Annotated in this window: 55 protein-coding genes; 27 read left to right on the top strand and 28 right to left on the bottom strand. The window is 55.7% G+C overall.

The genetic code is table 11. The features are described from left to right. Nucleotides 1–63 precede the first annotated feature (63 nt). Nucleotides 64–1,422 carry a magnesium transporter gene (mgtE, locus tag B5D49_RS07100; RefSeq protein WP_078716988.1) on the bottom strand — a complete coding sequence of 453 codons (1,359 nt, stop codon included), beginning with the start codon at nt 1,420–1,422 and terminating at the stop codon, nt 64–66. Nucleotides 1,423–1,579: 157 nt separating this feature from the next. Between mgtE and nadC the strand changes: the two genes are divergently transcribed. Genes nadC through nadB form a run of 3 tightly spaced genes read left to right on the top strand, consistent with a single transcriptional unit; the run spans nt 1,580 to nt 5,109 of the window. After that, nucleotides 1,580–2,446, top strand: coding sequence for a carboxylating nicotinate-nucleotide diphosphorylase (gene nadC / locus B5D49_RS07095; protein WP_078716987.1), 867 nt, complete (start codon nt 1,580–1,582; stop codon nt 2,444–2,446). Nucleotides 2,447–2,462: 16 nt separating this feature from the next. Then, complete coding sequence (gene nadA / locus B5D49_RS07090) at nt 2,463–3,476, top strand: quinolinate synthase NadA (RefSeq protein ID WP_078716986.1); 1,014 nt, start codon at nt 2,463–2,465, stop codon at nt 3,474–3,476. Between the two features lie 40 nt (nt 3,477–3,516). Further along, on the top strand, nt 3,517–5,109 hold the full coding sequence (gene nadB / locus B5D49_RS07085; RefSeq protein ID WP_078716985.1) for an L-aspartate oxidase: 1,593 nt from the start codon (nt 3,517–3,519) through the stop codon (nt 5,107–5,109). A 78-nt stretch (nt 5,110–5,187) separates the two neighbouring features. On the opposite strand, the gene B5D49_RS07080 is transcribed toward nadB, so the two are convergent. Both B5D49_RS07080 and trkA read right to left on the bottom strand, forming a co-directional pair. Next, on the bottom strand, nt 5,188–6,642 hold the full coding sequence (locus tag B5D49_RS07080) for a TrkH family potassium uptake protein (protein ID WP_078716984.1): 1,455 nt from the start codon (nt 6,640–6,642) through the stop codon (nt 5,188–5,190). Next, on the bottom strand, nt 6,643–8,007 hold the full coding sequence (trkA, locus tag B5D49_RS07075) for a Trk system potassium transporter TrkA (protein ID WP_078716983.1): 1,365 nt from the start codon (nt 8,005–8,007) through the stop codon (nt 6,643–6,645). A gap of 240 nt (nt 8,008–8,247) precedes the next feature. Here trkA and B5D49_RS07070 point away from each other — a divergent pair, with 240 nt between their 5' ends. Both B5D49_RS07070 and B5D49_RS07065 read left to right on the top strand, forming a co-directional pair. Next, a complete protein-coding gene (locus tag B5D49_RS07070) occupies nt 8,248–8,844 on the top strand; it encodes a cytochrome c3 family protein (protein ID WP_078716982.1) in 597 nt (198 codons plus the stop codon). 82 nt (nt 8,845–8,926) lie between these two features. Then, nucleotides 8,927–10,318, top strand: a complete 1,392-nt coding sequence (locus tag B5D49_RS07065; protein WP_078716981.1) for a multiheme c-type cytochrome — start codon at nt 8,927–8,929, stop codon at nt 10,316–10,318. Nucleotides 10,319–10,386: 68 nt separating this feature from the next. On the opposite strand, the gene B5D49_RS07060 is transcribed toward B5D49_RS07065, so the two are convergent. From B5D49_RS07060 to B5D49_RS07045, 4 genes are all read right to left on the bottom strand, one after another. Then, complete coding sequence (locus tag B5D49_RS07060; RefSeq protein ID WP_078716980.1) at nt 10,387–11,040, bottom strand: nitrite/sulfite reductase domain-containing protein; 654 nt, start codon at nt 11,038–11,040, stop codon at nt 10,387–10,389. Nucleotides 11,041–11,178: 138 nt separating this feature from the next. After that, nucleotides 11,179–11,496: a cupin domain-containing protein gene (locus B5D49_RS07055; RefSeq protein WP_078716979.1), complete on the bottom strand. Its 318-nt coding sequence runs from the start codon at nt 11,494–11,496 to the stop codon at nt 11,179–11,181. 192 nt (nt 11,497–11,688) lie between these two features. Beyond that, nucleotides 11,689–12,432: an ATP-binding protein gene (locus B5D49_RS07050; RefSeq protein ID WP_327083011.1), complete on the bottom strand. Its 744-nt coding sequence runs from the start codon at nt 12,430–12,432 to the stop codon at nt 11,689–11,691. 80 nt (nt 12,433–12,512) lie between these two features. Continuing rightward, nucleotides 12,513–13,094 (bottom strand): 4Fe-4S binding protein, encoded by a 582-nt coding sequence (locus B5D49_RS07045; protein WP_078716977.1) that lies wholly within the window; start codon nt 13,092–13,094, stop codon nt 12,513–12,515. Between the two features lie 167 nt (nt 13,095–13,261). Here B5D49_RS07045 and B5D49_RS07040 point away from each other — a divergent pair, with 167 nt between their 5' ends. Further along, nucleotides 13,262–13,963, top strand: a complete 702-nt coding sequence (locus tag B5D49_RS07040) for a Crp/Fnr family transcriptional regulator (RefSeq protein WP_078716976.1) — start codon at nt 13,262–13,264, stop codon at nt 13,961–13,963. Between the two features lie 92 nt (nt 13,964–14,055). Here B5D49_RS07040 and rpsT read toward each other — a convergent pair whose 3' ends face one another. The 10 genes from rpsT to B5D49_RS06990 form a co-directional block, all read right to left on the bottom strand. Then, a complete protein-coding gene (gene rpsT, locus B5D49_RS07035; RefSeq protein WP_078716975.1) occupies nt 14,056–14,319 on the bottom strand; it encodes a 30S ribosomal protein S20 in 264 nt (87 codons plus the stop codon). Nucleotides 14,320–14,459: 140 nt separating this feature from the next. Then, complete coding sequence (glyS, locus tag B5D49_RS07030) at nt 14,460–16,565, bottom strand: glycine--tRNA ligase subunit beta (protein WP_078716974.1); 2,106 nt, start codon at nt 16,563–16,565, stop codon at nt 14,460–14,462. Nucleotides 16,566–16,581: 16 nt separating this feature from the next. Next, complete coding sequence (gene glyQ / locus B5D49_RS07025; protein WP_078716973.1) at nt 16,582–17,463, bottom strand: glycine--tRNA ligase subunit alpha; 882 nt, start codon at nt 17,461–17,463, stop codon at nt 16,582–16,584. Nucleotides 17,464–17,476: 13 nt separating this feature from the next. Beyond that, entirely contained in the window at nt 17,477–18,232 is a 756-nt protein-coding gene (gene recO, locus B5D49_RS07020) for a DNA repair protein RecO (RefSeq protein ID WP_078716972.1), read from the bottom strand. Nucleotides 18,233–18,319: 87 nt separating this feature from the next. Further along, nucleotides 18,320–19,204, bottom strand: a complete 885-nt coding sequence (locus B5D49_RS07015) for a helix-turn-helix domain-containing protein (protein ID WP_159447156.1) — start codon at nt 19,202–19,204, stop codon at nt 18,320–18,322. Between the two features lie 35 nt (nt 19,205–19,239). Continuing rightward, nucleotides 19,240–20,190, bottom strand: a complete 951-nt coding sequence (locus tag B5D49_RS07010) for a SurA N-terminal domain-containing protein (RefSeq protein ID WP_078716970.1) — start codon at nt 20,188–20,190, stop codon at nt 19,240–19,242. 119 nt (nt 20,191–20,309) lie between these two features. Next, nucleotides 20,310–21,383, bottom strand: coding sequence for a peptidylprolyl isomerase (locus B5D49_RS07005; RefSeq protein ID WP_078716969.1), 1,074 nt, complete (start codon nt 21,381–21,383; stop codon nt 20,310–20,312). After that, entirely contained in the window at nt 21,380–24,871 is a 3,492-nt protein-coding gene (gene mfd / locus B5D49_RS07000; RefSeq protein WP_078716968.1) for a transcription-repair coupling factor, read from the bottom strand. The genes B5D49_RS07005 and mfd overlap by 4 nt, the downstream gene beginning before the upstream one ends. A 172-nt stretch (nt 24,872–25,043) precedes the next feature. After that, complete coding sequence (locus tag B5D49_RS06995; RefSeq protein ID WP_078716967.1) at nt 25,044–25,523, bottom strand: chemotaxis protein CheW; 480 nt, start codon at nt 25,521–25,523, stop codon at nt 25,044–25,046. 145 nt (nt 25,524–25,668) lie between these two features. Further along, nucleotides 25,669–28,140, bottom strand: coding sequence for a methyl-accepting chemotaxis protein (locus B5D49_RS06990; RefSeq protein ID WP_159447155.1), 2,472 nt, complete (start codon nt 28,138–28,140; stop codon nt 25,669–25,671). Nucleotides 28,141–28,354: 214 nt separating this feature from the next. Here B5D49_RS06990 and B5D49_RS06985 point away from each other — a divergent pair, with 214 nt between their 5' ends. Continuing rightward, a complete protein-coding gene (locus B5D49_RS06985; RefSeq protein WP_078716965.1) occupies nt 28,355–28,576 on the top strand; it encodes a hypothetical protein in 222 nt (73 codons plus the stop codon). Nucleotides 28,577–28,688: 112 nt separating this feature from the next. Here the strand turns inward: B5D49_RS06985 and B5D49_RS06980 are convergent, their stop codons facing one another. Further along, nucleotides 28,689–30,032: a UDP-glucose dehydrogenase family protein gene (locus B5D49_RS06980; protein ID WP_078716964.1), complete on the bottom strand. Its 1,344-nt coding sequence runs from the start codon at nt 30,030–30,032 to the stop codon at nt 28,689–28,691. A gap of 192 nt (nt 30,033–30,224) precedes the next feature. On the opposite strand from B5D49_RS06980, the gene B5D49_RS06975 reads away from it, so the two are divergent. The 8 genes from B5D49_RS06975 to B5D49_RS06940 are packed head-to-tail and all read left to right on the top strand — an operon-like array spanning nt 30,225 to nt 37,585. Continuing rightward, complete coding sequence (locus B5D49_RS06975) at nt 30,225–30,950, top strand: pyridoxine 5'-phosphate synthase (RefSeq protein ID WP_078716963.1); 726 nt, start codon at nt 30,225–30,227, stop codon at nt 30,948–30,950. A 9-nt stretch (nt 30,951–30,959) separates the two neighbouring features. Further along, the gene (locus tag B5D49_RS06970; protein ID WP_078716962.1) at nt 30,960–31,337 is read left to right on the top strand and encodes a holo-[acyl-carrier-protein] synthase; all 378 of its coding nucleotides are present in this window, start codon (nt 30,960–30,962) and stop codon (nt 31,335–31,337) included. A gap of 35 nt (nt 31,338–31,372) precedes the next feature. Continuing rightward, a complete protein-coding gene (locus B5D49_RS06965) occupies nt 31,373–32,968 on the top strand; it encodes an NAD(P)H-hydrate dehydratase (RefSeq protein WP_078716961.1) in 1,596 nt (531 codons plus the stop codon). Next, on the top strand, nt 32,962–33,408 hold the full coding sequence (locus tag B5D49_RS06960) for a CBS domain-containing protein (protein WP_078716960.1): 447 nt from the start codon (nt 32,962–32,964) through the stop codon (nt 33,406–33,408). Before B5D49_RS06965 ends, B5D49_RS06960 begins: the two co-directional genes overlap by 7 nt. A 3-nt stretch (nt 33,409–33,411) precedes the next feature. Continuing rightward, nucleotides 33,412–33,894, top strand: a complete 483-nt coding sequence (tsaE, locus tag B5D49_RS06955; protein ID WP_078716959.1) for a tRNA (adenosine(37)-N6)-threonylcarbamoyltransferase complex ATPase subunit type 1 TsaE — start codon at nt 33,412–33,414, stop codon at nt 33,892–33,894. Nucleotides 33,895–33,897: 3 nt separating this feature from the next. Next, nucleotides 33,898–35,139: an aspartate kinase gene (locus B5D49_RS06950; protein ID WP_078716958.1), complete on the top strand. Its 1,242-nt coding sequence runs from the start codon at nt 33,898–33,900 to the stop codon at nt 35,137–35,139. Further along, complete coding sequence (cimA, locus tag B5D49_RS06945; RefSeq protein ID WP_078716957.1) at nt 35,136–36,755, top strand: citramalate synthase; 1,620 nt, start codon at nt 35,136–35,138, stop codon at nt 36,753–36,755. Before B5D49_RS06950 ends, cimA begins: the two co-directional genes overlap by 4 nt. Nucleotides 36,756–36,781: 26 nt before the next feature. Next, nucleotides 36,782–37,585, top strand: coding sequence for an MBL fold metallo-hydrolase (locus tag B5D49_RS06940; protein ID WP_078716956.1), 804 nt, complete (start codon nt 36,782–36,784; stop codon nt 37,583–37,585). A 31-nt stretch (nt 37,586–37,616) separates the two neighbouring features. On the opposite strand, the gene B5D49_RS06935 is transcribed toward B5D49_RS06940, so the two are convergent. From B5D49_RS06935 to surE, 4 genes are all read right to left on the bottom strand, one after another. Continuing rightward, entirely contained in the window at nt 37,617–39,881 is a 2,265-nt protein-coding gene (locus tag B5D49_RS06935; protein ID WP_144019243.1) for a DUF3536 domain-containing protein, read from the bottom strand. A gap of 175 nt (nt 39,882–40,056) precedes the next feature. Next, nucleotides 40,057–40,350: a phage regulatory CII family protein gene (locus tag B5D49_RS06930; RefSeq protein ID WP_078716954.1), complete on the bottom strand. Its 294-nt coding sequence runs from the start codon at nt 40,348–40,350 to the stop codon at nt 40,057–40,059. A gap of 148 nt (nt 40,351–40,498) precedes the next feature. Further along, the gene (gene gap / locus B5D49_RS06925) at nt 40,499–41,482 is read right to left on the bottom strand and encodes a type I glyceraldehyde-3-phosphate dehydrogenase (RefSeq protein WP_078716953.1); all 984 of its coding nucleotides are present in this window, start codon (nt 41,480–41,482) and stop codon (nt 40,499–40,501) included. Between the two features lie 149 nt (nt 41,483–41,631). Continuing rightward, the gene (gene surE / locus B5D49_RS06920; protein WP_078716952.1) at nt 41,632–42,399 is read right to left on the bottom strand and encodes a 5'/3'-nucleotidase SurE; all 768 of its coding nucleotides are present in this window, start codon (nt 42,397–42,399) and stop codon (nt 41,632–41,634) included. Nucleotides 42,400–42,552: 153 nt separating this feature from the next. Here surE and B5D49_RS06915 point away from each other — a divergent pair, with 153 nt between their 5' ends. The 7 genes from B5D49_RS06915 (at nt 42,553) to B5D49_RS06885 (ending at nt 47,606) form a co-directional block, all read left to right on the top strand. Next, the gene (locus tag B5D49_RS06915) at nt 42,553–43,578 is read left to right on the top strand and encodes a 3'-5' exoribonuclease YhaM family protein (RefSeq protein ID WP_234990654.1); all 1,026 of its coding nucleotides are present in this window, start codon (nt 42,553–42,555) and stop codon (nt 43,576–43,578) included. Next, a complete protein-coding gene (tmk, locus tag B5D49_RS06910) occupies nt 43,554–44,192 on the top strand; it encodes a dTMP kinase (protein WP_078716951.1) in 639 nt (212 codons plus the stop codon). The genes B5D49_RS06915 and tmk overlap by 25 nt, the downstream gene beginning before the upstream one ends. A gap of 143 nt (nt 44,193–44,335) precedes the next feature. Continuing rightward, on the top strand, nt 44,336–45,142 hold the full coding sequence (locus tag B5D49_RS06905; protein WP_078716950.1) for an amino acid ABC transporter permease: 807 nt from the start codon (nt 44,336–44,338) through the stop codon (nt 45,140–45,142). Nucleotides 45,143–45,182: 40 nt separating this feature from the next. After that, nucleotides 45,183–46,016 (top strand): transporter substrate-binding domain-containing protein, encoded by an 834-nt coding sequence (locus tag B5D49_RS06900; protein ID WP_078716949.1) that lies wholly within the window; start codon nt 45,183–45,185, stop codon nt 46,014–46,016. 12 nt (nt 46,017–46,028) lie between these two features. Beyond that, the gene (locus tag B5D49_RS06895; protein WP_078716948.1) at nt 46,029–46,919 is read left to right on the top strand and encodes an amino acid ABC transporter permease; all 891 of its coding nucleotides are present in this window, start codon (nt 46,029–46,031) and stop codon (nt 46,917–46,919) included. 78 nt (nt 46,920–46,997) lie between these two features. Beyond that, a complete protein-coding gene (locus tag B5D49_RS06890) occupies nt 46,998–47,249 on the top strand; it encodes a glutaredoxin family protein (protein ID WP_078716947.1) in 252 nt (83 codons plus the stop codon). A gap of 24 nt (nt 47,250–47,273) precedes the next feature. Next, complete coding sequence (locus B5D49_RS06885; RefSeq protein ID WP_078716946.1) at nt 47,274–47,606, top strand: ferredoxin-thioredoxin reductase catalytic domain-containing protein; 333 nt, start codon at nt 47,274–47,276, stop codon at nt 47,604–47,606. 136 nt (nt 47,607–47,742) lie between these two features. Here B5D49_RS06885 and B5D49_RS06880 read toward each other — a convergent pair whose 3' ends face one another. From B5D49_RS06880 to trmFO, 5 genes are all read right to left on the bottom strand, one after another. Beyond that, nucleotides 47,743–48,774: an extracellular solute-binding protein gene (locus B5D49_RS06880; RefSeq protein ID WP_078716945.1), complete on the bottom strand. Its 1,032-nt coding sequence runs from the start codon at nt 48,772–48,774 to the stop codon at nt 47,743–47,745. Next, entirely contained in the window at nt 48,771–49,538 is a 768-nt protein-coding gene (gene potC, locus B5D49_RS06875; protein WP_078716944.1) for a spermidine/putrescine ABC transporter permease PotC, read from the bottom strand. Before potC ends, B5D49_RS06880 begins: the two co-directional genes overlap by 4 nt. Continuing rightward, nucleotides 49,535–50,410 (bottom strand): spermidine/putrescine ABC transporter permease PotB, encoded by an 876-nt coding sequence (potB, locus tag B5D49_RS06870; protein ID WP_078716943.1) that lies wholly within the window; start codon nt 50,408–50,410, stop codon nt 49,535–49,537. Before potB ends, potC begins: the two co-directional genes overlap by 4 nt. Continuing rightward, the gene (gene potA / locus B5D49_RS06865) at nt 50,388–51,500 is read right to left on the bottom strand and encodes a spermidine/putrescine ABC transporter ATP-binding protein PotA (RefSeq protein WP_078717009.1); all 1,113 of its coding nucleotides are present in this window, start codon (nt 51,498–51,500) and stop codon (nt 50,388–50,390) included. Before potA ends, potB begins: the two co-directional genes overlap by 23 nt. A gap of 156 nt (nt 51,501–51,656) precedes the next feature. Beyond that, nucleotides 51,657–53,006 (bottom strand): methylenetetrahydrofolate--tRNA-(uracil(54)-C(5))-methyltransferase (FADH(2)-oxidizing) TrmFO, encoded by a 1,350-nt coding sequence (trmFO, locus tag B5D49_RS06860; RefSeq protein ID WP_078716942.1) that lies wholly within the window; start codon nt 53,004–53,006, stop codon nt 51,657–51,659. A gap of 51 nt (nt 53,007–53,057) precedes the next feature. Between trmFO and B5D49_RS06855 the strand changes: the two genes are divergently transcribed. From B5D49_RS06855 to B5D49_RS06835, 5 genes are all read left to right on the top strand, one after another. Next, complete coding sequence (locus B5D49_RS06855; RefSeq protein WP_078716941.1) at nt 53,058–54,038, top strand: ABC transporter ATP-binding protein; 981 nt, start codon at nt 53,058–53,060, stop codon at nt 54,036–54,038. Nucleotides 54,039–54,049: 11 nt separating this feature from the next. Continuing rightward, a complete protein-coding gene (locus tag B5D49_RS06850) occupies nt 54,050–55,027 on the top strand; it encodes an ABC transporter ATP-binding protein (protein ID WP_078716940.1) in 978 nt (325 codons plus the stop codon). After that, complete coding sequence (locus B5D49_RS06845; RefSeq protein ID WP_078716939.1) at nt 55,024–55,581, top strand: HD domain-containing protein; 558 nt, start codon at nt 55,024–55,026, stop codon at nt 55,579–55,581. The genes B5D49_RS06850 and B5D49_RS06845 overlap by 4 nt, the downstream gene beginning before the upstream one ends. A 107-nt stretch (nt 55,582–55,688) precedes the next feature. Further along, on the top strand, nt 55,689–56,462 hold the full coding sequence (gene cbiQ / locus B5D49_RS06840; protein ID WP_078716938.1) for a cobalt ECF transporter T component CbiQ: 774 nt from the start codon (nt 55,689–55,691) through the stop codon (nt 56,460–56,462). Next, entirely contained in the window at nt 56,459–57,175 is a 717-nt protein-coding gene (locus B5D49_RS06835; protein ID WP_078716937.1) for an energy-coupling factor ABC transporter ATP-binding protein, read from the top strand. The genes cbiQ and B5D49_RS06835 overlap by 4 nt, the downstream gene beginning before the upstream one ends. Before the next feature lie 54 nt (nt 57,176–57,229). Here the strand turns inward: B5D49_RS06835 and B5D49_RS06830 are convergent, their stop codons facing one another. Continuing rightward, complete coding sequence (locus B5D49_RS06830; RefSeq protein ID WP_078716936.1) at nt 57,230–57,589, bottom strand: winged helix-turn-helix domain-containing protein; 360 nt, start codon at nt 57,587–57,589, stop codon at nt 57,230–57,232. Between the last annotated feature and the right edge of the window lie 82 nt (nt 57,590–57,671).

Raw genomic sequence — 57,671 nt, 5'->3', positions numbered from 1 at the left:
TTTCCAGGGAGGCGGCCTTTTGCATCACAACAAAGCAGAGTGGATAACGCCCACAGCTTGTAGCTAGAACAACACCAAAACCGCTAGGCCGAGCAAAGTAAAAAAGCCCAGAGAGTCGGTAATGGCTGTCAGGAAAATAGAGGAAGCCTGAGCGGGATCCCTTCCGATCTCTCGCAAGACCAGTGGGATAGCAGCACCTGCGAACGCACCGAAACATATGTCGATCGCCAGAGCAGCGGTCATGACGTTGGCCAGCATGAAGTGCTGTGTCAGTCCAAGCACGGCTCCCCAAACCAAAGCACAGATAAAGAAACCGTTGATCATGCCGATCCGCATTTCACGAAGCACGGCCAGCCAAGAACGCTTTCGATCAAAACGTTCCATTGCCAACTGACGAATCATCACCGCCAAGGCCTGCTGCCCGGTATTACCAGCCTGGTTCGCCACGATGGGCATAAGCACGGCAAGTACTGCCATCTGGGCAATCGTCCCCTGAAACAGATGCACCACAAAGGCGGAGACCGCAGAGTTCATGACATTCAAGATCAGCCAGGGCAGCCGTTTCTTCACGGAATACAGCACGGGAGAATCCGTGGTTTCGTCCGCACCAGCACCCACCATGGCTTGCATGTCCTCGGAAGCTTCTTCCTGAATGATGTCAATGACATCGTCCACGGTCACGACACCGAGCATACGATCGCCAAAGTCCAACACGGGCATGGCCAACAGATTGTAGTGGCCGATAAGGCGGGCCACTTCCTCCCGGTCCGTATCGTAGGTCACGGATACGAGATTCTGGGCCTTGACCAACTCGCGCAAAAGTTTCCCGTGACGGGCCACGAGCATATCGCGAAGGGAGACCACGCCTGTGAGCCGGCCGGCAGAATCCACCAGATAGGCATAATAGGGAATTTCCTTGTCTTCCACCTCATCACGCATTTTTGTGATGGCCTGGTCCACGGTAAGAGACTGGTCCAGGATGACCACCTCGGTGTTCATGGCCCCACCGGCGGAGTCGGGATGGAAGGTCAGGAGATTTCGAAGCTCGGCGCGTTCTTTGGCCTTGACGCGGCGCAAAAGACCCTTACGATGTTCCTCATCCAGGCCTTCCAGGATGTCGGTCGCATCGTCGGGAGCCATCTGCTCCAAAATTTTAGCGGCAAACCCGTAATTCAGATTCTGAAAAAGGCTTTGCTGCTCATGGCGATCCATCTCAGCGATGGAATCCGCCGCATCCTTAATCGGAAGTTGTTTGACGAATTTGACCTGCTCCTCCACTCCGAGCCGTTCAATATGCTCAGCGGCATCGGCTGGGTGGGTTTCTTCATCAACCTCCACCGGTGAAGGAGTACCGACGGCGTGCGTCAGAGACTCCTCTTCAGGCGGCTGTTGCATCTCGTATGGAGCCTTATTTTCGGTCATTGGCGGTGTCTAGCCTAAATGCCCGGCAACGTCAAAGGCGCAAGGCGAATCAAGCCATTACAAGGCCGCAGTTTCCCTAAGCCGACGTGGACTTGACGAAAAAAACTCTGCCACGTAGGGACGCTGATTCGACACATTCTAACCTTGTCGGAACATCATGGAACCAAACCAATTCGAGACGTTTTTCCAGGACGAGGCCCGCATGTTTTTGCTGGCCTCCATACGTATCGCCCTGTCCGAAGATGGACCGGACCTGACCTCCACAGGCATCTTCGCTCCGGAGGACACGGCCCAGGCTCAAATTGTGGCCAAACAGTCTACCATCGTGGCCGGATTGCCCATCCTGCCCCTGGTGCTGGAGTTTGGCGACGGAACCTGTCGGATTCACCTTAATGTGGACGATGGAGACCGCGTTTCACCCGGCACACTGGTGGCCGTGATGCAAGGTCCGGCAGCCAAGCTGCTCAAAGCCGAACGCGTCATGCTCAACTTCCTCTGCCACCTTTCCGGCATCGCGGAATTGACATCTCGGTATGTCGAGTCGCTCCGGGGAACCAAGACCAAACTCCTCGATACCCGCAAAACCCTCCCGGGTTTGCGCTACCCGGAAAAATACGCGGTACTCTGCGGTGGGGGCCACAACCACCGCAAAAACCTTGTTGAGATGTGCATGCTCAAAGACAACCACATCGACCGCGCCGGAGGCATCACACAAGCCGTTGCACAACTCCGCTCCGCGCACTCCCCCTGCCCGCCCGTTGAGGTGGAGTGCCGCACCCGTACCGAGGTGGAGGAAGCCGTAACCTGCGATGTACAGCGTATCATGCTGGACAACATGCACACTGAAGAAATACGCGAATGTCTGGACTTGATTCCGGACAAAATAGAAACCGAAGTTTCAGGAGGAGTGAATTTGGACACCATTCACGACCTCGCGCAACTCGGACCGGACTTCATCTCCGTGGGACGCTTGACGCACTCGGCTCCAGCCTCGGATTTCAGCATGCGCATTGAACCGCTCTAACCCGCGAGACAATATCATGACCCATTCTTTGAACAGAATCCTAAACAAAAAAGAACAGCTGGGAGACCGACTTGCGATCCTGGCCCACCACTATCAGACCGATCCCGTTGTAGAGGTTGCCGACATTACCGGCGACTCTCTGGAACTGGCCCGCCATATCGAGCATCTGGAAGCGGAACTGATCGTTTTTTGCGGCGTCTACTTCATGGCCGAATCAGCCGCCATCCTTCGCCGTCCGGATCAACAAATCTTTACCCCCGAGCCCGAGGCCTCTTGCCCCATGGCGGACATGGCCGACCCCGATGACGTGCGCAACGTTTTGCAGGCAATCGGGTCGACCCGGCGCGTCGTACCCTTGACCTACGTCAACTCTTCAGCGGAAGTAAAAGCTGTCGTCGGCGAGGCGGGCGGTTCTGTCTGCACCTCGGCCAACGCCTCCACCATGCTCCGTTGGGCCATGGACCGTGGCGACGCGGTTCTGTTTCTCCCTGATCGGCACCTGGGATGGAACACGGCTGACAAGCTGGGACTCCCTGAATCCGAAAGATTGATCATTGACCCGGACACCATCACACCGGAAACAGCAAAAAATGCGCGTCTCCTGCTCTGGCCCGGTCATTGCCCCGTGCATGACGTCTACGACATGGGCCGTGTGGAGCAATTACGCCGCGAATATCCAGGATGCCGCATCGCAGTGCACCCGGAAAGTCCGGCCTCGGTCGTTCAGGCAGCCGATGCGGATGGCTCCACCTCGTTTTTGATCCGCTGGTGCGAAGAAGCGCCCGAAGGCTCTACGCTCATTGTGGGTACAGAAGCCAGTCTGGTCAATCGGCTGGCAAAACGGTATGAAGGGCGCAAGACCATCCTGCACCTGGACATGGGCTGGTGCGAGGACATGCGCAAAATCACGCCCGAAAAAGTTGCCGACCTGCTGGAGAACATTGCCCAGGAACCGGCCGAGGACGTGGCCGAACACGTCAAGTTCCCCGCGCGTACCGCCCTGGAACGCATGCTCCAGGCTTGTTCCTGATCATCGGCGCACCTTCCCGCCGCAGCCTTGAGAGGAAACCGTGAACGGGTACCGCCTCAAAACAGACATTCTGATTATCGGCTCCGGCATTGCCGGCAGTATCGCCGCCCTGACCCTGGCCGAATCCGGCCTGGATGTGACCTTGATCACAGCGGGCGAAAAATTGGCCTCCGGCAACTCCCGCCTTGCCCAAGGCGGCATCGTCTACACCGGTCCGGGTGACGATCCCCGCATCTTGGAGCGGGACATCCTTACCGCCGGGTGGAAACAAAATTACACTCGGGCCGTGCGCTACCTCTGCCGAAAAGGCCCGGAAGTGGTTCGCGAAACCCTCATTGAAAAATACGGTGTTCATTTTGATGAACGCCAGCCCGGAGACTGGTATCTGACCCGTGAAGGCGGCCACAGCGTATCCCGTATCCTTTGCTGCGCGGACCATACCGGGCGAAACATCGTGGAATCGCTGCATGCCGCTTTGGAAAAGCATCCAAACATCCGTACCCTGACGCGCCGCACCGCCGTGGACCTGCTGACCACGCACCACCACGCGGGGAAATTGGAATACAAATACAGCTTGGCCAACCATTGTGTGGGGGCATACGTCTTCAACGGTGATTCCGGTCAAGTGGAAACCATCCTATCCGACTATACTCTTCTGGCCACCGGAGGTGTTGGGCAGGTTTTTCTCCACACGACCAACACCCGCGTTTCCATCGGCTCCGGACTGTCCATGGCCTTCCGCGCCGGTGCCCGCATCTTCAACGCGGAATATATTCAGTTTCATCCCACTGCCATGTATGCGGGGTCCAAGAAAAAAGATCGACGTTTCCTGATCTCGGAAGCGGTTCGCGGCGAGGGTGCCAAGCTGATCAACTCTTCGGGTGAGGCCTTCATGACCCGATATGATTCCCGGGCCGACCTCGCACCGCGAGATATCGTGACACGGGCCATCATGGATGAACTACTCCAGACCGGTGAAGACTGCGTGTATCTGGATGTCGCCGGAAACGTAGAAAAAAACCTTCAGGAGCGCTTCCCCACCATCTATACCCGGTGCCGTGAGGTCGGCGTCGACATGAACCGCGAACCCATCCCCGTGGTTCCGGCGGCTCACTACTTCTGCGGGGGAATCCTTTCGGACACGCGCAGCCGCACCACACTGGAGCGCTTATACGCCGCCGGCGAATGCGCCTGCACCGGCCTTCACGGTGCCAACAGACTGGCTTCCACTTCCCTTCTGGAAAGCCTGGTTTGGGGTCACAGCGCGGCCAGAGATATTCAAAAACGCTTCAATCGTAACTCCCACCTTTCACGCAAACTCATGGAGTCCATCCCGGACTGGGAAAGCCCCGGAGACATCCAAAACGAAGACCCGGCTCTGATCGCCCAGGACTGGGCCTCCATCCGCCACACCATGTGGAACTACGTCGGCATTGCACGCAACACCGCACGTCTGAGCCGGGCTTTTTCCGATCTGCGCAAGCTCTCCAAAAACCTGCACGACTTTTATAAAAAGACTCCCATCAGCAAACCCCTCATCGACCTGTTCCATGGTTGCCAAGCGTCCTACTGCATAACGGCCGCGGCTCTTCGCAATAAGGAAAGTCAGGGATGTCACTATCGTGTAGACTGATTCACTTTGTTGCCTAACAAAAGTAACGCCGCCTGTTTATTCAACAGACGGCGTTATTTTTGTGCAGCACAGAAAAAACTACTTACGCCAAAACTCCGGCACGAACAAAATGACGACAGTATAAATCTCCAACCTGCCGAGCAGCATGCATAACACCAGCACCCATTTGGCCAAATCCGGCAGCCCCGCATAGTTGTCCGTGGGACCAACGATGCCCACACCCGGACCAATATTGCCGATACAGGCCAACGAAGCGGCAAAACTGCTCATCAAATCCACGCCCGTTGCCGCGACGACCAGAGCAGAAAGCACGAACAGCAACAACCAGAGCACAAAAAAAGCCCACACGCCGGAAACAACGCCATGCGGAATGGCCTTACCGCCGACTTTGACCTGTTTCACGCTCCGGGGGTGAATCAATTGAATCAACTCTTTATACGAATGCTTGACCAACAGTTGGATGCGCATGACCTTCATACCGCCACCGGTGGAACCGGCGCATCCCCCCACGAACATACAGACCAGCAACAATGCTTGGCATAACGAAGGCCAAAGCTCATAGTCCGCAGTAGCATAGCCGGTTGTCGTCAAAATGGAGGCCACCTGAAACGCCGTATACCGCACCGCGTCGGACACGCTGGAATAATCGACGCGGAGTACATCCACGGTGATAACCAGAGAACACACGCCAAAGAGAGCCAGAAAAAGACGTAATTCGGAATCCTGTAGCACATCCCGGATTCGCCCGCGCAAGGCCAAAAAATGCAGTGTAAAGTTGATGCCTGCGATGAGCATAAATACGGTGATGACCCAGTCGATATACGCGGAATCAAAGGCCGCCACCGAGGTGTTCCGGGTTGAAAAACCGCCTGTGGCCATGGTGCCGAAGGTATGGCAAAGGGCGTCAAACAAATCCATTCCACCCAGCATCAACAAAACAGTCTCCACGGCGGAAAACAGGACGTACACCTTCCAGAGCAACAACGCCGTGTCCTTAATACGCGGCTTGAGCTTATCCGGAACCGGTCCCGGCACCTCCGCCTTATAGAGCTGCATTCCTCCCACGCCCAAAAAAGGCAAAATCGCTAGGGACAACACGATTATCCCCATGCCCCCAAGCCAGTGAGTCAGACTACGCCAGAACAATAGTCCCCGGGGTACGGCTTCGATGTCGGACAACACACTGGCCCCGGTGGTCGTAAATCCCGACAAGGATTCGAAAACACAGTCCACCAACGAACCACCGAAAATCCCGGACAAAAGAAACGGCAACGCGCCAAAGAGACCAGCTGCCAACCAGCCAATGCCCACAATGGCCATTCCCTCCCGATGGCTCAGGCCACGTTCCATACGGGAGTTCCGAAACACTCCGAACATGAATGCTCCGGCGCACAAAGTCGCCACCATGGATCCCAAAAGCGGCATCACTCCGGCGTCCCCGTAATACAGAGAAAAAGCCAAAGGCCAGGCCATAGTCAGGCCGACACAGAAGACCAGCGCTCCGATGACGTGCAGAACGTAACGCAGACGCACTTAGAAGAACTCCACTTTTACATCCAAGGCCTTTTCCACCTTGGTAATATTTTGTCTTGTGGAAATAATCACCAAACGGTCGTTTGGCTCAATGACCGTATCGCCGCGAGGGATGACCACTTCGTCCCCCCGTTGGAAACAAAGAATCAGCGCTCCCTTCGGGAACTTGATGTCCTTAAGCGGCTTGCCGACCACAGAGGAATGGTCCTGGGCAATGGCTTCCAACGCTTCGGCATCTTCTCCCTTGATGGAAGCCGTGGACATGACCTTGCCCCGACGGATGAAATGCAGAATGGAGTTGATGGCGGAAAGGCGGGGACATACCAGATGATCAATGCCGATCGGTTCAATGAGCGGCATATAAGCAAAATTGTTGATCCGAGTGATGGTTTCCCGCGCACCCAAATTCTTTGCCAACAAGCATGCCAGGATATTTGTCTCCTCATCGCCGGTCACGGAGATGACCAGATCCAGTTCCCCTACATTCTCTTCGCGGAGCAAATCCTGGTCGCGGGCGTCTCCCTGCAGCACGATGGGCCGGTTGAGTTGTTCGGCCAAAAAACCACACCGTTCCGGATTCGCATCCAAAAGCCGAGTATGATAGAATTTATTATCGAGCGATTTTGCCAATTTATAACCAATGTTACCACCGCCGACAATAAACACGGTCTTGATGGGTGCGGGGCGGATGCCGAACCGCTTTAAAATTTCATCCTGGTCCCGAATGTCGCATGCAAAATAAACAGTGTCCGAACCATTGATCACGTCCTCACCAGTGGGAATGATCAGCTCATCATTGCGCACCAAAGCCGCAATAACCACCCCCAGCTCCCCGATAACGTCCCGCAAATCAAAAAGCTGACGCCCCACAACAGGACTGCCCACGGGCAGGCGCACACCGATGAGCCGAATTTTTCCTGCGGCGAACTCGTTGATCTCCACAGCCCCCGGCACACTCATAAGGCGAAGAACCGAGTCAACCACTTCCTGATCAGGGTTGATGATCCGATGGATGCCCGGTTCCCCTTCGGTGATCAAATGCTTGTACTGAGTATAGTCCTCGCCGCGAACCCTGGCCAACAAGGTGATGTCGTCAGCCAGCTTGCCCGCGTAGACACAAGCCATAATGTTGATTTCGTCCGAATCCGTTACCGCCAGGAGGATATCTCCTCCGGCCACACCGGCCTCCTGCAGCACACGCGGACTGCATCCCGAGCCTTCAAACGTCTGAACATCCGTGGACTCGGATACCTTTTTCAAGGCAGCCGGGTTCTTGTCGATGACAATAACTTCTTTATTTTCCACGGCAAGACGCCGGGCAATATGAAAACCGACTTCTCCAGCACCCACAATAATAATCCGCACGACAGCCTCCTCCCCGGCAGACGACATAGCGTAAGACGTGATTTGTAACCGCGTTTCACACGGGAAGCAACCGCCCCGGATCATCGAATTTCACACCTGTTTTTGACTTAAGTCAAAAAACAAACATCAAATCAATGATACCGAATAGAACCATCCATAAACGGCTGGAAACGGCCCTTCCTTCATGCGGATCATGGCCGCTCCGTTTTTTCCGTAAGGACATCAACCTCTGGAGAACGCATGAAAAAACGCGCCATAGCGCCGATCCTTTGGACAACCGTCGGTATCCTGATCGCCTTTCCCGTGTTCAGCATGACCTATTACACGATGGTGCGCACCTCCACTCCTGAGTTCTGTGCGAGCTGCCACGAAATCGAACCTGCGGTTCAGGCCTGGCAGGTATCAACGCATGTGAACAATCCACAGGGGTTGGTGGCCGATTGCATGGACTGCCACCTGCCGGCTCCGCATGACACGATGAATTTCTTTTTCACCAAAACCTGGCACGGCATCAAGGACGTGGCCGTTCACATAGCCACCGGAGGCAACGACTACGTCCGCAAAGAACAACGGGAAAAAGCCTACCAAAGCATCAAAAATGCCCAATGCCTGAAGTGTCATCGCAATCTCTTGTCCATGCCGGATCAGCGCGGAGCCATGCTTGCCCATAAAAGCGCTCTGCACCCGCTTCCTGGATACGAAAAAAACTGTACGGACTGTCATCGGAACCTCGTTCACGTGGACCGTCCCTACTATGGCTACAAACAAGATCTTCCCCCCTACCGTGCCACAGGGCTGCACAAGCTGGTGCGGTTTGACCCGGATGAAATTCCGTAGTGCGTTTCCGTGCTCCGGCACATGGCGAATATTTTCCGTTTAGCGACCGAACCAGCAAAAATCGGAGGAAGGAGGGACTTCAATGAACAAGAAATGTTTCATCGCCGTCATGTTGACAGTGGCGGCATTTGCCGTGTCATCATTTGCCTCGGCTGCTCAACAAAATCTTCCAAAGCCGAAGGAATTTCGCATCGAACGGGGCATGCCTCCACAGGCCGTAGCCTGCATCGAATGCCATAAAACCGAAAGTCCCGGACTGTTTACGGACTGGGCCATGAGCCGCCACGCCTCGGCCAATGTGACCTGCCTGGACTGTCACCAGGCCCAAACAGGCGACAAGGACATCAGCCAGGAACACTTCAAGCAGTACGAACGCTCCGACACCAAGTGGGGAACCGGAGAATATAAAATCGCTGTGGCCGGGGTCGTCACACCCAAAGACTGTTCACGGTGCCATCCCGATGAAGCCATGCAATACAGCCGTTCCAAGCACGCCAACACAATGGAAATCATCTGGAAAATCGACCCATGGCTCAACCACGGCATGAACAACGCCGTGGAGCGCTCCACGGGCTGTTATACTTGCCATGGCACCATCCTTCGCCAGAATGAAGATGGAAAACTTGATCCCCTGACCTGGCCCAATGTCGGCGTTGGACGCGTCAACCTGGACGGCAGCCTCGGATCATGTACCAGCTGCCATACCCGCCATCGCTTCTCTGTCATGGAAGCCCGCAAACCCGAGGCCTGCGGACAATGCCACTTGGGTCCGGATCATCCCCAGATTGAAATCTACATGGAATCCAAACATGGAGACCTGTACACAGCTTTCGGAGACGAGTACAATTGGGATTCCGCCCCTGGCACCTGGACCCCGGGCGTAGACTACCGCGGTCCCACCTGCGCTTCGTGCCATATGTCCGGATCGGGGTCCGTGATGACGACTCACGACGTTACGGAGCGGCTTTCCTGGGAACTCCAGGCTCCTTTAACGATTCGGCCACAAGACTTCCCGGCGTTTCCGGCAAAGACCGACTGGAAGGTAGAGCGCGGCAAGATGCAAGACATCTGCAACCAGTGCCATTCCAAAACCTGGACGGAAAGTCACTACGCACGCATGGATCAAGCCGTTGCAAACTATAACGAGATATACTTCAAGCCCGCAAAGGCCATGTTGGATAAGCTCTATGAAGCTAACCTGCTGGATAAGTCACGGTTCTTTGATGAGGAACTGGAAGTCCAGTACTATGAACTCTGGCACCACGAAGGCCGCCGCGCACGCATGGGTACGGCCATGATGGCACCCGACTATGCCTGGTGGCATGGATTCTATGAATGCAAGCACCGCTACAACACGTTCATGGAATTAGCCGCGCAACTGATCAAATCCGGGAAGCCTGCCCATAAGGCCGACCCGTATCCGGGATCCGGCGGAGACACCACACGACCGCCGCAGCTGTTCGGTAAGCAATAAGCCATAAAAAGGCTCCGCATCATATGGTGCGGAGCCTTTGCAATGGAACGTCGAGGCAACTCCAGAACTTACAACAGGGCTTCTTTCACGGCCTCAATGCCATGCTTTTCCAAAAACTTTGCCGTGCGGTGCCGTTTGGGAGCCTGCTCCGCATAATAATCCAAGAAGCGTCCCGCCAGTTCCACAGCCTGCTCCCTGTCCAGCCCCTCGGCCAGCAGATCCCCAATGCGGGGCCGCCCGGCGCTGGAGCCGCCCACAATCATGGTCCAACCGTTTTTCTTTCCTAAAAAACCAATATCTCTTACCCAGGACTCACCACAGCACATGGGACAGCCGGATACGCCCATCTTCACCTTGGCTGGCAGTTCGCGCCCAACATAAAGTTGTTCCAGCTCCAGCCCCAACCCAAGAGAATCCCGAAGCCCCAGCCGACAAACCGCTGTTCCTGGACAGGCCTGAACATAATGCACGCAAAGCCCAGTTGCCTCCCCCACCTCCATACGCAAGTCGTCCCAAGCCCGGGAAACATCCTGTTCCGCCAATCCCACAAGCGCCATGCGTTGACCCGAAGTGATCTTCAAGACAGGTACTTCGTACCTCCGAGCCACATGGGCAATGGACTCCAACTGATCCGGAGTCATGATCCCGGCCGGCGTCCGGGGAACAATGGCGTACGTCGTCTTGTCCCGCTGCAATATCGCGCCTTTCAAGGCATCCTTCATTCCATTCCTCCCTTCTCATCCTTGTTGGTATAAGCCACTCAGCCAGCTGACCGGGGAAGCGTTACATCTTCCGCCACAAGGAAACAAGGTGGAAACCCAAACAGGACAGGACGCCCGATCCATCTCCTGTAGCCGGGATCAGATGGGGGGTGCAATGACCACAAGCACCCGCATCCGGGAAATTGCCCGGACGCCATGCGGTTCTGCGATGTCAGCGATAAGCACGTCTCCGGTTCGGGCTGGAACGCGCATCCCTTCCGCACCCAGAAATTCTCCTTCGCCTTCAAGCACGGTCAGCACCAACTCCCCTTCAATATCATGTGAATGCAAGGGCAATTCCTGTCCAGGCTCAAAGTTAAAATTAACCACCTTGGTATACGGCGATGCATGTGCATGCAGCGTGCTGAACGTTTCCGCCTTGAATCCATTCTCTTCCGTCAAAGATATCGTCCGCATGGTTCTCCTACCTTTTTTTTAAAGCCCCAACCCGGTTCACCGCCGCCACTCCAGCACTGCTGAACAGGCGATGCAATCCGAAATAATCTTGGAACATCTAGGTTACCATTCACCGGTGTTGTATTTTTCGTATTGTCAACCAACCGGAAAATGCAGCATAGGCCCACTCAGTTAACGTCCACATTTTATTCGTCAACTGGTTTCGCGGCCCACAACCTGTCCGCGACAGGAAATAACAACCCTCTCAAAGCGCAACGGTACCCCTGCCCGAGCAACCGCCTTGGCCACGATACGACTCATATTTGCGCAACATGGAACCTCCATTTCCAACACGGTCAAGGATCGAATGGAAGTGGTCTGAAACAGTGCCGACAGCCGCTCGACGTACGATTCCGAATCGTCAAATTTGGGACAGCCCATGAGGACCACGCGTCCAGGGAGCCAACGGGAATGGAAATCGGGCAATGCCACGGCAACACAATCAGCCGTAAGCAACAAATCCGCATCCTGGAGAAAGGGAGCATCCGGCGGGACCAAACGTATCTGTACGGGCCAGTGCGACAGGGCGGAAGCACCCTTCTCGTTATCCGTTCGGATCCGGGGACTGTTGAATCCTTCGCATGGAGACAGGGTCTTAACATTTGCGGAAGGGCATCCGCTGAATTGCTGTGCGGATTCTGCGGCATGCACCGGCTGCCCCGTTGCAAGCAGCGCTTCGACGGCCTGCTCATCAAACGCTTCGGCCTCTCGGACTTCAATGCTCAAAGCCCCCTGAGGGCAATGGCCCAAACAGGCGCCAAGGCCATCACAATACTTATCGGCCACAATGCGAGCTTTTCCATCCACAATGCGAATGGCTCCCTCGGCGCAACTGGGGACACAAAGCCCACAACCATCGCACTTTTCCTCGTCAATCCGAATTATCTCACGCTGCATACCCATACTTTGACTCCTTGACATCTTGTTCAACGTGAGATCACCTTGCGTCAACAGAGCAGGAAAGTATTTGACCAAAGTCAAAGGGAGCAGGCGGAAACAACATTTTCAAATCCTAATTCCTCCAAAAGCACCCCCAAACGCAATCCCGGCTTCCAATGCTGCATGAACAAACGGACCAAAGCGTCGACCAACTGCAACACCGCGTCATCATCGTATAGCCCCGGCAACTCCCTTGCCAAAACCGGTAAACGGCCCAGACGTCCCCCCACAACCACACGCCATCCTGTTGCCGTCATACGCATGGCCCCCTCAGGACAAGCGGCCGAACAACGCCCACACAAAAGGCATTGATCCCGATCAATCAGCGGAACACACACACCTGTTCCATGAGCCGGCTCCATCGACACGCTGCCTTCCGGACACGCCCCGGTACAGAATCCGCAGCCGGTACACGCATCCGGTTCAACGTTAGGCAACACTGCCCGTAACAACCCAAAATCCACAATCTGCGGCCGGGAACATCCATTGGCACACCCGGCGATCGCAAAGCGAATCCGCTTATGGACGGAAACACCACTCCCAACTTGTTCCAAAACAAATTCCGACCACCCGGTTTTTTGCACGACATCAACAAACCGATCCACGAACCCTGTCTCCATAGGCAATCCGAAACGGCAATCATGTGTGGTGCAGCCTCGACACAACGTCACATCCCAACCATCACCTTGCTTCCTCACGCCTTTACCTCGCAGTCTAATTCCTTGTCCCCCCCACTATTGGCAAAATACTTTGACAGCAGCACTGACTTGGGTCAAAAAAAAGCATTATGGAGTATCAAGAGACCACAGCAGGCCAACCCTTTTCGCTTTCCAACGTGTCTCTATTTCACGGTCTGCCGGAGGAGCAGGTACGGGAATTGACACGCATTGCGGTTCCCCGTCTCGTTGAAAAGGGAGAAGAAATCTTTCAAGCCGGGGAAGAAGCCCGCGGCTTTTATGTGGTGAAAAGCGGATCCATCAAAATCTACCGAGCCGCCATGAACGGTAAGGAGCAAATCATTCATATCTGGAGCCAGGGGGATATGTTCGGCGAAGTGCCGGTCTTCCAAGGCACCACATTTCCTGCAAGTGCTCGGGCGTTGCAGCGATCGAAATTGCTTTTTTTTCAGCGCAAGGCCTTCCGGTCACTCATTCGGGACGAACCGGACCTCGGTATGAATATGATCGCGCTTCTGGCCGGACGACTCCGCCTGCTTGTCGGACAAGTGGCAACCCTCAGCCTCAAGGAAGTCCCGCAACGGCTGGCCGCCTATCTGTTGCTGCTGGCTTCGACCCAGGAGTCCGACGAACTCCGCCTGGAGCTGCCCAAAGGCCAAATCGCCTCTTATCTCGGGACAATCCAGGAAACACTCTCCCGAACACTGCGCCGCATGGCGGAACAGGAGGTCATTGCCATGCGCGGACGGCATATCTCGATCCTGGACAAAAGCCAGTTGGAAAATCTGGCCTCCGGACAACAACAACTCTGAATCACCGCCACGCCTTTTCAACCAACGCAAAAAGCCCGCTGTGCCGTGCACAGCGGGCGGAAAGTCGAAACTCTTTCCCGAAACAGCTGACGCTAGTCGAGCTTGTTCACGGCCTGCTGCAAGCGGCCGATGCGACGGGAAGCATTGCGCCAGTGAACGGTCTTCTTACCAGCGGCTTTATCAAGAGAGGACACGGCATCGCGCAGCGCCACAACGGCCTGCTCCTTGTCCTTCTGCTCCACGGCAAGGCGCACGGCCTTCACCTTATTTTTGATCTGGGTCTTGGCGGCGCGATTACGGTCACGACGCTTCAAGCTCTGGCGGTGCCTCTTCAGGGCGGATTTGTGATTGGCCAAGAGTATTCTCTCCTACTTTTTCGTTAGGCAAATCTTATTTATGATGCGCGCGGCGCACACTACTCGCTCAACAGAAACTGGTCCATTATATGTTCTTCGTCAGAATGTCAACAAAACCACCGGGGATGCCCAACAATTTTCTACACCTGCAGGGCACTGAAATCTGCCAGACGGCCCAAGCGATCTACGAGTGATTTCAACGTATTAAGGCGATTTTGCCGCAGCTCGACATCCTCACACATAACCATCACCCCATCAAAAAAAGCATCCACGTCAGGCCGCAAATCACGCAGGGATCCTAGAAGTCCGGCAAAATCATCGTCCTTCCAAAGCGTCTCAAAGCGAGATTCACTTTGCTCCAATCGTTCAGCAAGTGCCTTCTCCGGCTCCTCGACCAAAAGGTCGGACCGAAAATGCCCCGTCAACTCCTGGTCGGCCTCTGCGCCCTGCTTACGGATGATGTTGGCGGCGCGCTTGAAAGTCAACACGGACTGCTCAAAATCATCATCCTTGCTGAAGGCTTCAAGAGCCTCCATACGCAATTGCAAAGTGCGAATGTCATCAAATCCCGCCCCCAGGGCCGCTTCGGCAACCAATACGCTGATTCCGCGTCCGGAGAACAAGGCGCGCAGACGTTGCCCGAAAAAGTCCATCAACCTATCCAGAGCCTGATCCGGGGCAATCTTCCATTTGACGTCCGAGTAGCCCTCAAACGCGGCAGAAAGCAAATTCCGAAGGTTCAGGTTCAGGCCATGCTCCATAATGATGCGCGCGATCCCCAAGGCGCACCGACGCAAAGCATACGGGTCGTTGGCGCCGGTGGGGATTTTGCCGAGGCCGAAGCAGCCGGCCAGTGTATCGGCCTTATCCGCCATGGAAAGAATCGCCCCGGACAAGGATGTCGGTACAGGAGAATCCGGTCCGGCCGGTCGGTATTGTTCCCGAATGGCATCAGCCACAACGTCGCCTTCCCCGGCCCGATGTGCGTAGATGCCGCCCATGACGCCCTGCAGCGAATCAAACTCGTTGACCATCTCGGAGACGAGGTCGGACTTGGCCAACCGCCCGGCGCGGGCATAAGCGGCCAGCTCTCCGGGAGCAATCCCCTTGGTTTCTCCAAGGCGTTCGGCGAGTTTTCCACAAAGCCGCTCCAGCCGACGGGATTTATCTCCCATGGAGCCGAGCGGTCCCAAAAATACGACATGTTCCAGCTTATCCAGCCAGACGCCCAAATCCGTCTTGATATCCGCTTCCCAGAAGAATCGGGCATCTTCCAAGCGGGCCTTGAGCACGCGCTCCCAGCCTTTTTTCACCAAAGAGGTATCTGACGGTTCCAGGTTCAAAGTCGTCAGGAAATGCGGCAAAAGGCGCCCATCAGCTCCCCGCACACCAAAACTCTTCTGGTGGCTTTGCATGGATGTAAGCAACACTTCGGCAGGCAGTTCCAAGTACAGCGGATCAATATCGCCAAGCACAGGAACGGGAATTTCCACCAGGTTGGCTACCTCGCGGAGCAGCCCTTCATCCCAGACGATCTCGCCCCCCTTCTCTTTCGCCAAGGCATCGCCGCGCTCCCGAATCACGCGCACACGCTCTTCCGGATCCAGCATAACCCGGCATTCTTCCTGTGCGATACGCGCATAGTCCCCGGCCCGGGCCACTTCAAACGGTCCCGCTCCCATCACACGATGGCCGAACGTCTGACGCCCGGACTCCAACGTATTGACCTGAAACGGCACGACGTTTTCGTCCAGCAAGGCCAAAAGCCAGCGAATGGGGCGACCAAAGGTAAAATCATAGTCACCCCAATGCATTTTTTTGGGAAAACTCATCTTCTTGATGCATTCGATGCAAATCCCCGGAAGCACATCCACGGTCTTGCCCCCCCCAAGGGTCTTGCGAGCCGCAAGATATTCTCCCTTGGCAGTCTGCACGGTGTACAAATCCTCAGGGCGGACCCCCTGAGTCTTGGCAAAACCGCTCCCGGCCTTGGTCAGCTCTCCATCCTTGTAGGCAATGGCGCTGGGAGGTCCGGTGACCTCTTCTTCCTGAGTACGCTGCTGATCCGCCATGTCCGCAATCAACGCCACGATACGGCGAGGCGTGGCATACGTGCGCACGTCCCGGTGATCAACCATGGCCTGTTCCAGCAAAACAGACAGACTTTCCCGCAATTGTTCCGCAAGCTTCGGCACGAAACGCGCAGGCATCTCCTCTGTGCCGATTTCAAATACAAATTCAGCCATTCTCTTATGATCCTCGCTAGACGTTGGTTCGATTGCCAAGCATGGGATATCCCATTTCCTCACGTTGCGCCGCATACAAAGCGGCGATGGAGGAAGCCAGATTGCGCACGCGGCCGATATAGCCGGTGCGCTCCGTGATGGAAATGGCCCCTCTCGCGTCCAGCAGGTTGAACGTATGCGAACACTTCAGACAATAGTCATACGCGGGCCAAGGCAGTCCCGCCTCGCAGAGGCTTAAGCACTCCGCCTCAAACTTATTGAACAGGTCCAACAGCATATCGGCGTTGGAAAGTTCAAAGTTATAGCGGGATTGTTCCACCTCATTGCGATGGTGGACCTGGCCGTAGGTAACGTTCCCATTCCAGGAAAGATCGTACACGGATTCTTTTTCCTGCAAATACATGCAAAGCCGTTCCAGTCCGTAGGTGATTTCCACACTCACAGGCTTGAGATCAATGCCGCCAACCTGCTGGAAATACGTAAACTGGGTCACTTCCATTCCATTGAGCCAAACTTCCCAGCCCAGCCCCCAGGCACCAAGAGTCGGCGACTCCCAATCATCTTCCACAAATCGGATATCGTGCGCAGCCGGATCGATGCCCAACGCCTTAAGACTGTTCAGATACAGATCCTGTACGTCATCCGGGGAAGGCTTCAGAATAACCTGAAACTGGTAATAGTGCTGCAACCGGTTAGGATTTTCTCCATAGCGTCCATCAGTGGGACGGCGGGACGGCTCCACGTACGCCGTATGCCAGGGTTCCGGGCCGATTACCCGAAAAAAAGTCGAAGGATTAAAAGTCCCTGCCCCGCATTCTACATCCATGGGCTGCATGAGAACACAGCCGTACTCGGACCAATACTTTTGCAGAGTCAGGATAACATCTTGAAAATTCATTTATTTCTCCACTCTAAACATTCCGAAAAGATCCGCCGTCCCACTCAAGACCGAGGTGGTAGGCCATAAAGCGCTCCACGGCCTCGGAAAATTCTCCCCGAACCGCTGGTGGGACGGTCAAACGAGGCCACTCTTCCGGCGGGTGGGTCATTATCCAATCCAACGCCCGCAACGCGCCGTGTGAAACCACAAGCCCCCGGCGCAACGATTCCGGCCCTACGCAGGACGGACACAAAACTTGCCCTTTTTCCACAAAAAAACGTGGGTTGTCAAAATCCTCCAGCGAGCGCCCGCACCCGCCACAGCCGAGAAAATGCGGTTGATATCCCTGAGAAAAACCTACTCTGGCCCGAAAAAGAAGTGGTATCTCCTCAGGCGAGGCAAGCGGGATTTCCAACAAATGCAACACCCGCAGCAGCAGATCATACGTTTGCTCCGCGCCTTCCGGCGCCACCTGCACGGCCTCGGTGAACTTCAGGCAGTTCACAGCCACTCCGAGATTACGACGATTGCCGCGTACACCGGGATGTCCTTCCAGCAGTGTCCCTTCATCCAGGTTAAGGTACCGGCCACGACGATCCGAGTTAAAATGAAAAAGCACCAGGTTCAGCGGATCAAGACATCCGGGAAACCGTCGGCGGCTTTTCATGCCCCCGAAAGCGAACGCCGTCAATACACCACGGGAAGGGGTCAACAGACGAACCCAGGCGTCCGCTTCCCGAAAACGGCCGACGCGAAGTACCAAGGCCTTTTCGGTGAATTCGCGCAACACCTCTCCTTTGCTTTCCGGCCATACGCCCAAGAGGGATACCCGTCAAAACGGGGGACGCATTGACGAGGGCGACAAATGGACTGCCTAAGGCAACGCGACGTCGACAACACCCGTTCCCGTAACGGGATGTTCCTTTCCATCCAAAACCAGCTGAACGCGTTCCAACCGTCCAAACCGGAACTTTCGCTGCCCGTTGAACGCATACTTTACGGTCTGCCCCGGCTGTACCGTAAACTCGTCTCCCCAGGGGGTGTCACCGATTTCCTCACCGTCGGGGTGAAACACTCCGACCCAACAGACGTCTTCCTCCGCCGTAATTTCAAGCAGGTGATCCTCTTTGGCCTCCCGGGATGACGCCGCCTGCTCCGCCTCCGAAGATGACACACCGGCTGAAGCGGCTATGGAAGGCTCCTGGACAGCGACGGGCAACGCATCGGACGGGTTGGAATCGGATGCCGAAGCACCGGTCTCCGACGCTCTTTCTGGTTTCGCCGAAGGCTTCTCGGATTCCAGTACCTGCTCCACTTCAGGCTCCGCAACAGCCTTTGCGGAACGGGCAGCTTCTCCTTCCTGCATCATAAACCATACCAAGCCGCCCAATAGTGCAAGAAGGACTAAAACAACCGCCACAGCGCCCCATTTCGGAGCACTGCCGCCTCCTTTGCTGCAAGGATCGCTCAAGTCCTTAACGCTGATTCCTACATTGGTGCCGGTCTCGACGTCCTCGTCAGGATGAAATTCCCGCTCCAAGACCCGGACACACTCCTGAGGGTCCATGCCGAGCAACCGGGCATAATTACGAAGAAACCCCTTGGCATACACAGGGTGCGGGAAGTGGTCGGTATCCCCATCCTCAAAAGCCACAAGGATGCGACGGCTGATTTTAGTTGCCTCCGTCACATCGGCAAGGGAAAGCTTGCGTGCTTCCCGCTCCTGGCGCATGCGCGCTCCGAGCTGAATCAAATCCATTCCTGCTCCCATAAAGGACTCACGCACAGGCGAGCCTATTTGAACTCCACAACGGCCCGTTCCCGAACAAGCTCCATAAAATCTTCGAACAACGTTTCAAACTTCTTCTGACGCAGCTCCTCAAAAATGGCCTGCCGGGTCCGGTCATCCATCGCTTCCACGGCATCGCCTTCGCTTTCTCCGGTAACCTGCAAAAGCACCCATTTCCCGTCGGCCTCAAACGGTTCGCTCACCTCATCCTTTTCAACGCCCTGCAAGGCCTCGCGCCACGAGGCGGCCAGGTCGCCCATGGCAAACAGCCCAAGATCGCCGCCATTACCCACTGCGGGTCCAACGGAATATTCATCCGCGGCCTCGGCAAAAGACATCCCATCATCCATAGCTTCCAAAATAGTATCCATGGCAGCCTTGTCCGGTGCCATGATCACACTCAACGTCACATTGCGAACGGTTTCCCCCAACGTCGTCCCCGAGCGCTGGGCGTACTCATCCTCAATCTCCTTGTCCGTAACAACAATGCGACTGGAGACATTGTTTTGAACGATCCGGCGCTTGAGCATATCGTCGTACACCGACTTGCGCAGCTCCTCCTCGGTCATGCCGTTGCCTTCCAGAAAACGCTGGAACCGTTCTTCGTCAAGTCCCTTGTCTCGCTTCATTCCTTCGATAAAAGCCGTGACCTCATCCTCGCTCACGGAGACCCCCATGCGGTTCGCCTCCTGGGCAAAGATCAATTCATTGACCATCTCCTCCAACAAATTGGTCTTGAGCTGACGCAGCTGTTCCTGCATCTTCGGCGTATGCAACCGGTCACCATAGTCTTTTTTAATACGGGTATAAATTGTGGACCAACGTTGCTGAAAATCATAACTGGTGATGATTTCACCATTGACGACAGCCATGATGGAGTGAACTTCCGTAGCCTGGGCCTTGCCACCCGGAAGCAAAAATAATGTCAGCAAAATCAGAATAATCCCTTTTCGCATCGTCACTCCTGAATCCCCGTGCGGGGTGCTCTTGCCGTCTGAAACGGCCTTGCGTTTACCGGCTGCCTCGCACCGGGCAACTCTGAAAGTTCACCTATGTTGTTCGTACAAAATGCAGCCTACTCTTCGGCATCCGTGGCCGACGCAGGGCTGGACTCGGTTTCCCCGGGGGACACGGCATCGGCGTCCGAATGTTCGGAGTCCCCGGTTGCCGCATCCAACGCTGCGCCCGCTTCTTCCTGACCGGAACCAGCCACAGCGGTTTCTTCGGATTCCTCCACAGGCAGCAGATGTCGGCTCACTTCAATGTGATATCGCTTCCAGGCTCCTGAAAGCCACTTTTCAAAGGCCTGCGCCACTTTACGCCGCGTCAAAGCCTGCTCAACAAGAGGATATGCCTGGGTGGGGTCCAATAATTTGGCTGGAAGCCGTTCCAACAGGACGAGAGCCTCGTACCCAAATTTTTCTTCTATGATTTGACTTGCTTCCCCATCGGGCAGTTCCTGTAACGCCTCCAACCAAGGGGAAGAGAGCTGTCGTTGCCGCACGGTGATCTCATGCACGGCCACGTTGCCGACTTCCTGCATGGCTTCAGGATCTGTGGAGTCCCGCCAGATCTTCAAAGCTTTTCGCAGCGACGACTTGTCTGCCGCACGTACCACCAGAACACGCAGTGTCTCGGGAAGCTGAAAATCCTTGATGTGTTCTCGGTAATACGCATCCGCTTCGCGGTAATCAATTTTGACCTGAGGCCGAAGCACAAGTTCATGAAATTTTTCCAAGGAACGATGGTAGCGTAGACGCTCCCGCCAGGCCGCAAGATCAATATATTCTTCCACCAGAACTTGTTCAAAAGTGTCATCGGGGTAATCTGAACGGACTTTTCGTTCTTGCTCGGCCAGTTCTTCTTCGGTTACCTCCAGGCCGCGCGAACGTAGTTCCTGGTGGACCATTTCCAGTACGATCAGATCTCCCAAAATCTTCCCATACTCGTCCCGCAAGGCTTCCACGGTGGGGACAAATGCTCCGGCCCCGTCCATATGCAGCAAATCATGCTGAAACTCCAGCTGCGACAGATAAATAGGCTCACCATTCACCCGGGCCACGATCCCCAGATCGTCCCCTTCCGAAGAACAGGCAGCCAGAAGCAACACAGCACAACAACTCCACAATAAAAAGCGGGCGATCTTCATTCAGCTTCCGTCCGTACTGTTTCCGGCTCCGTAAACTCGGTGGCCAGAGATTGTAATTCATTTCGCAAATATTCCAACCCCAAAGCGGTATCCGGCTGCGGGCTTGCCCAACGCACTTCCAAACGTCCGGGCGGAAGCAGCTTGGCGGATTCCGGCCGCTGGGCAACCCAGCGGATCAAATGCTCGGGAGTAACCACGGTGACCTCTTCTCCCCAGGATATCACAGCTCGGCCGGGATAAAGATCAGCCCGCTGCACCTGCAAGGTCGCCAACAGCTCCTTCAATTCCAACACCGACAAAAAGTTCCGCACGGATTCGGGAATTGCCCCAAAACGGTCCCGCAACTCCGCCTCAATTTCCTTTCGTGCCGCATCATCCGCGGCAGAAGACAGTGCCCGGTAATAACCGAGCCGCTCCTTGGCGTCCGGAACGTACTCCCCGGGAATATGCGCCTTGAAAGCGAACCCAAGTTCCGGTTCCGTCCGGACGGGCCGTTCTTCGCCGCGCACCCGGCGAACCTCTTCCTCCAACATTTCCAAGAACAAATCCAGTCCCACTTTGGCGATATTGCCGGACTGCACTTCCCCAAGGATATTCCCGGCACCACGCAAGCGCAAGTCTTCCATGGCAACCCGGAACCCGGCTCCGAGATAATCCATATCAAGGATAATGCGCAACCGTCGTTTGGAGGTCTCGGGCAACGCCTCCAGAGAGGAGACCACAAAATACGCATAGGCTTGGCGCTCACTGCGCCCCACCCGACCGCGCAGCTGGTACAACTGGCCAAGCCCAAACATCTGGGCCTGATCCACAATCAGTGTGTTCACATTGGGAAAATCCAGGCCCGATTCGATGATGGCCGTGGCCACAAGGACATCCAGCTCCTTGTGCCAAAAACGGTGCATGACGTCTTCCAGCGCTCGTTCAGGCAGTTGACCATGCGCCATGCCCACACGTGCCTCGGGAGCCAGTTTTTGAACAAATTCCGCAACGCGCTCCAGCCCCTGAACCCGATTATGAACCCAAAAGACCTGCCCCCCACGATCCAACTCCAACTTCAACGCTTCGGCGAGCTGGGCCTCGTCGCGTTCCACCAACGCGGTTTGCACGGGTTTGCGGTCCTGGGGTGGTGTTTCAATGACGGAAAGCCCCCGCAACCCGGACAATGAAAGTTGCAGCGTGCGGGGAATGGGCGTGGCTGTCAGGGTCAATACATCAATATGCTTGCGAAAATGTTTGAGCCGTTCTTTGTGCTTAACGCCGAAACGCTGCTCCTCGTCCAGAATCATGAGTCCCAGATTGGGCAAATCCACGTCTTTGGACAACAGTCGATGGGTTCCGATGAGCACATCAATTTCCCCTCTTGAGGCGGCGGCGACAACAGTTTTTTGCCGCTTGGGAGGAACGAATCGCGAAAGAAGCCCGATATTGACGCCAAAGGGATCCATACGTTTTTTAAACGTCTGGTAATGCTGTTCCGCCAACACCGTGGTGGGACAAAGCAACGCTACCTGCCGCCCCTCCTCCACAGCACGAAACGCGGCGCGTAACGCCACTTCTGTTTTGCCAAATCCCACATCGCCGCAGACAAGTCTGTCCATGGGTTCCGGTCGGGCCATGTCCGTAAAGACTTCCCGAACGGCCTTTTCCTGATCCGGTGTAGCATCAAAACCGAACCCGGATTCAAACTCATGGTACATCTCACCAGGCTCCCCGTAGGCAAAACCTTTGGTCACCCGACGAACGGCATACATCTCCACCAACTCATGCGCGATTTTTTCCAGAGCCTTACGCACCCGAGCCGTGGTCTTGGCCCAACGGGTGCCGCCAAGCTTGTCTAAAGCAGGCGACGTGCCTTCCGGCCCCTTAAAGCGTTGGACCAAGTTAATCCGATCCACGGGCAAATAGAGCTTGTCCTCGGCGTCAAACTGCAACAAAAGATAATCGTTCTCCACTTCCCCTGTTCGTAAAGGCTGCAACCCGCCAAACCGCGCCAACCCGTAGTCCCGATGGACCAACAAATCCCCTTCGAGCAGACCATCATAGCGATCCAGCCCCTGAAATCGTTTGTCACGAACCCGAACCCGGCTCTCCCGCCGTGGTTGGATCACGTCCTCGCCCAGCAGCCGCATCCGCAGCCAGGGCAACTCGAATCCTTTGGTCAATGGCGCGGTCAAGGCAAACAAACCATTACGCTCCGGCTGATACTCCAGAGCGATATCCAGTGTCTCACCTTCCAGGAGACTCAAAAACTTGGCCCGGGAGCGGTCCGTGCGAAAACAAAGAACAGTTTGTCCTTGCTGATGGGTCCATTCCCGAAGGGCTTCGACCAAAGCGGCCCATGGGCGTTGCGCTTGATCCGGCCGCCAAAACAAATCCGAAAAATCACTGTAGCGGGCTTCCACCAAATCAAGCCCATTTTTTTCCACGCCCAGAGTCAAATCCTCGAACACCAACTGTCTTCGGCCGATCCAGGCATTGCGGGCGGAGTCCGTTCCCCGACAAAGGGAAACCAGCGGCCAACGCTGTTGCGCATCACGTTGGCGACGCTCCACAAAACCCCGCCAAGCTTCTCCCGCGTCTTCAACCCGCTGACGCAGGTTCTCGGCGGAACTGAGCACGAACACGGCATCCGATGGAAAAAACTCCTCCAACGCGACGGCTTTCTTGGAATACAACCCAGGCAAAAACCATGGCTCCTCCGCATCCAAAGCCGAGCACAAGCCCTGCTCATCCAGCGCACCCATTTCCCCGGTGCTACGGAGTTCACGCCACCACGCCCGGGCCTGATCGGGCCGGCTTCCGGTCATGGGAGTAGGGGTCACGGGCAACAGCGTTATTTCTTCCAATTCTTGTCGGGAGCGCTGGGACGCGGCATCAAAAAGGCGAATGCTCTCCAGCGTGTCGCCAAAGAAGTCAAGACGCAGCGGCTGCGTATAGCCTGGGGCGAAAATGTCCAGAATATCCCCACGGACCGCCATCTCTCCAGGTTCGGAAACGACCTTTCGACGACGATAGCCCCAACTCACCAACTGCTCCAGCATTTGGTCCAGCAACAGTTCTTCGCCGCGCGCCAAAGCTGTAAAGCTGTTACGAACAGTGTCCACGCCCGGCCAAAATGGAAGCAGGTTGTCGGCAGTCAAAAGTAGCCCTTTGGGCCGCGAACCGTGGACCATGGCATGCAACGTGGCCATACGCCCGGACCACCCCCCGGCTTCGGGAAGCTCCGGACGATGCGTCCCCAACGTAACCCAACGCCGATCCCATACGGGGAGTGACAGATCGTCACCGGAAAAAAGACGCAGCAGCGCGATGATTTCCCGATATTCGGAAGCCCCGGGAGCGATAAGCACGACATTATGTCCGGAACGCAACAAGGCGTCCGCTGCAACAGCCTGGCCGGCAGGACCACTCTTAAAAATACGCAGATGGTTTCCGCGGCCATTAAGAAATTCCGCCAAAAGCGGCGGCAGGGAGTATCGACTCATGGGTATGTATCCAAGATAATGGAGAGGATGTAGTGCCGAGGTAAGCTCCGCACGGGCCTCATAAAAAGAGAAGAATTCGCAGGCCATCGCAGGCCATCGCAGGCCGAAAAGAACGAAGAGCCGCCGAAAAAAACAAGCAGGCCGGACACGGATCCGCCCAATGGCGTGCGGCTTATCCCACCTTGTTCAGGGCTTCCTTTTCCTGACCGGAAAGCAAACGATCAAGGTTCAGCATGATCAAAAGACGATCATCCAATTTCCCAACGCCATCAATGTAATCAGACTCCAACCCAGACACGACGGCAGGAGGCGCTTCGATGGTATTGGCTGGAATCCGAAGCACCTCGGACACGGAATCGACCATGAACCCAACAATCACACTGGCGGTCTCAATGACGATGATACGATTGTGTTTGTCGGTTGCACGCTGGTCCATGCCAAAACGGCGACGAAGATCCACAATCGGGATCACCTTGCCCCGAAGATTGATCACGCCCTCTACGAACTCAGGAGCCTTGGGAACCTTGGTTATGGCCATGGTCCGGATGATCTCCTGCACCGCCAGGATATCCACGCCGAACTCTTCTTCGCCGATACGGAACGTAACCAACTGGATCAGAGCATCATCCTGGTGTATCTGGTTCTTTTCCATGGACCACAATCCCTTGGCAAACGTTTAGCCTTTTGAATTCCTTTCAGCGGGAATGATTGGCAACATGTCCCCCCTTTGTCAACCGCCCCATACCGTCCTCCAACCGAGCTGGCACGAAACGACCCTAGGGAAGAGGCATCCAATCCTATTCTTCGCGCATCTCCCGAATAGCCCGACGCAGATCCTCAGAAAGCCGTGCCAGCCGTTCAATGGCCTGCCGGGATTCGTCCGCATGACGCAACGTATCGTCACTTTCCGCGTCGATTCCACTTAACGAGCGGCTGATTTCCTCACTCGTGGCCGCCTGCTCTTCCGCAGCCGTGGCAATGGCCCGGACCTGGACGGAGTTGCTGTCGATAACCTGCACAATTTCCTGCAACGCCACTCCCGCCACCGCGGCCTGTTCCGTGGAGGTCCGAACGGCTCCGGCGGCATTGTCCGTGGCCTGCACACTTTTTTCCGTGCTGCCCTGGATGCTCACGACAGCACGGCCCACCTGTTTGGTCGCTTCCATGGTTTTTTCCGCCAGCTTCCGCACCTCGTCCGCGACCACGGCGAAACCACGTCCCGCTTCCCCGGCACGGGCCGCTTCAATAGCGGCATTCAACGCCAACAAATTTGTCTGGTCGGCAATGTCCTCAATGACGTTCATGACGGTTCCGATTCCTTCGGCTTCCTGATTCAAGGCCCGCATCGACTCACGCAGCGTGTCCGCATGGCCCTGCACCTCTCGAATAGCCGCAATCACGCCGTCAACGGTACGCTCTCCTTCCTCGGCCTTGCCCATCCCCTCCTGGGCCTCCCGGGCCGCATCTCCGGCATTACGCGCCACCTCGGCCACCGAGGCGTTCATTTGTTCCATGGCCGTAACGGTTTCCACTGTACGTTTTTTTTGCGTATCCGCTCCGGCTGTTACCCTTTCCATCTTCCGCTCCAAACGGGCGGAAGCGGACGCCACTTCGTCGGCTATGGTCTCAGCCCTTGCTGCCACCTGAGACATGGTTTCATACTGCCGCAGCACGGCCTGCTCATTCTTTTTCACAACGGTCAAATCCGATGCAATGGTGCAGGATCCCATCAGCACGCCTTCCAAATCGTACAGCGGAACCGCATCCAGTCGGATAAACCGGGTATTCCCCCGATCCGTCAGCAATTCACGCTCATGGTTGACAATCGCTTCGCGTGCCGATTGAACATGTTCCGCCAGAATGTCCCCTTTTGCCCCCTTATAAAAGAACTCCGAAACGTGGGAACCTAACTGTTCCTCCGGACTCCCCTCCCGTTCCAACAAATCCAGCATGGGTTGATTCACAAAAGTGAGACAAAACTTCGTGTCCACCACAAAGCAGGGAGACGTCATACCGTCCAGCAATCCCTGCGCAAATCCAAGGCGCTTCAGGGTGGCAAGCATCGCCTCAATATCGCTGGCAAGCTCCGCCATCTCACCATACAGATGGTTGTCCAACGTGGCGCTGAACTCTTCCTGGGCAATACGCCGGGTGAAACGCCGCAGTCGCCCAATCGGCACCACGACGCTCCGGCCAATGAGAAGGACCAGCCCAAAGGCCACCACCAGTGCTCCACTGGAACTCAGCCCAATAATCCACAGCATGGATCGATACTCGGCCAGTCGCCGTTCCAACAGCACATCCAGCTCCGCGGATGCCGTCTCGGACAACTCCGACGCTGTCCGGCGCAACTGAAAGGCGGACTGCATAAAAATCGGCCCCTTGACCAAGGTCCATCGTGCCGGGTCCGAAAGCATGTTTACATACTCGAGAAAATCTCTGGCAGCCGCCTCATAGCGGCGCAACAGTGGAGTCAAATTTTCCTGAAGACTCGCGCTCTCGTCATAATAAAACTCATCTTCCTCCAACGCGGTTCGCCCATCGGCCAGCACTTCAATGTACCCGATACGACGCAATTCAGCACCGAGCAACAGCAATTTCCGACGCGTCATGCTCGAAACACTGCCCGTATTCAACGCCAACTCCGCATGCGTCACAACTTCGGATACAAGTGCCTGCGTAGCGGGCAATCGCTTCAAAACGAGCCGAACCAGAGCCGAAGAATCCTGATCAGGATCAAGCCCAAGCCTGGAGGTTCCCCCAACCAGAGCGATAAGCTCCATCAGGTCATGTACCAACGCGGAATGCTTGGCCGTGGACGCCCGTGGTGAAAGCCGTTTCCACTTCTTCAACTCCTCCCAGCGCTCAAGCAGAGCCTGCAACGCCAAACGCTGCTTGCCCCGACGAAGCAACCCGGCTTCGTCAAGTTCCAAAACCGGAGCCATATCCGCATGGATGCGCTCCAAAATTTCAAACCGGGCGTCAATGCTTTTCTCAAGGTTGCGGAGTCTGGATTCATCAATCCCCCCGGCTACCGCAAGCGATACCAAGCGCTCATGCTCGGTGATTTGCTGGAGCATGGTGGACAAGGGACGAATATAGGCGTTGCCGCGTACCTCCAACCGTGCCAAACGAATGTCATCATAGCTGGCGGAGACCAAAAAATATGAAAGGATGGCGATGGGCAAAAGGAATACCAGGCTGGCGCACACCAACCTCGCCGTAATGCTCATACCGCGAATACGTGCGAAAAAGGAATCGCCGGACATAACCCTCCCCCTAAAGACAGACACAGATGCAAGCGTATGATTATTTTTAATTCCGTATTCCCATAACCGAAGTAGTATAAGAATCCAAGAAAGACAACCGTATCGAAGGCCCGATCCGCTTGGTGGGAAATTGACGGGGAGAAACAAAACGTCTACGGTGCGACGAATTTCATTACGACCCTTTTCTTTTACCCTACCATTCCCGCGAGGAACCATGGCGCGATATACGCAACTCCCGGAAACAGTCTCTCTTGAGGATCAGATCAAAACCCTTGCCGACGAAGAATTGCTCGACTTCTGGGAAGAAACCCAGCAATTGGGGCAAGCCGCCGAGGCAGAAGAAGATACCGACGCCCACACACTCGGCCCGGAATTCGAACGAATCATCTTGCTGGAGCTGCAGATGCGCTCTTGCAGACGAGTAGGTTCCATCTAACCGATTCCGCCCGGCGACCCGAATAAATGGAAAGGCCTTGGCTTCCTCTCATGGGGAGTCCAAGGCCTTTTCCTGTGGAATAGGGCTTCTCCGGCCAAAAGCCGGTCGTCACCTACTCCGGCGTCACGGACACACGGCCGATGCTGAAATATGCGAATCCGCTTTGGGCCATCAATTCAGGCGAATAGAGATTGCGTCCATCAAACAACAGGGGGGCTTGCAGCGCATCGCGAATACGTTCAAAATCAGGATTGCGGAACTGGTTCCAGTCCGTGACCACGGCCAATGCACTGGCCCCGGTCAGCGTTTCGTATTGTTCCTCCACAAGCTCCACAAGCTCGTTGTCCTGCAAGGCCTGGCGCGCCCGCTCCCCGGCAACGGGGTCAAAAGCACGAACACGCATGCCCTCCGAAGTAAGTACTCGGATCAACTCCAAGGCCGGTGCCTCGCGGATATCGTCAGTGTTGGCCTTAAAGGCTATACCCCAAAGCGCCAGCGTTTTCCCCGCAACACCACCCTGATCCGCAAAATAGTCCTTGATCTTGTCCGCCAGCACAATTTTTTGTCGATTATTGACTTCATCGACGGCCGCAATAAGTCGAGGTTCGAAATCATTATCCCGTGCCGTATCAATAAGTGCTTTTACATCCTTGGGAAAACACGACCCACCATATCCCATGCCGGGATAAATGAAATGGTACCCAATGCGGTGGTCCGAGCCGATTCCCAAGCGGACCTCGCCCACATCCGCGCCGACGCGCTCACAAATGCCAGCCATTTCATTGATGAAACTAATCTTGGTGGCCAGCATGCAGTTCGCTGCGTATTTCGTCATCTCCGCGCTGCGGGTCTTCATAACCAATAACTTTTCCCGCGACCTGGCAAATGGCGAATAGAGAGCCCGCAACAACTCCGCGGTGCGGACGTTTTCCGTTCCAACAATCACACGGTCGGGCTTCATGAAATCCGTTACCGCGTCGCCTTCCTTCAAAAATTCTGGGTTGGAAACCACATCGAATTCCAGCGAATCTCCCCGGGCATCCAACTCCTTCTGGATAATCCCGCGCACGCGGTCGGCCGTTCCCACCGGCACCGTGGATTTGTCGACAACAATTTTATATGATGTCATGGTTTGACCGATCTCTGAGGCCACAGCGTCCACGTAGCAAAGATCACACGAACCATCAGGCCGGGAGGGCGTGCCCACGGTGATGAAGGCGAACAAAGCGTTCTTCAGTCCTTCAGCGAGACTCGAGGTAAAAGAGAGGCGGCCCTCCGCCACGTTGCGGCGTACCAGCTCCTCCAGTCCCGGCTCAAAAATATGTACCTTGCCCGCCCGAAGGGTCTCCACGATTTCCGGATTCACGTCCACGCAGACCACATCATTGCCCATCTCCGCAAAACAGGCCGCACTGACAAGGCCTACATATCCGGTTCCAACAATACAAACGTTCATCGTGTTGCGTTCTCCATCTGGTTAGCCGTTGGTTCGCCAGCGCATAGGGAAAATACGGTTTGGGAAAAAAGTCAAGGTCCAAACCACAATTGTAGCGCCATTGCCGTCCTAGGGGAAAGCGTTCTCTGTCTTGCATTGCGCCTCGAAGGAGCGTAGAAATTTTTTCTTTCAAAACCACTCCGGAGGAACGTCATGCCCGTACTCTGCGTCAATATCGATCATGTGGCCACCCTGCGCAACGCCCGGATGGGCATTGAACCTGAACCCGTCACTGCCGCCGCCATGTGCGAACTGGCCGGCGCCCACGGCATCATCGTGCATCTGCGTGAGGATCGCCGCCACATCCGCGACCGCGACGTACGCACCTTACGGGAAACCCTGAACACACGGCTGCATCTGGAAATGGCGGCCACTAAAGAGATGCAGGGAATCGCCTTGGAGACCAAGCCGGAAATGGTCTGCCTCGTACCGGAAAAACGGCAGGAACTCACAACGGAAGGCGGCCTCAACTGCATTGGAAGAGAACAGGAACTAGCCGACTTTCTTGCCCCGCTGCACGAGGCCGGAATCCGCTCCAGTCTTTTTGTGGATGCAGACCCGAAGCAAGTTGCAGCGGCAGCCTCCATCGGAGCAGAATTTATAGAAATCCACACAGGCCACTACGCTGACGCCGCATCCCATGCCGAACAGCAGCAAGAGCTGGATGCAATTCTGCGGGGCATCGACATGGCCCAGGAAGCCGGACTGCTCGTCAACCTCGGACATGGCCTGAACTATACCAATATTCAACCCTTTGCCCGTGTTCGGGGTATCCAGGAATATTCCATCGGTCACTCCATCATGGCCAGGGCCATTTTTTCCGGACTGGATCAGGCTGTGCGCGACATGGCGAATCTGGTTCGCACCTTCACAGACTAGAGAGCAATCATGGTTCGCGGCATCGGCATCGACCTGGTAGAATTGGACCGCATTCGCGATTGCCACCAACGGTTCGGAACAAGGTTCATCCAAAAAATTCTTACCAAACAGGAAACGGCTCGTTTGAACGGACGCCGCGACCCCGTTCCCTATCTGGCCGCCATGTTTGCAGCCAAAGAAGCAGCGGTGAAGGCGCTGGGTACAGGCTTCGCCCAGGGAGTAACCCTGCACAATGTGGAGATTCTGCATCTCCCCTCGGGGCAACCGGAATTGCACCTGCATGGGCGCGCCCTTGAAGTGGCCCAGGCTCTTGGTGTATCCTCCACTCATATTTCCCTGACGCATGCGCGGGATACAGCCGGGGCCGTCGTCGTGCTCGATGGCTGACTCCTCAAAAGCTTTTCCGCCCCAGGAGCGAAACCATGTTTGAACCCCTTCCCGTCCCAGCGGAAATGGCCGAATGGGACCAATCCGCCATCCATGAGATCGGTATCCGAGGAGAATTGCTCATGGAAAACGCCGGCCGGGAAGCTCTGAATGTTCTCCGGCAGGCCTGTGGCCCCCTGAGCAATAAACGGGTTCTTGTTCTGGCCGGTCCAGGCAACAACGGTGGCGACGCCTTTGTCGTGGCCCGTCATCTCCATGATCTCGGTGCCAACGTTTTGCTACTCCACAGCCGCGCCCAGTCCGCGTATAAAGGCCATGCGGGCTATCATCTCAGGTTGGCGAAACGCATCGGCACCCCCATACGGCGCCTTACCCCTTCATTGTTCAGGCGCTACCATCAAAAAGGCTCCATTTCCCTGCCGAACGGAATATCCTTTTCAGGTTCCCCGGAGATTCTTATTGACGGACTTCTCGGTACAGGGTTCGAAGGCTCTCTCCGAGCGGACATGCTGGAAATTGTTCAACTTGCCAATCAGATGACTACCAATGCCGTGGTCTTGGCGTTGGATATCCCCTCGGGTCTGAATGGCGCGACCGGTATGCCCCAGCCCATAGCCATCCGGGCGGACCTCACTGCCACCTTCGGTGCCGTCAAGCTGGGACTCGCACTCCCGGAAGCTGCGGAGTACACGGGCCTTGTGGCCCCTTGCGATATCGGCATTCCCAATCAGTGCCTCCAATCCGCACCGCCACGGCACTTCCGCATCGCACCGGAAATATTCGACATAGCTCCAAAAGCAAACCCCAATGCCCATAAAGGACAAAACGGCTCCTTACTCGTCGTGGGCGGTAGTCGGGGGTTGACCGGTGCTCCGCATCTCGCTGCGTTGGGAGCCCTCCGCGCTGGTTGCGGACTGGTGACGGTGGCAGCGCCTGCTGCGCTCTGTCGTGATATCAAGTTAAATCACCCGGAAATCATGACCTTACCGCTGGGACAGGATTGCCGGTGGAGTTCGGCTTTAGCCGAAGAACTGGTCACACACCTGAACAACAATCCCGCACGCTACCACGCATTGGCCGTGGGACCGGGCCTTGGTCGCTCTGACGGCGCTCGACATTTCCTCTCCGTCATCGGCCGGAGCCTGACCCTGCCCACAGTATATGACGCGGATGCCTTATTCCACCTGTCGAACCTGCACCAGACGCTCCCCGCACAAGCAGTCATCACTCCCCACCCGGGCGAAGCCGCCCGTCTGCTGGGGTGTTCCACAAGGGAGATCCAGGCCGATCGGATCACAGCGGCACGACAGCTAGCAACGCTCTTCCACACAGTGGCCGTGCTCAAAGGGGCTTGGAGCCTGGTGGCGGATCCACCGGGCAGAATCCATCTCTGTGATATGGCCGTACCCTCGCTGGCAGTAGCGGGTTCCGGCGACGTTCTCACCGGTTTGACCGGATATCTGCTGGCAATGGGCTTTTCTCCGTTGCATGCCGCCTGCCTCGGTGTATATTGGCATGCATCCGCCGGAAAACATCTTGACCAATTGCGACATCGGGGTCATCTGGCGGGAGAAATTGCCAACGCTCTTGCCGACGCCCGCCATCAGTACAACAAGGAGGCCTCATGCTGACCGCCAAAGACATCATGACTATCAATCCTTTCACCCTGGCTCCGGATGCAGACGTGAGCGAAGCCGTACGTCTTATGCTTGAAAACAAAATCAATGGACTCCCCGTAGTTGATCAGCAGCAGCAACTCGTAGGCGTAATCTGCCAAAGCGACCTTGTAGCCCAGCAAAAGAAAGTGGCCCTGCCTTCCTTTTTCACCCTGCTGGATGGCCTCTTCCCGGTTACGGCCTCGGAAGAAATGGACAAGGAAGTCGACAAAATGACCGCACTCACAGTGGAAAAAGCCATGACGACAGATCCCGTCCACGTGAACGAGGACACCCCGTTGGACGAAATCGCCACCCTGATGGTGGAAAAAAAGCTCTACACCCTCCCCGTAGTGAACGAGGGCCGTCTTGTGGGGGTCGTGGGCAAAGAAGACGTGCTCAGAACACTTTTGTGAGCCATGCCCCTGCGCCTTGAACTGAACGATCACGCGGCAACGCTCCACCTGGGGCAAAGCCTCGCCAGCGTGTTTTCCCGACGCAGCCGCCCCCCCGCTCTGTTGCTCACCGGAGGGTTGGGAGCCGGGAAAACAACTCTGATTCGTGCCTTGGTGGAATCCCTGCCGGGAGCCGCCCAGGCCGAAGTCACCAGCCCGAGCTTCAACATCGTCAACCTATACCCCACCACCCCACCAGTGGCACATTTCGATCTTTACCGATTGGCCCAGGGATGTTTGGACGACGATATTTTCGAGTTACTGGATTCGGAAGAAAACTGGTGCGTGGTGGAATGGGCGGAACGACTTCACCCGGAAGACGTTCCCACCGGTGCCGTCCGTATCGAAATGGAGGCGTCCGAAACTGGACGCACGGCCCGAATCCAGGCAATGGTATCATCCGATGAGGAGGCAATTCGAGTCCTCCTGCAAGACTATGAAGGATAACGCATGAGTTTAGTGGTTCAAAAATTCGGCGGGACATCCGTGGCCAACCTGGAGTGCATGCGGCAGGTCTTGGCCAAAGTGAAGCGTCCGCTCTCCCGGGGAGATAAAGTGGTCGTGGTCCTTTCGGCCATGTCCGGGGAAACCAACCGGTTGCTTGCCATGGCCGATGAGTGGGCTGCCCAGCCCGACCCCGCGGAAGTCGACAGCCTGGTTTCCACTGGGGAACAAGCTTCCGTGGCGCTTTTTGCCATTCTCCTGAAGGCTCAAGGTATTAGAGCAAGGTCCGTGCTCGGATTTCAGGTACCCATCCGCACGAATTGTGCGCACGGCAAAGCCAGAATCCTGGACATCGACGGCTCAAAGCTTCACACGATGCTTGACGAACACGATGTTCTCGTTGTGGCCGGATTTCAAGGCTGTGACGACTGCCAACGCATCACCACTCTGGGACGCGGCGGCTCCGACACATCAGCCGTTGCGCTCGCCGCAGCACTGGAAGCTGATGTATGTGAAATCTATACCGATGTTTCCGGCGTTTTTACCACGGATCCGAACATCTGCTCCACGGCTCGAAAAATCGACAAGGTCGCCTATGACGAAATGTTGGAAATGGCGAGCATGGGTGCCAAGGTACTGCAAATCCGTTCTGTTGAATTCGCAAAAAAATACAATGTGATCGTTCATGTCCGGTCCACGTTCTGTGATGAACCGGGAACCATCGTCTGCCAGGAGGATCAAATGGAAGCCGTGCTCGTATCCGGCATTGCCTACGACAAAGACCAAGCCCGCATCACACTTGTGCATGTGGAGGACCGTCCCGGAGTCTCCGCTCAGGTCTTTTCTGCCATTGCCGCCAAAAAAATCCTTGTGGACATGATCGTTCAGAACCCCAGCAAAGACGGAAAAACCGACCTGACCTTCACGGTTCCTCGCGCTGATTTGAAGCAGACCATCCGCATCCTGGAAGGATTGAAGTATGAAATCGGCTTCGGAGATCTGCGCTATGATAAACACGTGGCCAAAATCTCGGTTATCGGTGTGGGCATGCGCAACCATTCCGGCGTCGCCTCCAAAGCCTTTCAGGCTCTTTCCGACGAAGGCATCAACATCCTTATGATCTCCACATCGGAAATCAAGGTAACCTGCCTGATCGAAGAAAAATATACGGAATTGGCTGTTCGCACGGTGCACAAAGCCTTTGACCTGGACTCCGAAAACGGAACGCCGAACTGTAGTTGCCCATGAAAAAAATATCGCTCTACGACACCACTCTGCGGGACGGGACGCAGGCCGAAGAATTGAATCTGACAACGGAAGACAAAATCCGTGTGGCCAGAAAACTTGATGAGTTGGGCCTGCATTACATTGAAGGCGGCTGGCCGGGATCCAACCCCACGGACAAGCAGTTTTTCCGGGAAATCCGCAAACACCGGCTATCCACGGCTCGGATCACGGCCTTCGGCAGTACCCACTATCATCGCACCAGTGCGGAGCAGGATCCGAATCTCGCGTCCCTGCTGGAGGCGGAGACCCCGGTTTTGACTATCTTCGGCAAGACCTGGGATCTGCACGCCCGCACTGCATTAGGCGTCAGTCTGGAGCGAAATCTCGAACTAATCCATGCCAGCCTGGAACATCTGCGTCCGCATGTGGACGAATTATTCTTTGATGCCGAGCATTTCTTTGACGGCTACAAGGCGAACCCGGCTTTTACACTCGACTGCATGAAAACCGCTCATGAAGCCGGTGCGGACATACTGGTACTCTGCGATACGAATGGCGGCACCCTGCCCCATGAAATCGTCAAGATCATGGCGGATGTCCAAAAGCACCTGCCTGATGCACAGCTGGGTATCCATACCCACAACGACTCGGAATTGGCCGTGGCCAACGCTTTGGTCGCGGTTCAACATGGGGCGGTGCAGGTCCAGGGGACCATCAACGGATATGGGGAACGGTGCGGTAATGCTAACCTCTGTTCCATCATTCCATGTCTTGAATTGAAAATGGGGCTTGACTGCCTCGGCGCGGAACGCCTGAAGATGCTGCGTGATACAGCGAACTATGTCAGCGAAGTCGCTAACCTGCGCCCCTTCCTGCGTCAGCCCTTTGTGGGCGCGGCCGCTTTTGCCCACAAGGGCGGCATTCACGTATCCGCCGTGCTCAAGGACTCCGAAACATACGAACACATTCGCCCGGAATCCGTGGGCAATCATCAGCGGGTACTGCTTTCCGACCTGGCAGGTAAATCCAACATCCTGTTCAAGGCCAAGCAATGCGGCTTTGATGTGGATCGAAATGATCCCCGACTGGAAATCCTGCTCGACGACATTAAGGCTCGTGAGGAAATGGGGTACGAATATTCCGTGGCCGATGCGAGCTTTGAATTGCTCCTGCGTGAAAAACTCGAATGCCCGGATCCGTACTTCACGTTCCACAATTTCTTTGTTCTGGACTCAAAACGAGAAGAGGACGAACTCCCGCTGTCCGAAGCCACAGTCATCGTCTCCGTTCGAGGGGAACGGGCACACACCGCCGCATCGGGCAATGGCCCGGTGAACGCCCTGGACCGTGCAGTCCGCAAGGCATTGGAACGTTTTTACCCACGACTCAAAGAAGTGCGACTCAAAGACTTCAAGGTACGCGTCGTTTCCGGCGTACTTCGTGATACGGGCGGCACGGCTTCTTTTGTACGTGTCCTGGTCGAATCCAGCGATGGACAAAACCACTGGACCACGGTCGGCGTTTCCCACAACATCATTGAGGCATCCTGGCAGGCCGTGGTGGACTCCATCAACTACAAAATCCACCTCGACGAATGTGAAGCAAAAGCCGGGAAAGGCGACCCCGGAGCCCCGTAATCCATAATCGTTTTCCAGGAATTATCATGCTCAAGCAGTTGACTTTTCTCTGTGACAACACGGCGGCCCCGCACCTTGAGTGCGAATGGGGACTCAGCGTGGCATTGGAATTCGACAACGGCCACTTATGGCTTTGGGACACAGGACAAACCGACCTGTTCCTGCGCAATGCGGCTAAATTAGAAATTACGCCGCATAAGGCGGACGGCCTCGCTCTTTCGCATGGTCATTACGACCACACCGGCGGGTTGAGCGCCCTCATGGAGCATGGCTTCCGCGGTGACATCCTGGCACACCCACAGGCAGAAGTGCAGCGGTACAGTCACCGCAAAACCCTTCGGCCTATTGGGCCTCCGGTCCCCCTACCGCGGTTCACACCTGTGGAACGTACGGCAACACCGGAACCGGGCATGACCATGATCACGGATATCCCTCGTCAACCGGGCCTGTTCCAGGCAGTCCGAGATTTTTCTCTGGATACGGAGGGAAAACGCCCCGACCCTGTTCCGGACGATGCATTCCTTATGCTGGAAACACGCCAGGGACCGCTGGTTTTATTGGGATGCTGTCATTCAGGATTGGAAAACAGTCTTCTTGAGCTGCAAGCACAAACCGGCCGGAGCGAGGTCTTTGCAGTCGTCGGCGGTCTGCATCTTCATAACGCTGGCGAAGCGGAATGGGAGGCTACGGCTCAAGCCCTGGAACGCTTTCACGTCCAGAAACTGGCTATGGGCCACTGCACGGGAGAAAACGCCATCCAATTCTTGGAAAACCGACTCAATTGCGAATGCCTTCGAACCTATTCAGGCTTACGCTTGAGCCTGCCCTAAGCTCCGCAGACTGGCTCGCATAATCCAAATCTTATCCCCGGGCACCAGGGGCGATTCCCAGTGCTTTGCCGAGCGCCGCATCGGACCATAGCTCGGCGTCATGCCAAAACCGATTTTGCAGCCCCCAAAGATCCACCTCCAATCCTGCGGCGCGGCTGCGACGAATTATTTCAGCCAGTTCTGCACTTTGGACGGTTCCCTCGCACAGCATATCCCGTAGGGAGCGCCCCAACCGCTGCTCCAACCAGGGCTTCGCCGGATGCCCCTCTCCAATGGAACGAATAAAGTTCCACAAATCCTTCCGATCTTCAAAACACGGCTGGCGAATGACGGCCAAGGCTAAGGCAGGCCACTGCGCAGCCCAAAAAGCTTGATGCTGTGGAACGGATTGATGTGGTCGATATTCCAGGAAAAACTTCGCCTGTTCTGCGTGTCGCCACAAGGCTTCCCAATCTTCCGACGCCGCCAGCTCAACGGCTTCCTGCAACGCACTTTGCCGCATTTTCCAATGTAATGATTCCGGACGGATGGTTTCTTCTGTTCCGTTATCCAACTGAAAATACATTTGCCCGCAAAGACCGTCATCCTTTCTTCCCTGCTCCCAGCGCCAACCGCAACGCACGGCGCCTCCGGCCACCAGCCCACCATGGCACATACGTAAGAGTGCGGTTCCTTCCACAGTGCCGGATTCCAGCGTCCCAGCCAGGGATCGAGCAACCGTGATGTGCACTCCCGGCCAACGCACTTCGGCCTCCCCCCCGGGAGGAGGCATCTCCGCATTGGACCGAAGGCGTACCAAGGCGAGGCACGTCAGCCGCGCTGTTGTTTGCCGACGGGCAACGACTTCTTCCTCGTATAGCGCCATGCCATCAGGATACCGAGGCTCATTCGGATATATTTTCTTCAATTCATCACATAAAACCGATTCAAGATCCGGCCCCCCCGACGCCCGGCAACACTCCATGGCGCGCATGCAGTAGGTGAGCGCGTTCCGTGGTTCCACTCGGGAAACATCATCAAAAAACCAAGCGCAACTTGCAAACATGGCAAGCCCAAAACGCTGCATTTCCAGAAGCTTCCATGATTTTTGGATATTTTCACGAGAAAGTCCAGACTTCATGTAGCTGTTCTGAAACACTTTGGAATCACTTTTTCCCGACAAAAACGTCCCATACGCACGCAGAGCCTCTTCAGGAACAAGAAACAATTCCTTGCCCAAAGCATCAAAATGTTCATCCACTTTCTGTTTAACGGCTTCCAGCCCCTGACGAAGCGGCGCTCTCCATTTCTGATTCCACTGCGGATGCCCACCATCACGGCACCCACAATCGGCCCGCCATCGCTCCACCCCATGGGAACAACTCCAGGAGGACGGCTCCTTCAGCCGTACCCGTTGCTTAGGAGGATTATCCGCAAGATACGCGGCATAGTTGGTAAGACTCCATCCCTGCCGTCCGGCACGGGCTTGTTCCAAAACATACGCCAACGCCATTTCGCCGAAAGGAAAATGGTGACCGTATGTCTCTCCATCCGTGCCGATACTAAGCAACCCCTCGGAGCCAACTCCGGTCAGACGATTCCAAAACCGCTCCCCATCCTTGAGCAGCCCCTCAAAGGCTACGGCCTGGGAAAGCGGCCCATTATAAAAAAACACTGCCATCGGGCGTTCCGAAGGCAAGTCAACAGAATACGGCCTGGAGAGATCCACCTCATCCCCGCTCACAGGTTGCCACGTGCCATCCTCCCCGGCAATGGCCTGCACCTGGTGCGGTGAAAGGATGGTGAAACGTACCCCCTGAGCGGACATGGACTCCAGGGTAGGCGTATCCACGGCGGCCTCGGAAAGCCACATCCCTTCGGCGCGGCGACCGAATCTCGACTCAAAATCATCCAGCGCCCAGGCGATTTCCAACATACGATCCCGTGCTGAGGCCAAGGGCAAAATGGCGTGATGATAAACCTGTGCCATGGCGTTGCCATGTCCCCAACGCTCCTGGGAGCGCCTGTCCGCTTCCAGGAGTCGGGCATAGACTCGGGGAGCGCCTCGTTCCAGCCAGGAAAGCAGCGTCGGACCGAAATTAAAACTGATCCACTCATAACAATTCACGATATCGGTAATCCGCCCTTGGGCATCAAGTCGCCGGGCAAAAGCCAAGGGAGCATACGATTCACGCAATATTCGACTGTTCCAGTCCATGGCCGGAGCGGCCGTACCCTCCGGAAGAATGCATCCTAACCACGGATCCTCCCGAGGAGGCTGATAGAAATGTCCATGTACGCAAAGTTGACCCGCCATCATCGGCTCCTAGTGGAATTCCCGTATTCAAAGTTCGTCTTTGTTCCGTCGCAAATCCCTTTGATTCTGACAACCAAAAGAAAAGCCCGGCTCCGAAAAGATACGAAACCGGGCCTCGCAAATTCGTGTTCCAGCCTGTCAGGGACCGCACGACAGGCAGAAGTTTTGTTGCTCCTCAGACGTTCACCCCGGGACGAAAAATCTTCACCGGACGTTCCGACGATGAATTTTCCGGCACCAAACGATAGCCCATTTGCTTGGCCATGAATGCCAGAGGCTTGGTGTCATGCGTGACGCGCATGATCTCCAACAATGTTTCCACCCCAAGCTTTGCACGCAGATCAAACGGGTTCAATTCACGCAGCAATGTGGAATAGGGCTTGCCCAACCGTTCCGCCACTTCCTTGGCCTGCATTTCGCCACCCAGTACCGAATCCTGCACGACCTTCGTCACATCTTTGGGATACATGCTTCTTTCCCCCTCGGTTTTTCGGTTTAGGCGAAACACTATCAAAAAATTTGTTTCTGCGTCAACACAACCTGTTTTTTTTCATAAAAAAAAGGGTCCAGCGAGCATAACTCACTGAACCCAAATGGTATTTTACAAATAGGAAAAACTACATTGCACTTCCGACCTGGCGCATCAATCGCAACAACTGGTTGGTAAAGCCTGCTTCGTTGTCGTACCAGATGATCAATTTAAGCTGTGTGCCATTGAACACGGAAGTGAGCGGAGCATCCACGACGCCGCCGTGGGTGGAACCCATATAATCTACGGAAACCAAAGGTTCTTCGGTGTAGCCCATATGCTCGTTGGCAGCGGCCTTGAGCACGGCATTCACCTCTTCGGCAGTGGTCTTCTTTTCCAACTCCACCACGAGATCCACAAGGGACACGTTGGCAGTGGGGACACGCACGGCCATGCCGCCCAGCTTTCCGTCAAGCTCGGGGATCACCAGCGCAACCGCTTTAGCCGCCCCCGTCGTTGTGGGCACCATATTCACAGCGCAGGCACGGGCCCGACGGATATCCTTATGCGAACCATCCAAAATCCGCTGACTCATCGTGTAGGAGTGGACCGTGGTCATCTGGCCGTGGCGGATGCCGAAAGTGTCGTTGATGACCTTGGCCACGGGTGCCAGGCAGTTGGTGGTGCAGGAAGCGTTGGAGATGATGCGGTGTTCCGGCTTGAGGTCCGCGTCGTTCACGCCGGTTACGATGGTGACGTCCGGTTCCTTACCTGGAGCCGAGATAACGACTTTTTTGGCACCGCAGGCAAGGTGCTTTTCGCAGCTGTCCCGATCACGGAATTTACCGGTGCTTTCCACAACCATGTCGCAACCGAGATCCCCCCAGGTCCACTCGCCCGGGGCGTTGCGGGTAACCTTGACTTCGTGTCCCTTGACACGAAATCCTTCATCCGTGGGTTCCACATCCATAAACCGGCCATGCACGGAATCATATTTCAACAGGTGGGCAAGCTGCTCGTTGCTGGCCCGGGCGTTTACCGCCACCAGTTCCAATCCGCTTTCTTCCGCCATCAGACGGGTCAAATAGCGACCGATGCGACCAAAGCCGTTCAATCCAACCTTCACAGCCATAATCCAAACGCTCCTTTACCCTTTTCAACGGGTCACGGACGGATCACCGAAACGACGCCCGGCATCCGTCGCCATTATTTTTGGGGTTCAGCCTCGTCCGAGCCGAACTATCTGTCCGATCCCCTGTATATGCCGCAGCATGCGCCGCGTCAACGCCCATTGGCCTTGTCCATACGTTCCTGAAGCCGGGCAAGGGTAGCGCGGTCGTTGAAGTCGAAATGCAGGGGGGTCAGGGTCACATACCCTGCAGTAAGCAACGCCCGATCCCGGTCCGGACTCAACGCTTCCGGCGGGATCTCTCCTTCCAGCCAGTAATAGGGATTTCCCCGGGGATCCTGACGTTCTACATACCAGTCCCTATATGCGGCCCGAGTATGTGGACACAGCCTAAGTCCTTTGTGCTCGGCAAAATCACAGGAGGGGAAATTAAGATTAAGCAATGTCTTGGCAGGAATCTCCGACCAAGGGATATCGGGGAGCAGGGATACCGCAAAACGGGCCTGCTCCGTCAAATCCCTCGGAGTAAAATCGTCCATGGAAACAGCCATGGCCGGAAGCGACATAAGCGCAGCCTCCGTGGCCGCGGAAACCGTACCCGAATAAACGATATCCACTCCGACATTGGCTCCCTTGTTGATGCCGGACATAACCACATCCACATCGCCACGGACCAGCGAACTCAACCCCAGCTTCACGCAGTCGGCGGGAGTACCATGCACGCCGATACCGGAAAACCCGTCTTCCTGAAATGTGTGTACCCGCAACGGTGTGTGAAATGTAATAGCGTGTCCCACGGCGGATTGCTCCGCCACCGGCGCCACCACTTCCACCTCGTGTCCGGCCTCTTTGATCGCCGCATAGAGCGCCCTGATACCGTGAGCCTGAATACCGTCGTCGTTGGTCAAAAGAATGCGCATATCTCGTTCCGCTCCATCCTACTGGAAACGCTCCGTTGCGCGAGCGTCTTGTTTGCGAACCGCCTGGAAATCGCGTACATCAAGCTGGCGGCCTTTTCGCCGCCCCGCTTAGGGCGGGGGTACTGCATCACGGATTCAATGGCAAGAGAGAGCATGGAAAAGAACATATACGTCAAAGACCTTCAGCCCGGCCATGCTGTGCGGGATATTTTTCTTCTAGCCGAGGCCCAACGGGCGCAAGCACGCAACGGTCCCTACTGGAAACTCAAACTTCAAGACGTCACCGGCCGTATCGACGCTGTCATTTGGAGTCCTTTGAGCGAACAGTTTCAGCAACTGGAGCCAGGCAGCCTTGCCGAGGTTTCCGGCCAGGTGGGCAGCTTTAAAGAGCGTCTGCAACTCCGCGTGGACCAACTGATGACACTCAACGGTGACGCACCGGATTTGGGTGAATTTCTACCCCGAAGCGCCACACCGCCCGAAGACCTCTTCGAGGCACTGGATGATTTGGTTCTGGAACACATTACCCATCGCCCGCTTAAAAAGCTGGTCCGCCGAGTGTTCAAGGACAAAAACATCCAACCGCGGCTGATGCAGGGCATGGGAGCCAAGGTGGTACATCATGCATACGTCGGCGGGTTGCTGGAGCACACCTTGGGGGTCGCCCGAGCCTGTATGGCTGCCTGCGACCTCTACCCCCACCTGGACCGACAAATTCTCCTGGCCGGCGCCCTGTTTCACGACATTGGCAAGGCCTGGGAACTCTCCGGCGGACCCGACAACCAGTATACCGACGAGGGCCAACTCCTGGGCCACATCGAATTGGGCTTGGAAGTGCTCCGCCCCTTCTTTGCCAAGGCCCGCGACCTGGAACCGGAAATCATCCTGCACCTCAAACACCTCGTGCTCAGTCATCACGGTGAGCATGAATTCGGCGCGCCCATCCGCCCCAAAAGTGCGGAAGCGTTCGTTTTGCACCTCGCAGACATGATGGATTCCAAATTAAACATTATTTCCGGTGCAATAGAACAAATCGGCGACGGTGAAGGCTTGGCCTGGACACCGTATCTCCGCTTTTTGGAACGCCCCGTCTTCCGGGCTGTCCCCACACCGGACAAAAACAATCAAAACAAAAACGAGACCCCGGAGAACCAATGTTTATTACCTTTGAAGGGATAGAGGGTACCGGCAAGTCCACACAAATTCGTATGCTTGTTGAGCATTTCAAGCAACGCGGGCAAGACGCCATGGTCACCCTGGAGCCGGGGGGAAGTCGGATTGGGAAAGAACTACGCCGCATGCTACTGCACCTGGAGGGCCGCGACATCACGCCGGAAACAGAGCTTTTTCTGTATCTTGCGGACCGCGCACAGCATGCGGCCCAGGTTATCCGACCAGCCTTACAAAGTGGAAAAATTGTTATTTCAGATAGATATGCAGATTCCACCGTTGTTTACCAAGGGTATGGCCGAGGACTGGACCCTCGGTTGTTGCACCAACTCAACGAAGTGGCCGTGGCTGGTTGCTGGCCCCATGTCACCATCCTGCTCGACCTGGAACCGGAGACCGGATTAAACCGGGCTATGGCGCGCAACCTTCGGGAAGGGAAGGCCGTCGAGGAAGGACGTTTTGAGGCGGAAAGTCTGGAATTCCACAAACGCGTGCGCGAAGGCTACCTCACCTGGGCGGCCCTGCACCAGGATCGCATTGAAGTGGTGGACGCCACCCCCGGCCCGGACGAGGTGTTTGAATCAATTCGAACCGTCATTCACCGCGCTCAACAGCGCCACTAATACACCCTCCATCTCTAAAGCAGAACGCAAGGCGGTTTCCAATTGGGAACCGCTTTCTCTTTTTATTCTTTGGAATTTCCAACCCGCTATGATATGGCTTTAACCAAGCGGCAAGTTCTCTAACTCTCGACAAAAAACGCCCTATGATCAACACCGACTCCAGGTTTCTGCAGCGCGGAAAACGCGTGGCTTTTTTCGATTTTCTTATATTTCTCTCTTTGTTGGCACTTCTTGGCTGGCTGCTGGCCCGAGGAACCGACCAACTGGGATACAACTGGCAATGGTATCGTATCCCTCCATTTCTTTTCGAATGGAAGGATGGAGTATTTCATCCCGGTTTATTGCTCCAGGGACTGTGGGTTACGCTGCAAATAACGGGGGCTGCGTTTGTCCTGGCCTTCGCCTTTGGGCTGATCACCGCCCTTTTTCGACTCTCTTCTTCATTTTTGGCCCATGCCTTGGCGCGCTTCTATCTGGAAACGATCCGTAACACCCCTCTCTTGATCCAACTTTTTTTCACTTACTTCGTGCTGGCTCCCATTCTCGGAATTAACGGTTTCTGGGCATCCGTCCTAGCCCTTTCCTTGTTCGAAGGAGCCTACGCTTCTGAAATATTTCGAGCGGGCATCCTCTCCGTGGACGACGGGCAATGGGAGGCGGCGCAAAGTCTTGGGGGAAATCTCCTGTTCACCTACCGGGAGGTCATCCTGCCTCAGGCTGTTCCCCGCATCCTTCCCCCTCTGGCCGGGCAGGCGGTTTCGCTGGTCAAGGATTCCGCCCTTGTCAGTACCGTAGCCGTCTACGACTTGACCATGCAGGGACAATCCATTGTTTCAGATACCTTTTTGACCTTTGAAGTCTGGTTCACCGTGGCCGCCATCTATCTGGCGATCACTCTGCTCCTTTCCGCACTCATTTCCTTCATGAACCGAGCATTCAACGGTGCATGAGAAAATAGATTCTACTCATCCGCAACCATAAGGAGGAACAATGACATTATGGCAAACGACCCGCACGGGCCTTACGGCCCTGATCGTCATCCTGGGGTTGGCCACGGCCGTCTGGGCCGGAGATAGCCGCCAGGAACTGGCCCAAGACAGCACTCTGGAACAAGTCATGCAACGAGGGGTTCTCAAAGTGGGCTTCTCCACCTTTGTCCCCTGGGCCATGAAGGATAAAAACGGCGAATTCATCGGCTTTGAAATTGATGTGGCCCGCCGCCTGGCCAACGACATGGGCGTTCGCGTCCAGTTTGTCCCCACCAAGTGGGACGGAATCATTCCGGCCCTTCTGGCAGGTAAATTTGATATCATCATCGGCGGCATGGGCATCACACCAAGCCGAAACCTCAAGGTCAATTTTTCAGATCCCTATGAGTTTACAGGGATGTCCATTGTGGCTCACAAGAAACTTGCCGCAGGAATGACGACCCTTGAGCAGTTCAACCTCTCCGATGTCACCGTGGCCGTTCGCCTGGGAACCACGGCTGAAAAAGCAGCCAAAAACTTCCTGCCCCATGCCGAACTTCGCCAGTTCGGCGACGAGGCCGCTTCCATTCAGGAACTGCTTAACGGCAAAGCACATTGCCTGGTCGCCTCCAACCCTCTGCCGCGGAATCTGGTGGCCAAATACCCCGACCAACTCTTTCTCCCTCTGGATGAAGACTTCACCAAGGAACCCATCGGCTTTGCCGTCCGCAAGGGTGATCCTGACTTCTTGAACTTCCTCAATAACTGGATCAGGGTAGCCAATGCCGAAGGTTGGCTTGCGGCCCGGTTCGACCATTGGTTCCACACAGAAGAATGGAAATCTCAGGTGGAGTAGGGAAGAGTCCCATTGCGAAATCGAAAACTCAGGGTCACGCCCCTGGATGCGGCCATTCTCGCGCTGCTGATCGGGGCGGCCCTTCTCTTCGGCTACAGAGCAGCCCGCGGCTTAAATTACGACTGGAATTGGTCGTCCATGCCCCACTACCTGCTGCGTTTTGACGAGCAAGAGCAGACCTGGAAAGCGGGCCTTCTGCTTCAAGGACTATTCGTAACTCTGCGACTCAGTCTGCTTTCCGGTTTGCTGGCCACGCTGTTCGGCACCATCATGGGGCTGTTCCGCACCAGTCGAAGTCCACTCCAGCAGATGGTAGGAGCGGCCTATGTCGGTTTAGTACGAAACACCCCGCCTCTGGTGCTGGTCTTCGTGTTTTACTTCTTTCTCGGCGACCAGATCATCACGGCTTTGGGAGTGGACGACCTCGTATATCGTATCCCAGAACGCTCCCAATGCATTCTCTGCTTCTTTCTCGGCCCACCACAACAAATCCCAGCCTTCCTTTCCGCCGTACTCACCCTGGCACTTTTTGAAGGGGCGTACATCGCTGAAATCGTTCGGGCCGGCATTGAATCCGTACCACGCGGGCAGTGGGAGGCAGCATCCGCACTGGGATTCACCCGCTGGGGCTGTCTGCGAAACATCATCCTACCGCAGGCTCTCGCCACCATGATTCCGGCCCTTGCCGGACAGTTCATCTCCACCATCAAGGATTCAGCCATCGTCTCCATCATTTCCATCCAGGAATTGACCTTTGCCGGACAGGAACTCATGGCGGCCACATATCGAACTTTTGAAATCTGGACGTTGGTGCTGGTCATGTATTTTACCATGACTTTTCCGCTTTCTCTCGGCGTTCGAAGACTCGAACAGCGCATGAACCGCCACAGGAATGAACGATGACGCAGAGAAGCGCCAAGGCTTTGACAACCACCGACAAAACCACCATGATGGACGCAACCTGAAACATTTGGAGGAACTATGTCCCACCATGTTGAATTCTATGGGCTTTCAACCTGCATTCATTGCAAAAAAGCCCTGCAATATCTGGAAGAATGTGAAGTAGCTTGTGATCCCGTATTCGTCGATAAGCTGGAAGGCGAAGAGCGAAAAAGCACCATTGCAAAAGTCAAGGAGCACAACCCCGCTGTCTCGTTTCCCACGCTCGTGATCAACGGAAAAGTCGTGGTGGGATTCAACAAAGACAAAATTGACGCGGCCCTGGGAAAATAACCCCGACAAACGGAGGTACGCGGCATGGATGCAAAACAGCTCTATCAGGCGCTGAAAAAACTCCAGGAACCCAAAGGCTACTACTTCAACGAAGACATGGACATGACCATGCCCCTGCTAGAAAGCCTGCTGGAGAACAGGGAACGGTACGGGTACATGGCTTGCCCCTGCCGGCTGGCCAACGGCGACTTTGACGCGGACAAAGACATTGTTTGCCCGTGCGTCTACCGAGAGGCTGACGTAAAAGAATATGGAGCCTGCTTCTGTGGTCTCTATGTCTCAAAGGAGTGGAACGAAGGGGGCATCGAACGAAAGCTGGTTCCAGAACGCCGCCCGCCTGAAAAAATTCAATGGTAAGATAAGCAGTCAAAAACCATCTCCCCCTTCCGGCCGTACGCTCGGAAGGGGATTTTTCCTCTCCGTTGTAATGAAAAAGCCGGAACATCTGTTGGATGCTCCGGCTCTGCGTACCGTCCCTGAATGGATCGGCAGCTTACTTGCTCACCTTGAGCTTTTGCCAATATTCCTCATACAAAAGGATGGCGTCCCCCACGTCGTCCTGAAACTCGGAACGCTCCATGACCTCCTTCGGAGGGAAGACCACCGAGCTGTTGCGCAGCTCCTCTGGCAAAAGCTCCTGTGCCGCGGGAATGGGAGTTGGATAACCGTACTCCTCGCAGCACATGGCCGAGATGTCCGGACGAAGCATAAAGTTGATGAAGGCATGCGCATTTTCAATGTTGCGCGCCCCCTTGGGAATCACAAAGTTATCCATCCAGAAAATGCCACCCTCTTGCGGCCAGACAAATTGCAACGAATCGATTTCTTGCATGGCCACATAGGCTTCACCGTTCCAAATCATGCCTCCGGACACCTCCTCCCCGAGAAACGCCAACTTGGGGCTGTCCGAGTTGAACACGCGGACGGAAGGCACCAACGTACGAAGCAATTCATATACTTCCTTGATCTTCTCAGAATCGGTCTCATTAAGCGAATAGCCCTTGAGCAACAATCCAATACCGAACACTTCGCGCAAATCATTCTGCAGCAATAAACGCCCTTTGAGCGCCTCGTCCCAAAGCCCCTTCCAGGAGGACACTTTTTCCGGGTCCACCGCGTCGGCATTGACCAAAATGCCGGTCCCTCCCCATAGATACGGAACAGAATACTGATTTCCCGGGTCATAGGATTTGTCCAGAATCGCCGGGTTCACGTTCGAAAAATTCGGGAGCAAGGAACGATCAAGGGGTGCAAGCAAGCCATCGTTGCGCATTCGATTCACAAAATAGGTCGAGGGTACCACCACGTCATATCCCTCCCCACCCAGCAGCTTCACCTTGGCATACATGGCTTCATTGCTTTCATACGTGGTATAAACCACCTTGATGCCGGTTTCCTTGGTAAAACGGGACAACACCTGGTCAGGAATGTACTCGGTCCAGTTGTAAACATAGACCTCTCCCCCCCCGGCAAAGGCCGATCCGGTCAGCAGGACCAGAAGCAGCGACAAGATACATTGTCTCATCTTTTTCTCCTCAAAAGCAGTTGCGAGGTAAACACTATCACAACCGTGAGTCCGAACATGATGGCGGAAAGCGCGTTCACGTCCGGCTTCACCCCAAGCCGAACCATGGAATATACCCGGAGCGGCAAGATATCGAACTCCGGCCCAGTCACGAAGAAACTGATAATCACGTCATCCATGGACAACGTGAACGAAAGGAGCCACCCCGCCACAACCGCAGGCAGCAGCATGGGCAGCAGAACATGTCGAAAAGCCTGAAACTCTCCGGCTCCGAGATCCTGAGCCGCCTCAATCAGGTGTCCGTCAAACCCGGCTAAGCGGGAACTGACGGTCACCGTAACAAACGGTAGGCAGAAGGTGGTGTGTGCCAAAAGAAGCGTTAAAAAACCGGGTTTCAGCCCGATGAACATGAACAGCACCAATAAGGCCACTCCCATGACAATATCCGGCGAGACCATAAGTATAAAAAGCACTGACTGCATGATCTGTTTGCCGCGAAAGCGGTAACGATACAATGCCACTGACGCGAGCACTCCCAACATGGTGGCGGCAGTGGCCGAAAGTACGGCCACAGTGAGGGAATTCAATGCCGCATCCATGAGTTGCGTATTTTCCAGAAGCCGCCCGAACCACTTCCAGGTAAACCCCTTCCAGGCTACCGAATATTTAGAGTCGTTGAAGGCAAACACCACCAGCACGGCAATGGGCAAATATAAAAAAACATAGACCGGCAGCAGCCGCAGCAGTTGCAACACGCTCCTCATGCCTCGCCCCCATCAAAACCGTCACGGCCAGGGCGGCGAACACGTCGCGCACTGGCATGATAGGCCAGGAGCAGCCCGCCCATGAGCAAGGTGAGCACCACGCTGGCAGCTGAACCGACCGGCCAATCCCTGGCGGTCAGGAACTGATCCTTGATGAAATTCCCCGCAATGACATGCTTTCCGCCGCCCAACAGATCTGGAATGTAGAACATTCCCAAGGCCGGCAAAAAGACCATCATGGAACCGGCGATAATGCCGGGCATGGTCAACGGCAGTGTAACGCGCACAAAGGTCTGCAACCGCCCGGCTCCGAGATCCCGGGCCGCCTCCAGAAGCGTACGGTCCAATTTTTCAAGCGAGGCGTAAAGCGGAAGAATCATAAACGGCAACAACGTGTAGACCAATCCGATAAACACAGCGGCCTCGGTATACAGCAACGACACGGGACCATCCGACAAACCGAGCCACACCAACAGCAGGGAAATCAAGCCCTTTGCCTTGAGCAGAAAAACCAGGGCGTATGTCCGTAAAAGGGAGTTGGTCCAAAAGGGAATCACCACCAGCAGCAACAGCACGGCCTTGCCTCGTCCCTTCCAGCCAGCCAGGGCCGCGGCAAAGGGATAGCCCACCAACAAACACAGCACCGTGGCACCGGTGGCGAGATAAACGGATTGCTGCAGCACCTCGAGAAACACGGGATCCAGGATGCCACGGTATCCTTGAAGCGAAAATTGGAACACGACAAACGACGAAGCATCCCTCGTAAGAAAACTCGTTCCCACGATAAGCAGAATAGGCAACAAGGCGAACACGCCAAGCCAAAGCGTGGCGCCGCCGATGGAAAGCCGCTTAAAAGGGCTCGTCGTCTTCATGGGGCAAGACCACCTCCCAACCGTCGAACCAGCTGACCACGACCCGTTCTCCGGCCTGAAAATTCATCTTGTCCGCGTCCTCGTCAAAGAACTCGGTGACCAAAATCTCATGCCCGCTGTCCAGTTGCACCACCATGTCCCACGTGGAGCCTTTGTACACGGTTTCCATGATCCGGCCGGGCAGCCAAAGCTTATCGTCATCCTCCGGCTCCTCCCTCTCCACCAGGAGATCCTCCGGACGGAGCAAAACACGGATACGGTCACCGGGCTGAAATCCGCGATGCGAAGACAACTCACAGGTTCGACCTTCGACCAACGCTTGAAGAATGCCACCGTCGCTTTGACCGGCCACGCCCTCAAACACGTTGGTTTCCCCCACGAATCGGGCAACGAACATATTCACCGGCTGTTCATACACTTCCACCGGCGTCCCCACCTGGGCCACGCAGCCTTCATTCATGACCACCACCCGGTCGGACATGGAAAAGGCCTCTTCCTGATCATGGGTGACGAAAATAAAGGTAATGCCCATTTCGCGCCGCAGCTGCTTCAATTCCGTACGCATCTGCACCCGCAATTTGTAATCCAGAGCACTTAGCGGCTCATCCAACAAAAGAACCAAAGGTCGATTCACTACAGCCCGTGCAATGGCCACCCGCTGCTGCTGGCCGCCCGAGAGGCTGGTGGGACGACGTCCGGCCTGCCCTGCAAGTCCGACCATGCGCAGCGCCTTGGCGACACGTTCGCCAATTTCAACTTTTGGAATGCCAGACATCCGCAACCCAAAGGCCACGTTGTCGAAAACACTCATATGCGGAAACAGCGCGTAGCTTTGAAAGACCGTGTTTACGCGCCGGCCGTCCGGAGGGACGTCACGCATGGAACGGCCGTCAAGAATAATTTCACCGGAAGAAGGAGATTCAAACCCGGCAAGAAGCCGCAGCAGCGTGGTTTTCCCACACCCACTCGGCCCGAGAATGGTTAGAAATTCTCCGTGGCGGATGTCCAGGCAGACATCGTGGAGCACGGTTTCGCCATCAAACTCTTTGGCAACGTGCTCAAGACGGATGACAGATTGCTCTTCGGACATGGCTTTCCCCCGCACCATAAAAGTCCATCCGAAAACGACACTCCATCAGCAGGAGTGTGACGCCAACAGGATCCAGCAAAAAGGCTTCCCCCTATGCCGTATTCGTCACATTCCTGCAAGAAGAAAATAGCCTCAAAAAGTATGGCGTATTACACCCTATTCTTCAAACAATTTTACCTCGCCAAGCCACTTGGCAAACGCGTCACGCCCACGCGCCGCGTATAATTCCTTACGCTTCTTTTTTGGAGCGCGACGGTTCAAAGCAGGCATCAACCCAAAATGCACGTTGGAAGGCTGGAAGCGTTTTGCCGGAGGAGTACCTAAATGAGCAAGTAGCCCGCCCAATGCGGTTTCACACGGCGGACACGGCAAATCACGCCCACGCAGACGCGCCGCAAGCAGATGCCCGAGCCACAACCCGCAGGCCGCAGACTCCACATACCCCTCCACCCCGGTAATCTGACCAGCGAGATACGTCCCAGGCCTGGCCTTCAACTCCAGCCCGTCCAATATGCTGGGGGCATCCACATACGTATTGCGATGAATGGAACCAAGACGCAAAAATTCGGCGTTTTCCAATCCCGGAATCATCCGAAAAATACGCTTTTGCTCCGGATAGGTCAGCTTGGTTTGAAAGCCTACCATGTTGAATGCGGTTTTTTCCCGATTTTCGGCGCGGAGCTGCACCACGGCGAACGGCTGCTCTCCGGTGCGCGGATCCTCCAATCCAACAGGCTTCAACGGACCAAAAGCCAGGGTCATTTCTCCACGTTCTGCCATTTCCTCAACGGGAAGACAGCCCTCGAAATGAATATGCTGTTCAAACTCACGCGGTTTGACTTTCTCTGCCGCAAGCATGGCGTTGATGAAAGCCTTGTACTGCTCCTCAGACAGAGGACAATTGAGATAATCCGTATCCTCCGGGCGGTAGCGGGATCCCCAGAAAGCTTTATTCATGTCCACGGATTCAGAGGCAATGATCGGAGCAATGGCGTCATAAAAATACAATCGCTCCCCCCCCACCAACTGCTGCAAATCCTCGGCAAGAGACTCGGAGGCCATGGGACCGGCAGCAACCACCACGGCAGTTGCTCCCTGCAACGAGGCATGATCCAAACTGCCGATCTCCTCACGCACCAGGACGATATTCGGCTCACCCGAAACCACCTCGGTCATTCGGGACGAAAACCGTTCACGATCCACGGCCAACGCCTTTCCCGCGGGGACACGGACTTCGTCCGCCACGTTCATAACAAGGCTGTGCAGTGCCCGCATTTCCTGCTTAAGCAATCCCACCCCGGTTGACGGCTCCTCCGAACGCAAAGAATTGGAGCAAACCAACTCGGCCAGGCCGGAATTGTGGTGCGCTTCGGAAAAACGCTCCGGCTTCATTTCAAACATCCGGACCGGCACACCGGCCCTGGAAAGGGTATACGCGCACTCGCAGCCCGCTAGTCCGCCCCCGATCACCGCTACCCACATATCGTTATTCCGTGTCTCCGACATTGTCGTCTCCGGCTTTTTTCCGTATACACCTGTCAATGCAGGACAGCACTCATGGCTGATACCATTCTGGACATTCGCGGGCTTACCACCCGCTTTGCCACCCCACGCGGCGTGGCAAAGGCGCTTGATACAGTGAACCTCGCCGTGAGGCAAGGTGACGCACTGGCTATCGTAGGCGAATCCGGTTGCGGAAAGACCGTTCTCGCCCTTTCCATCCTGGGTCTTATACCGAACCCGCCCGGCCGCGTCACGGGCGGAAACGCTTTTTTCCAGGGACGCGACCTGCTCCAACTTTCCGATGCAGAACTTCAACGCGTTCGCGGCAACAAAATTTCCATGATCTTTCAGGAACCCATGACCGCCCTAAATCCTGTGTTCCGGATCGGACGCCAGATTGCGGAACCTTTGATGCTACACCAAGGGATGGATGAAGCCCAAGCCTTGGAGCGGGCAGCGGAACTCCTCGACCAAGTCGGTATCCCCCAGGCCAAAACCCGAATTCGGGCTTTTCCCCACGAACTTTCCGGCGGCATGCGGCAACGCGTAATGATTGCCATGGCTCTGGCATGTGAACCAGACCTGCTCTTTGCCGACGAGCCAACTACCGCCCTGGACGTGACCATTCAGGCACAAATCATGCGCATGCTTGCGGAACAACGAGAACAAACCCAAGCCTCCGGCGTACTCATCAGTCACGATCTCGCTCTGGTGGCCGGGTACTCCAACAGGGTCGCGGTAATGTACGCGGGACGCATCGTTGAAGAAGCCACGACCAAAGAATTATACAAAACACCACTCCATCCATACACAATCGGGCTGTTTCGTTCCCTGCCGCGAGCGAATGGTCATCAGGACCATCCTCACCGAAAGTTAGTTCCTATTCCGGGAGCAGTCCCCGACATCTTCAATCGACCCGGCGGATGCCCCTTTCACCCAAGGTGCGACAAGTCCTTTACCCGTTGCCAAAAGGAAAAACCGCCCTTGGTTGAACTGGACAAGGGACACCGAGTCCGCTGCTGGCTTCACAACTGAGGAAATCCGTCATGCTCACCATTCGCAACCTGCAAAAACAATACGTCGTGCGCGGCGGGCTACTCCGTACGAAACAAGGAGTGGTCCATGCCGTGAACGACCTTCATTTGCATGTACGGCACGGCGAGACACTGGGACTGGTCGGAGAATCAGGCTGCGGGAAATCCACCTTGGCTCGACTCATTCTCGGTCTCGAGACCCCCACCTCCGGCGAGATCATCCTTAAAAACATCCCACTGGAGCAGTGGCAGGGGCAGCACCTGCGCCGAACCGTGCAGATGATTTTTCAAGACCCATACTCCTCTCTCAACCCACGCTGGACGGTCGGCTCCATCGTGCGGGAACCGCTTGATATTCTCGGCCGGCATCCTTTGGAGCAGCGACGAAAAAAAACAAGGGAAATGCTCTCTCGCGTGGGACTAGGCCAAGACGACATGGCACGCTATCCGCATGAATTTTCCGGCGGACAGCGCCAAAGAGTGGCCATTGCCCGCGCCCTGGCACCGGAACCCGAACTGGTGGTCTGCGACGAACCCGTTTCCGCCCTTGATGTGTCCATCCGCGCCCAAGTGCTTAACCTGCTGCACTCTCTGCAAAAAGACATGGGGCTGACCTACCTGTTTATTTCCCACGACCTTTCCGTCATCAGCCACCTCTGCGACAGAGTGGCGGTCATGTACCTGGGGAGCGTCGTGGAACTGGCACCGCGACAATCCTTTTTCAAAACGCCAAGACATCCCTACAGTGCGGCACTGCTTACCGCGGTCCCGATTCCCGATCCCTCAATCCCCCCGCAGGAAATGCCCCTCACAGGGGAACTCCCCAGCCCCTTGTCCCCGCCACAGGGCTGCCCGTTTCACCCCCGCTGCCCGCAGGCCATGGACATCTGCTCCCGGCAAAAGCCAACATTCCGGGAAATTCAGCCCGGCCACCATGTTGCCTGCTGGCTATATGAAGCAACCACTCAAGACAAAAGGAACATGTCATGATCTCTCGCGACGATGCCATGCAACTGGTCAGCAACCACAGCACGGAACCTCATCTGATCCCCCATGCCCTTGAGACGGAAGCCGTGATGCGCGGACTCGCCCAGCGACTGGAACAGGATCAGGATCTTTGGGCCATTACAGGACTGTTGCATGATTTGGACTACTCGGCCACAAAAGACACCCCGGAACGGCACGGCATGGAAACCTGTACTATGCTTGAAGGCCAACTGCCGGAGGAAGCACTCCATGCCATCCGTGCGCACAATGGAGAACACACCGGAACCCAGCCGGAAACCCTTTTCGACTTCGCCCTGCGCTGCGGCGAGACCGTCACCGGACTGATCCACGCCAACGCCCTGGTGCGTCCCAACGGCATGAGCGGCATGAAGGCCAAAAGTCTCAAGAAAAAGATGAAGGAAAAGGCCTTTGCCGCCAATGTGAATCGGGAAAACATCCGGGAATGTGAAAAAATTGGCCTGGAATTAGGGGAATTTTTTCAAATCGCCATTGCAGCCATCGCTCCCCTGGCCCCGCAAGTAGGCTTGGAGAAATAAGGCAACATCCTCCTCGAATTGCGCACATACACAAAGTGTGACACATTGCGGCGGTCCGGCAGGGGTTTCCCTCGGGCCGCCTTCTGATCACCAACCGGGATACTGCCTTGAGTGCCATTGAAGAACCCTTTGCCGTTGGGACATCGCCCCTGCACAGACGGAATCCGGGTATAAAAATCCTGGCCGCTCTGGCCATCAGCCTCCCTGCAGCTACACTGCAACATCTGCCGATGGCCACGGCTGGCCTTGTGCTCGGCCTGGTTCTGGCGGTCGCGGCCCGACTGCCGTTGCGTCCTCTGGTGCAACGTATGGCCGTGGTCGGCCTGTTCATTGGTTTTCTTTGGATATTTCTTCCATTTTCTCTACCGGGGAAAACACTATTTCACCTCGGGCCACTGACGGCCACCCAGGAAGGCATTCAGCTCTGCCTGCTGCTCACTGCCAAAAGCTTCGGCATCGTACTCACACTTACGGCTCTTCTCGCCACCATGCCGATCACCTCGCTGGGCCAAGGCCTGCAACGGCTGGGGGTGCCGCAAAAACTCTGTTTGCTTTTACTCTTCACTTGGCGATACATCGCCGTAATACGGCAAGAATATCTCCGGCAACACCGTTGTGTAAAAGCCCGTGGATTTCACCCGCGCACGAATATTCACACCTACCGAACCTATGCCTGGCTTGTAGCCATGCTTTTCGTCCGCAGCTGGGATCGGGCGGAACGGGTTCACCAGGCCATGCGTTGCAGGGGATTCACGGGAACCTTTCACAGCCTGGTTCGTTTTCATCGTTCGACGGCTGACTGGTGGCTCCTGGCCCTGGCCATTGCACTGGGTGCGGGGCTTTTGGCTGGAGACATTGCTCTGCAAATGGGAAGAATATGAAAGAAATCATTCAACTGAACGGCATCACCAGCGGCTACCCTGGTCGACAGGACATTTTGCGCGAACTGGACTTCACGCTCCGCCCTGGACAACGCATCGGGCTGATCGGTCCCAACGGCTGCGGCAAAAGCACGCTGCTGCACACCATCATGGGGCTGGTCCCCATTCGCTCAGGGACAATCCGGCTCTTTGGCCGACAGGTCAACACCGAGGCCGAATTTCACGATGCCAGACTCCGTCTTGGCTTCCTTTTTCAACATGCCGACGACCAGCTGTTCAGCCCCAGTGTTTTGGAAGATGTGGCCTTTGGCCCTCTTAATCAGGGGCTGGGACGACGCGAAGCACTGGACAAGGCCATGGCAACCATCACACGGCTGGGTTTGGAAGGATTCGAAGACCGGGTACCCTACAAGCTATCAGGCGGTGAAAAAAAATTGGCGGCCCTGGCCACCATTCTTGTCATGGAACCGGATGCGCTTTTGCTTGACGAACCAACAACCGGGCTGGACAAGGATACAAAGCAACGAATTCTGACCATCCTCCAGGGATTGGACATCGCCTGCCTCGTTGTGTCGCATGAACCTGATTTTCTTGCCGAAGCTACGGATACACTCGTCGCCCTGCGCGACGGTCAAGTGGTTCGAAGCGAAGCGCACGCCCATACCCATGTTCACATTCACGAAGGGGGCGAGGAACCGCACCTGCACGACTGATCCTCAGCAACAACCCAAAAAAAATACAATGTCGTGCCTTCGGCTGGCAACGGTCTACGTTTGCGGCCGCAACCCCTCCGGAAACAGCTCTCTGGCGCGCTGACGCGCAAACTCCTCCACCTCGTTCTGCCAGCGCCGCCACGCCTCCAAAGCCTCCCGGCCAAAGGGAGTAAGCCGATACCCCTTGCGTCCACGAACGTGCTCTACAAGCTCTCGGCCAATACGGGTTTCGGCTTCCTGCAGCCGCCCCCAGGCACGACGATACGACATGCCCAGCTCCGCTGCCGCTTTGTTCAGGGATCCCAATTCATCAATGAGCTGCAACATATACATGGTTCCAGGGCCAAACAGCGCCCCTTCATCTTTCAATTCCAACCACATACGCATCTTGAGCCGCGTTCGTTCCTCGTTCATGCCACTCCCCCTTACTTCCCGTTCCACATAGTACGCCCTGTATGAAATCGTTCCTATTCCAGCCCGTTGTATCCAGAAACCG

It is taken from the genome of Paucidesulfovibrio gracilis DSM 16080 (genome assembly GCF_900167125.1).
In the GTDB taxonomy this organism is placed as follows: domain Bacteria; phylum Desulfobacterota; class Desulfovibrionia; order Desulfovibrionales; family Desulfovibrionaceae; genus Paucidesulfovibrio; species Paucidesulfovibrio gracilis.
The sequence above is the reverse complement of the archived record's forward strand: the minus strand, read 5'-3'. Positions and strand labels throughout refer to the sequence as shown.

Excerpts from the sequence above, each read along its gene's own strand:
- B5D49_RS07060 (WP_078716980.1), bottom strand. The coding sequence starts at position 11,040 with ATGAAGGATGCCTTGAAAGGCGCGATATTGCAGCGGGACAAGACGACG.
- B5D49_RS07055 (WP_078716979.1), bottom strand. The coding sequence starts at position 11,496 with ATGCGGACGATATCTTTGACGGAAGAGAATGGATTCAAGGCGGAAACG.
- B5D49_RS06915 (WP_234990654.1), top strand. The coding sequence starts at position 42,553 with ATGGAAAAGAACATATACGTCAAAGACCTTCAGCCCGGCCATGCTGTG.
- potC (WP_078716944.1), bottom strand. The coding sequence starts at position 49,538 with ATGAGGAGCGTGTTGCAACTGCTGCGGCTGCTGCCGGTCTATGTTTTT.
- potA (WP_078717009.1), bottom strand. The coding sequence starts at position 51,500 with ATGTCCGAAGAGCAATCTGTCATCCGTCTTGAGCACGTTGCCAAAGAG.
- potB (WP_078716943.1), bottom strand. The coding sequence starts at position 50,410 with ATGAAGACGACGAGCCCTTTTAAGCGGCTTTCCATCGGCGGCGCCACG.
- B5D49_RS06905 (WP_078716950.1), top strand. The coding sequence starts at position 44,336 with ATGATCAACACCGACTCCAGGTTTCTGCAGCGCGGAAAACGCGTGGCT.
- nadA (WP_078716986.1), top strand. The coding sequence starts at position 2,463 with ATGACCCATTCTTTGAACAGAATCCTAAACAAAAAAGAACAGCTGGGA.
- B5D49_RS06975 (WP_078716963.1), top strand. The coding sequence starts at position 30,225 with ATGCCCGTACTCTGCGTCAATATCGATCATGTGGCCACCCTGCGCAAC.
- B5D49_RS07045 (WP_078716977.1), bottom strand. The coding sequence starts at position 13,094 with ATGGAGACAGGGTTCGTGGATCGGTTTGTTGATGTCGTGCAAAAAACC.
- B5D49_RS06890 (WP_078716947.1), top strand. The coding sequence starts at position 46,998 with ATGTCCCACCATGTTGAATTCTATGGGCTTTCAACCTGCATTCATTGC.
- B5D49_RS06900 (WP_078716949.1), top strand. The coding sequence starts at position 45,183 with ATGACATTATGGCAAACGACCCGCACGGGCCTTACGGCCCTGATCGTC.
- B5D49_RS06935 (WP_144019243.1), bottom strand. The coding sequence starts at position 39,881 with ATGGCGGGTCAACTTTGCGTACATGGACATTTCTATCAGCCTCCTCGG.
- B5D49_RS06835 (WP_078716937.1), top strand. The coding sequence starts at position 56,459 with ATGAAAGAAATCATTCAACTGAACGGCATCACCAGCGGCTACCCTGGT.
- B5D49_RS06845 (WP_078716939.1), top strand. The coding sequence starts at position 55,024 with ATGATCTCTCGCGACGATGCCATGCAACTGGTCAGCAACCACAGCACG.
- B5D49_RS06850 (WP_078716940.1), top strand. The coding sequence starts at position 54,050 with ATGCTCACCATTCGCAACCTGCAAAAACAATACGTCGTGCGCGGCGGG.
- B5D49_RS06930 (WP_078716954.1), bottom strand. The coding sequence starts at position 40,350 with ATGTATCCCAAAGATGTGACGAAGGTCGTGCAGGATTCGGTACTGGGT.
- B5D49_RS06950 (WP_078716958.1), top strand. The coding sequence starts at position 33,898 with ATGAGTTTAGTGGTTCAAAAATTCGGCGGGACATCCGTGGCCAACCTG.
- B5D49_RS07065 (WP_078716981.1), top strand. The coding sequence starts at position 8,927 with ATGAACAAGAAATGTTTCATCGCCGTCATGTTGACAGTGGCGGCATTT.
- B5D49_RS06970 (WP_078716962.1), top strand. The coding sequence starts at position 30,960 with ATGGTTCGCGGCATCGGCATCGACCTGGTAGAATTGGACCGCATTCGC.
- B5D49_RS07015 (WP_159447156.1), bottom strand. The coding sequence starts at position 19,204 with ATGGATTTGATTCAGCTCGGAGCGCGCATGCGCCAGGAGCGGGAAGCA.
- B5D49_RS06885 (WP_078716946.1), top strand. The coding sequence starts at position 47,274 with ATGGATGCAAAACAGCTCTATCAGGCGCTGAAAAAACTCCAGGAACCC.
- cimA (WP_078716957.1), top strand. The coding sequence starts at position 35,136 with ATGAAAAAAATATCGCTCTACGACACCACTCTGCGGGACGGGACGCAG.
- mfd (WP_078716968.1), bottom strand. The coding sequence starts at position 24,871 with ATGAGTCGATACTCCCTGCCGCCGCTTTTGGCGGAATTTCTTAATGGC.
- mgtE (WP_078716988.1), bottom strand. The coding sequence starts at position 1,422 with ATGACCGAAAATAAGGCTCCATACGAGATGCAACAGCCGCCTGAAGAG.
- B5D49_RS07070 (WP_078716982.1), top strand. The coding sequence starts at position 8,248 with ATGAAAAAACGCGCCATAGCGCCGATCCTTTGGACAACCGTCGGTATC.
- B5D49_RS06830 (WP_078716936.1), bottom strand. The coding sequence starts at position 57,589 with ATGAACGAGGAACGAACGCGGCTCAAGATGCGTATGTGGTTGGAATTG.
- B5D49_RS06995 (WP_078716967.1), bottom strand. The coding sequence starts at position 25,523 with ATGGAAAAGAACCAGATACACCAGGATGATGCTCTGATCCAGTTGGTT.
- glyQ (WP_078716973.1), bottom strand. The coding sequence starts at position 17,463 with ATGAATTTTCAAGATGTTATCCTGACTCTGCAAAAGTATTGGTCCGAG.
- gap (WP_078716953.1), bottom strand. The coding sequence starts at position 41,482 with ATGGCTGTGAAGGTTGGATTGAACGGCTTTGGTCGCATCGGTCGCTAT.
- B5D49_RS07040 (WP_078716976.1), top strand. The coding sequence starts at position 13,262 with ATGGAGTATCAAGAGACCACAGCAGGCCAACCCTTTTCGCTTTCCAAC.
- B5D49_RS07050 (WP_327083011.1), bottom strand. The coding sequence starts at position 12,432 with ATGCAGCGTGAGATAATTCGGATTGACGAGGAAAAGTGCGATGGTTGT.
- B5D49_RS06940 (WP_078716956.1), top strand. The coding sequence starts at position 36,782 with ATGCTCAAGCAGTTGACTTTTCTCTGTGACAACACGGCGGCCCCGCAC.
- tmk (WP_078716951.1), top strand. The coding sequence starts at position 43,554 with ATGTTTATTACCTTTGAAGGGATAGAGGGTACCGGCAAGTCCACACAA.
- B5D49_RS06960 (WP_078716960.1), top strand. The coding sequence starts at position 32,962 with ATGCTGACCGCCAAAGACATCATGACTATCAATCCTTTCACCCTGGCT.
- tsaE (WP_078716959.1), top strand. The coding sequence starts at position 33,412 with ATGCCCCTGCGCCTTGAACTGAACGATCACGCGGCAACGCTCCACCTG.
- B5D49_RS06880 (WP_078716945.1), bottom strand. The coding sequence starts at position 48,774 with ATGAGACAATGTATCTTGTCGCTGCTTCTGGTCCTGCTGACCGGATCG.
- B5D49_RS06965 (WP_078716961.1), top strand. The coding sequence starts at position 31,373 with ATGTTTGAACCCCTTCCCGTCCCAGCGGAAATGGCCGAATGGGACCAA.
- B5D49_RS06985 (WP_078716965.1), top strand. The coding sequence starts at position 28,355 with ATGGCGCGATATACGCAACTCCCGGAAACAGTCTCTCTTGAGGATCAG.
- B5D49_RS07005 (WP_078716969.1), bottom strand. The coding sequence starts at position 21,383 with ATGAAGATCGCCCGCTTTTTATTGTGGAGTTGTTGTGCTGTGTTGCTT.
- glyS (WP_078716974.1), bottom strand. The coding sequence starts at position 16,565 with ATGGCTGAATTTGTATTTGAAATCGGCACAGAGGAGATGCCTGCGCGT.
- nadC (WP_078716987.1), top strand. The coding sequence starts at position 1,580 with ATGGAACCAAACCAATTCGAGACGTTTTTCCAGGACGAGGCCCGCATG.
- B5D49_RS06855 (WP_078716941.1), top strand. The coding sequence starts at position 53,058 with ATGGCTGATACCATTCTGGACATTCGCGGGCTTACCACCCGCTTTGCC.
- surE (WP_078716952.1), bottom strand. The coding sequence starts at position 42,399 with ATGCGCATTCTTTTGACCAACGACGACGGTATTCAGGCTCACGGTATC.
- B5D49_RS07010 (WP_078716970.1), bottom strand. The coding sequence starts at position 20,190 with ATGCGAAAAGGGATTATTCTGATTTTGCTGACATTATTTTTGCTTCCG.
- B5D49_RS06980 (WP_078716964.1), bottom strand. The coding sequence starts at position 30,032 with ATGAACGTTTGTATTGTTGGAACCGGATATGTAGGCCTTGTCAGTGCG.
- B5D49_RS06990 (WP_159447155.1), bottom strand. The coding sequence starts at position 28,140 with ATGTCCGGCGATTCCTTTTTCGCACGTATTCGCGGTATGAGCATTACG.
- trmFO (WP_078716942.1), bottom strand. The coding sequence starts at position 53,006 with ATGTCGGAGACACGGAATAACGATATGTGGGTAGCGGTGATCGGGGGC.